At 67.2% G+C, this 55,365-nt stretch carries 43 protein-coding genes, 1 rRNA gene, 1 pseudogene and 1 riboswitch; of the genes and pseudogenes, 27 read left to right on the top strand and 18 right to left on the bottom strand.

Going from position 1 to position 55,365, the window contains the following annotated elements; translation table 11 throughout:
- The 3 genes from KHO22_RS29260 to KHO22_RS29250 form a co-directional block, all read right to left on the bottom strand.
- Positions 1-99 (bottom strand): 16S ribosomal RNA (locus KHO22_RS29260); the annotation flags it as partial.
- A gap of 521 nt (positions 100-620) precedes the next feature.
- Complete coding sequence (locus KHO22_RS29255; protein WP_230427077.1) at positions 621-1,322, bottom strand: hypothetical protein; 702 nt, start codon at positions 1,320-1,322, stop codon at positions 621-623.
- Positions 1,323-1,554: 232 nt separating this feature from the next.
- Positions 1,555-2,820, bottom strand: coding sequence for a sensor domain-containing diguanylate cyclase (locus KHO22_RS29250; RefSeq protein ID WP_338031376.1), 1,266 nt, complete (start codon positions 2,818-2,820; stop codon positions 1,555-1,557).
- A 629-nt stretch (positions 2,821-3,449) separates the two neighbouring features.
- Here KHO22_RS29250 and rpoD point away from each other — a divergent pair.
- The 9 genes from rpoD (at position 3,450) to KHO22_RS29205 (ending at position 14,987) form a co-directional block, all read left to right on the top strand.
- Positions 3,450-5,411, top strand: a complete 1,962-nt coding sequence (gene rpoD / locus KHO22_RS29245) for an RNA polymerase sigma factor RpoD (protein WP_211950669.1) — start codon at positions 3,450-3,452, stop codon at positions 5,409-5,411.
- Between the two features lie 314 nt (positions 5,412-5,725).
- Positions 5,726-6,316, top strand: coding sequence for a DUF2760 domain-containing protein (locus KHO22_RS29240; RefSeq protein ID WP_211950668.1), 591 nt, complete (start codon positions 5,726-5,728; stop codon positions 6,314-6,316).
- Positions 6,313-8,160, top strand: a complete 1,848-nt coding sequence (locus tag KHO22_RS29235; protein WP_211950667.1) for an Hsp70 family protein — start codon at positions 6,313-6,315, stop codon at positions 8,158-8,160. The genes KHO22_RS29240 and KHO22_RS29235 overlap by 4 nt, the downstream gene beginning before the upstream one ends.
- A gap of 18 nt (positions 8,161-8,178) precedes the next feature.
- Complete coding sequence (locus tag KHO22_RS29230) at positions 8,179-10,968, top strand: Hsp70 family protein (RefSeq protein ID WP_211950666.1); 2,790 nt, start codon at positions 8,179-8,181, stop codon at positions 10,966-10,968.
- A gap of 93 nt (positions 10,969-11,061) precedes the next feature.
- Complete coding sequence (locus KHO22_RS29225; RefSeq protein ID WP_211950665.1) at positions 11,062-11,970, top strand: DMT family transporter; 909 nt, start codon at positions 11,062-11,064, stop codon at positions 11,968-11,970.
- 58 nt (positions 11,971-12,028) lie between these two features.
- A riboswitch (Fluoride riboswitch) is annotated at positions 12,029-12,120 on the top strand.
- Positions 12,121-12,205: 85 nt separating this feature from the next.
- Positions 12,206-13,525: a voltage-gated chloride channel family protein gene (locus KHO22_RS29220; RefSeq protein WP_211950664.1), complete on the top strand. Its 1,320-nt coding sequence runs from the start codon at positions 12,206-12,208 to the stop codon at positions 13,523-13,525.
- 155 nt (positions 13,526-13,680) lie between these two features.
- Positions 13,681-14,010, top strand: a complete 330-nt coding sequence (locus tag KHO22_RS29215) for a DUF190 domain-containing protein (protein ID WP_211950663.1) — start codon at positions 13,681-13,683, stop codon at positions 14,008-14,010.
- 68 nt (positions 14,011-14,078) lie between these two features.
- The gene (locus KHO22_RS29210) at positions 14,079-14,456 is read left to right on the top strand and encodes a DUF190 domain-containing protein (RefSeq protein ID WP_420839663.1); all 378 of its coding nucleotides are present in this window, start codon (positions 14,079-14,081) and stop codon (positions 14,454-14,456) included.
- Between the two features lie 63 nt (positions 14,457-14,519).
- Positions 14,520-14,987: a CBS domain-containing protein gene (locus KHO22_RS29205; RefSeq protein ID WP_211950662.1), complete on the top strand. Its 468-nt coding sequence runs from the start codon at positions 14,520-14,522 to the stop codon at positions 14,985-14,987.
- A gap of 31 nt (positions 14,988-15,018) precedes the next feature.
- Here the strand turns inward: KHO22_RS29205 and KHO22_RS29200 are convergent, their stop codons facing one another.
- From KHO22_RS29200 to KHO22_RS29190, 3 genes are all read right to left on the bottom strand, one after another.
- Positions 15,019-15,864, bottom strand: a complete 846-nt coding sequence (locus KHO22_RS29200; protein ID WP_211950661.1) for a class II glutamine amidotransferase — start codon at positions 15,862-15,864, stop codon at positions 15,019-15,021.
- A 426-nt stretch (positions 15,865-16,290) separates the two neighbouring features.
- Positions 16,291-16,674: a nuclear transport factor 2 family protein gene (locus KHO22_RS29195; protein ID WP_211950660.1), complete on the bottom strand. Its 384-nt coding sequence runs from the start codon at positions 16,672-16,674 to the stop codon at positions 16,291-16,293.
- A gap of 234 nt (positions 16,675-16,908) precedes the next feature.
- Positions 16,909-18,036, bottom strand: coding sequence for a DNA-binding protein (locus tag KHO22_RS29190; RefSeq protein ID WP_211950659.1), 1,128 nt, complete (start codon positions 18,034-18,036; stop codon positions 16,909-16,911).
- A gap of 139 nt (positions 18,037-18,175) precedes the next feature.
- Between KHO22_RS29190 and KHO22_RS29185 the strand changes: the two genes are divergently transcribed.
- Positions 18,176-19,396: a tyrosine-type recombinase/integrase gene (locus KHO22_RS29185; protein ID WP_211950658.1), complete on the top strand. Its 1,221-nt coding sequence runs from the start codon at positions 18,176-18,178 to the stop codon at positions 19,394-19,396.
- A 31-nt stretch (positions 19,397-19,427) separates the two neighbouring features.
- On the opposite strand, the gene KHO22_RS29180 is transcribed toward KHO22_RS29185, so the two are convergent.
- Positions 19,428-19,844 (bottom strand): cupin domain-containing protein, encoded by a 417-nt coding sequence (locus tag KHO22_RS29180; RefSeq protein WP_211950657.1) that lies wholly within the window; start codon positions 19,842-19,844, stop codon positions 19,428-19,430.
- A 165-nt stretch (positions 19,845-20,009) separates the two neighbouring features.
- Here KHO22_RS29180 and KHO22_RS29175 point away from each other — a divergent pair, with 165 nt between their 5' ends.
- The 5 genes from KHO22_RS29175 to KHO22_RS32760 all read left to right on the top strand — a co-directional run bounded on the left by KHO22_RS29175 (position 20,010) and on the right by KHO22_RS32760 (position 24,697).
- Positions 20,010-20,606, top strand: a complete 597-nt coding sequence (locus KHO22_RS29175) for a ProQ/FinO family protein (RefSeq protein ID WP_211950656.1) — start codon at positions 20,010-20,012, stop codon at positions 20,604-20,606.
- Between the two features lie 868 nt (positions 20,607-21,474).
- Positions 21,475-22,473 carry a taurine ABC transporter substrate-binding protein gene (gene tauA / locus KHO22_RS29170; protein WP_211950655.1) on the top strand — a complete coding sequence of 333 codons (999 nt, stop codon included), beginning with the start codon at positions 21,475-21,477 and terminating at the stop codon, positions 22,471-22,473.
- Positions 22,474-22,602: 129 nt separating this feature from the next.
- Positions 22,603-23,379: a taurine ABC transporter ATP-binding protein gene (locus KHO22_RS29165; protein WP_211950654.1), complete on the top strand. Its 777-nt coding sequence runs from the start codon at positions 22,603-22,605 to the stop codon at positions 23,377-23,379.
- Between the two features lie 115 nt (positions 23,380-23,494).
- Complete coding sequence (locus KHO22_RS29160; protein WP_211950671.1) at positions 23,495-24,295, top strand: ABC transporter permease subunit; 801 nt, start codon at positions 23,495-23,497, stop codon at positions 24,293-24,295.
- A gap of 267 nt (positions 24,296-24,562) precedes the next feature.
- Complete coding sequence (locus tag KHO22_RS32760; protein ID WP_268914550.1) at positions 24,563-24,697, top strand: hypothetical protein; 135 nt, start codon at positions 24,563-24,565, stop codon at positions 24,695-24,697.
- Between the two features lie 6 nt (positions 24,698-24,703).
- Here the strand turns inward: KHO22_RS32760 and KHO22_RS29155 are convergent, their stop codons facing one another.
- On the bottom strand, positions 24,704-25,414 hold the full coding sequence (locus KHO22_RS29155) for a TetR/AcrR family transcriptional regulator (protein ID WP_211950653.1): 711 nt from the start codon (positions 25,412-25,414) through the stop codon (positions 24,704-24,706).
- Between the two features lie 272 nt (positions 25,415-25,686).
- Here KHO22_RS29155 and KHO22_RS29150 point away from each other — a divergent pair, with 272 nt between their 5' ends.
- The 6 genes from KHO22_RS29150 (at position 25,687) to KHO22_RS29125 (ending at position 34,280) form a co-directional block, all read left to right on the top strand.
- Positions 25,687-27,423, top strand: a complete 1,737-nt coding sequence (locus KHO22_RS29150; RefSeq protein ID WP_211950652.1) for an AMP-binding protein — start codon at positions 25,687-25,689, stop codon at positions 27,421-27,423.
- Positions 27,424-27,461: 38 nt separating this feature from the next.
- On the top strand, positions 27,462-28,643 hold the full coding sequence (locus tag KHO22_RS29145) for an isovaleryl-CoA dehydrogenase (RefSeq protein WP_211950651.1): 1,182 nt from the start codon (positions 27,462-27,464) through the stop codon (positions 28,641-28,643).
- 77 nt (positions 28,644-28,720) lie between these two features.
- Positions 28,721-30,328, top strand: a complete 1,608-nt coding sequence (locus KHO22_RS29140; RefSeq protein WP_211950650.1) for a carboxyl transferase domain-containing protein — start codon at positions 28,721-28,723, stop codon at positions 30,326-30,328.
- 38 nt (positions 30,329-30,366) lie between these two features.
- Positions 30,367-31,155 carry an enoyl-CoA hydratase/isomerase family protein gene (locus tag KHO22_RS29135; protein ID WP_211950649.1) on the top strand — a complete coding sequence of 263 codons (789 nt, stop codon included), beginning with the start codon at positions 30,367-30,369 and terminating at the stop codon, positions 31,153-31,155.
- A 133-nt stretch (positions 31,156-31,288) separates the two neighbouring features.
- The gene (locus KHO22_RS29130; protein ID WP_211950648.1) at positions 31,289-33,313 is read left to right on the top strand and encodes an acetyl/propionyl/methylcrotonyl-CoA carboxylase subunit alpha; all 2,025 of its coding nucleotides are present in this window, start codon (positions 31,289-31,291) and stop codon (positions 33,311-33,313) included.
- 13 nt (positions 33,314-33,326) lie between these two features.
- A complete protein-coding gene (locus KHO22_RS29125; protein WP_211950647.1) occupies positions 33,327-34,280 on the top strand; it encodes a hydroxymethylglutaryl-CoA lyase in 954 nt (317 codons plus the stop codon).
- Between the two features lie 31 nt (positions 34,281-34,311).
- Here KHO22_RS29125 and KHO22_RS29120 read toward each other — a convergent pair whose 3' ends face one another.
- From KHO22_RS29120 to KHO22_RS29105, 4 genes are all read right to left on the bottom strand, one after another.
- Positions 34,312-36,474, bottom strand: a complete 2,163-nt coding sequence (locus KHO22_RS29120) for a PQQ-dependent dehydrogenase, methanol/ethanol family (protein ID WP_211950646.1) — start codon at positions 36,472-36,474, stop codon at positions 34,312-34,314.
- 30 nt (positions 36,475-36,504) lie between these two features.
- Positions 36,505-37,425 carry a transporter gene (locus KHO22_RS29115; protein WP_211950645.1) on the bottom strand — a complete coding sequence of 307 codons (921 nt, stop codon included), beginning with the start codon at positions 37,423-37,425 and terminating at the stop codon, positions 36,505-36,507.
- 116 nt (positions 37,426-37,541) lie between these two features.
- The gene (locus KHO22_RS29110) at positions 37,542-38,960 is read right to left on the bottom strand and encodes an aldehyde dehydrogenase family protein (protein ID WP_211950644.1); all 1,419 of its coding nucleotides are present in this window, start codon (positions 38,958-38,960) and stop codon (positions 37,542-37,544) included.
- A gap of 249 nt (positions 38,961-39,209) precedes the next feature.
- Positions 39,210-41,099, bottom strand: coding sequence for a sigma-54-dependent Fis family transcriptional regulator (locus KHO22_RS29105; protein ID WP_211950643.1), 1,890 nt, complete (start codon positions 41,097-41,099; stop codon positions 39,210-39,212).
- A 419-nt stretch (positions 41,100-41,518) separates the two neighbouring features.
- On the opposite strand from KHO22_RS29105, the gene KHO22_RS29100 reads away from it, so the two are divergent.
- The 3 genes from KHO22_RS29100 to KHO22_RS29090 all read left to right on the top strand — a co-directional run bounded on the left by KHO22_RS29100 (position 41,519) and on the right by KHO22_RS29090 (position 44,087).
- A complete protein-coding gene (locus tag KHO22_RS29100; protein ID WP_211950642.1) occupies positions 41,519-41,830 on the top strand; it encodes a hypothetical protein in 312 nt (103 codons plus the stop codon).
- A gap of 101 nt (positions 41,831-41,931) precedes the next feature.
- The gene (locus KHO22_RS29095) at positions 41,932-42,936 is read left to right on the top strand and encodes an acyltransferase (RefSeq protein WP_211950641.1); all 1,005 of its coding nucleotides are present in this window, start codon (positions 41,932-41,934) and stop codon (positions 42,934-42,936) included.
- Positions 42,937-43,106: 170 nt separating this feature from the next.
- A complete protein-coding gene (locus KHO22_RS29090; RefSeq protein ID WP_211950640.1) occupies positions 43,107-44,087 on the top strand; it encodes a glutathione S-transferase family protein in 981 nt (326 codons plus the stop codon).
- Between the two features lie 2 nt (positions 44,088-44,089).
- Here KHO22_RS29090 and KHO22_RS29085 read toward each other — a convergent pair whose 3' ends face one another.
- The 4 genes from KHO22_RS29085 to KHO22_RS29070 all read right to left on the bottom strand — a co-directional run bounded on the left by KHO22_RS29085 (position 44,090) and on the right by KHO22_RS29070 (position 49,088).
- Positions 44,090-45,928, bottom strand: a complete 1,839-nt coding sequence (locus KHO22_RS29085; RefSeq protein WP_211950639.1) for a flavin monoamine oxidase family protein — start codon at positions 45,926-45,928, stop codon at positions 44,090-44,092.
- A 42-nt stretch (positions 45,929-45,970) separates the two neighbouring features.
- A complete protein-coding gene (locus KHO22_RS29080; protein WP_211950638.1) occupies positions 45,971-47,263 on the bottom strand; it encodes a cytochrome c in 1,293 nt (430 codons plus the stop codon).
- A 62-nt stretch (positions 47,264-47,325) separates the two neighbouring features.
- Positions 47,326-47,511 carry a DUF2970 domain-containing protein gene (locus KHO22_RS29075; RefSeq protein ID WP_211950637.1) on the bottom strand — a complete coding sequence of 62 codons (186 nt, stop codon included), beginning with the start codon at positions 47,509-47,511 and terminating at the stop codon, positions 47,326-47,328.
- A gap of 113 nt (positions 47,512-47,624) precedes the next feature.
- Entirely contained in the window at positions 47,625-49,088 is a 1,464-nt protein-coding gene (locus tag KHO22_RS29070) for a glycine betaine ABC transporter substrate-binding protein (protein ID WP_230427078.1), read from the bottom strand.
- 216 nt (positions 49,089-49,304) lie between these two features.
- Between KHO22_RS29070 and KHO22_RS29065 the strand changes: the two genes are divergently transcribed.
- The 3 genes and pseudogenes from KHO22_RS29065 (at position 49,305) to KHO22_RS32925 (ending at position 52,918) form a co-directional block, all read left to right on the top strand.
- Positions 49,305-50,303 carry a LysR family transcriptional regulator gene (locus KHO22_RS29065; protein ID WP_211950635.1) on the top strand — a complete coding sequence of 333 codons (999 nt, stop codon included), beginning with the start codon at positions 49,305-49,307 and terminating at the stop codon, positions 50,301-50,303.
- Positions 50,296-51,756: a SidA/IucD/PvdA family monooxygenase gene (locus tag KHO22_RS29060; protein ID WP_211950634.1), complete on the top strand. Its 1,461-nt coding sequence runs from the start codon at positions 50,296-50,298 to the stop codon at positions 51,754-51,756. The genes KHO22_RS29065 and KHO22_RS29060 overlap by 8 nt, the downstream gene beginning before the upstream one ends.
- 26 nt (positions 51,757-51,782) lie before the next feature.
- Positions 51,783-52,918: pseudogene (locus KHO22_RS32925) on the top strand (CMD domain protein).
- A 41-nt stretch (positions 52,919-52,959) separates the two neighbouring features.
- Here the strand turns inward: KHO22_RS32925 and KHO22_RS29045 are convergent.
- A complete protein-coding gene (locus tag KHO22_RS29045) occupies positions 52,960-53,295 on the bottom strand; it encodes a cupin domain-containing protein (RefSeq protein ID WP_211950631.1) in 336 nt (111 codons plus the stop codon).
- 14 nt (positions 53,296-53,309) lie between these two features.
- Positions 53,310-55,365, bottom strand: a 2,056-nt coding sequence (locus KHO22_RS29040) for a DNA translocase FtsK (RefSeq protein ID WP_268914549.1), incomplete at its 5' end; no start/stop codon positions are given.

The following is a 55,365-nucleotide window of genomic DNA, read 5'->3' as shown; positions in this document are numbered from 1 at the left end:
CCACTCGCCACCAGGCCGAAGCCCGTGCTGCCGTTCGACTTGCATGTGTAAGGCATGCCGCCAGCGTTCAATCTGAGCCAGGATCAAACTCTTCAGTTCAATACCTGTGTGTCCCTTGCGGGACTCGCTCTTTCGAGCGGTCGCTCACTCTCAGAAAACTGACTGACCAGATCCGAAAATCCAGTCACGTTTTACTGTGCGAGCACTGTATAACTTTTGAGCTAAAAGACCGAAGCCTTTCGCATCCGCTATCAAGCGCCCACACTTATCGGTTGTTTGATTGTTAAAGAACGTGCTGCAGTTCGCTTTGCTTACTGCGTCGCTGCGTTGTCAGCAGCGAAGGAACGAGACTATAAAGAATTTTCTGCGGTGAATCAAGCTCTTCGAGAAATTTCTTTTTCCCGGCTATTTTGCCGCCGGGGTCATTCCTGCAAATTGCCTTTGCCCTTGCCGCTTTGCAGCGAAGGCTCCAGCAGAAGGGAGCGAATACTAATCGCTTGCCCCCTGACTGGCAAGTTATTTCATGAAAATGGCAATAAGAGACTTTTTGAACACAAAAATACCTCTGAGACCTTCTGCCGGGACCCAGTCCCCGGATTAGGCGCCTTCAGGGCACTGCACTATTGCGCCGGGTCCGAGGCGTCCGACAGCGGTTCGACCACCGTGGTTTCAATGTGCTGGACCTTGCCGTCCTCGGACACGTCCTGGCGCATGACCATGCCCCTGGTCGGGCAATACCAGTCCGTGACCTGCATCCGCGTGGGCTTCGTCGCGATCTGGTCGCCCGCGACAACCATTGGCCCCAGGGAAGTCGTGCGGACATACTCGATCGGCACGCATTCCGACCGGCCCAGCGCGGTCCGGATGAACTCGCGCTTGCCGACACGGCGCGATGTCACCGAAACGGTCGCATGCGGAGCGACGAACTTGCCCACTTCCTCGCCGGAATCGCGCGAAAAGATGGTGAAGGACGCGCTGGCGTCCACGGATTGACCGGGAAGCACGTCGCCTTCGCGCAGCGGCAGGCCCCGATACTGGTAATCAAACAGGCCCAGCCCGTCAACGGTGGTCGTGCCGTAAAGGCGCGCATAGCGTCCCCACGCATTGACGGTTGCCTGGCCCGAAACACTGGCGGGCGAGCCATGCTCCGCAGGCCGCAGCAGCACGCGTTGCTGCTGCTCGGTCACGACCGGCGGCCCCATCAAGGCAGCCAGCGCGGTCTTGGAGTGGATTTCAATGTCGGCCTGGCAGCCCGCATCGGTCGGCAAAGGCGGCTTCAGTATGGCCCGGCGCGACAGCGGCATCGTACCGTCGGCCTCCATCTGTATGCGTGCTCCACGCGGGAACCACATGGTGCGGCAGACGTTCGCAGGGTCTTGCGCCGCAGGCTCCTCCGCCCATGCGGACTGCGCCGCGGCCGCGAGAACGCCCGCGAGCACACAGGTCAGACCGCGCCGGAATGAAATCGAACCGCGCTGCACTGGACGATTCAGGAAGGATGTACGCGCATTGCGCATGGTCAGGATACCCTGTTGATTGCCGCCCCTGAACGCGTCAGGACTCGATCCGGTTGCGACCGCCCTTCTTCGCACGGTACAGCGCAAGGTCACTGCGCGACAACGGGGCTTCCGCATTCGTATCCGCCGCCGTCATGAGCGTGACGCCGATGCTGACGGTCAGGTCGATCCGCTGCTCATGCTCGATCAGCGGGTACTCGGCAGTACGCTGCTGGATCCGCCCGGCAACGCCGATTGCGGCGCGCAAATCGGCGCTGTCGAGCAGGATCCCGAACTCTTCGCCGCCGAGGCGGCCCGCCATGTCGCCGGGCCGCAATTGCGCGCGCAGGATACTGCCAAAGTGACGCAGCGCGCGATCGCCGACGCCATGCCCCCAGCGGTCGTTGATCGACTTGAAATGGTCGAGATCGCACATCATGAGCGCCAGGCCGGTGCCGCGGCCGCCCTGCAGGCTTGCCAGCCGCGCCTCGATTTGCGTCATGAAATGCCGCCGGTTCGGTAGCCCGGTCAGGCTGTCGATGGTCGCGAGTTCCTGCAACTCGGCTTCGATGCGCTTGCGCTCGGTCACATCCGTGATGAACCCATGCCACAGGACGCTGCCATCCGGCAAGCGCTGCGGCCTGGCATCCCCTTGCCGCCAGCGCAGCCCCTGCATCGGCAATTGCACACGGTACTCGAGATGCCACGGTGAGAGCTGGGCCGCCGAAGCACCAAACGAGGCACGATAGGCGGCCAGATCGGCAGGATGAATCAAGGCATCGATGCACGACGCGTCGGCTGCCACCTGGGCCGGGGTCAGCTCGTAGATATCCCTGATACCGGCGCTCGCGTAGGAGAAAAACGAACGCCCTCCGGGCAGCGTGCGGTACTGGAACACCAGCCCGGGCACTTCGTTCGTCAGGTTCGTGATCAGGTTGACGGCTTCGCGCAGGCCCTCCGACATCGTACGCAGCGACGTAATGTCGGTGGTCGTGCCGACCATGCGCAACGCCCGGCCCGTACTGTCGCGGTCCACGACCTTGCCGCGGCTGCAGACCCACTTGTAGCTGCCATCCCGGCACCGGATCCGATGTTCGACCTCATAACTGTCGCTGCGGCCGTCGAAGTGGGCCTGCATCGTCGCCTTGACGTACTCAAGGTCGTCGGGATGAAGGCGGAGGTAGCTGTCCTCGATCCGGCTTGACACTTCCGAGTCGGCATAGCCGAGCATGGATTTCCAGCCGCTTGAATAGTGGATTTCGCCCGTCGCAACGTGGCGATCCCAGATTCCGGTGCCGCTGCCCGCGATGGCGAGCGCAAGCAACCGTTCACGCTTGCGCAGCGACTCGAATTCCTCCCGGAACTGCGCTATTGGCTGCGCGATTGGCTCCGATACGGTCGTCGGTGCGTCTGCAGATGTCGGCGGTACAAGCATTACAGGCGTCCGGGAGGGGATCTGAGCGCGAGTATACATGGGCCGATCCGCCACTTGCGAGTGTTGCGCGTTGGCGTTGCGTCACATAGCGAATCAATTGTTGTCTTACCCAGAATCCTGACCGGAGGTATACTGCTAGGTTGCCGCAGCGAGTCCCGGGGTATCGGGTGAGGCTGTATTCGGGGGCCGTCCGCGCTTCGGGGTCCTGATTTGGCGTCGCAATGACTGCAGGGCTTACCGCCCGTGCTGTCGGTGCGGCCGGCGAAATGGGGCGCAAACAGGTTGTGAACGTCGGGGTTGCTGCCGGCCCATCCGGGCCCAATTCCTGGCATCCACGCCGAACATGCTGCAACGCACCAAACACTGTACAATATGCGCCCCCTGCTCTCCGGACCATATGGCCCGAATTTGGCTCATTGCCACGCCCGCCAGTCCGATGCCTTGACAGCAGGCCAGAAAACGCACGCAATGAGTGCGCGCTGCAATCAAAACGCGATTCACGAAGGAAACAGCAGTAGATGACGAGCGGTCCACAACGAACGGCTGCCAAAGGCCGCGAAGCAGGTACGGTCAAAGCCCTTGGCGCCTCGGCGGAATCCATGTCGCCGGACGAAGTCAACGCGCGCAGCCAGCAGTTGCGTGCCCTGATCCAGCTGGGAAGGCAGCGTGGGTATCTGACCCACGCGGATATCAGCGACCATCTGCAAGAGAACTTCACCGACACGGCGGCGATGGAAAGCATCGTCACCACGTTCGCCGAAATGGGCGTGAAGATCTTCGAGCAGACGCCCGATGCCGAGACGCTGCTGCTCAGCGACAACGCGGTGGTGGCGTCCGACGACCAGGCCGATGAAGAGGCCGAGGTGGCCCTTTCGACCGTGGACTCGGAGTTCGGCCGGACCACCGATCCGGTGCGCATGTACATGCGCGAAATGAGCTCCGCCACGCTGCTCACGCGCAAGGAAGAAGTCGAGCTCGCCAAGCGGATCGAGGAAGGCCTGAACAATATGGTGCATGCCATCTCGGCCTGCCCATCCACGATCGCGACCATTCTCGAACTGTCGGGCCGGGTCGCCAGCAATGAAATGGGCATCGACGACCTGGTCGATGGCCTCAGCGACGAAAGCGGCGCCGATGTCGTCGTGACCGCAAGCGCCGACGACGGCGACGACGACAGCACCGACACGTCGGACGATGGCGATGGCGACGCGGAAGACGACGACACCGACGAAGGCAGCGCGCAGCAGAGCGCCGAAGCCGACCTCGCGAAGCTGCGCGACGAATGCCTGAAGCGCTTTGCCCGCGTTGCCGAGCAGTTCGAGCGCATGCAGCAGGAAAACGCCACCAACGGGGCGGACTCGAAGGGGTTCGTGACCGCCAGGGATACGGTGCGCGAGGAACTGCGCGCGATCCGCTTCACCGCGAAAACCATCGAACGCCTGTGCGCCGACGTCCAGTCCATGGTCGACGATGTGCGCGTGGTCGAGCGCCAGGTGGTCCAGTTGATGGTCGAGCGTTGCGGCATGGACCGCGAGGACGTCATCGCGCGCTTCCCCGGCAACGAAACCAACCTGAGCTGGGGCCGCGACCTTGCCGCCGAATCCCGCCCGTACAGCGCTGCCGTGTCGCGCGCACTGCCTGACCTGGAAGCCCATCAGCAGAAGCTGATCGACATCCAGGCCCGTGCGGTACTGCCGCTGCCCGAGCTGAAGTCGGTGAACCGCAAGATGCTGACCGCCGAGCGGCAGATGCGCCAGGCCAAGCACGAAATGACGCAGGCCAACCTGCGCCTGGTGATTTCGATCGCCAAGAAGTACACGAACCGCGGCCTGCAGTTCCTGGACCTGATCCAGGAAGGCAATATCGGCCTGATGAAGGCCGTGGACAAGTTCGAGTACCGCCGCGGCTGGAAATTCTCCACGTACGCGACCTGGTGGGTCCGCCAGGCGGTGACGCGCGCGATTGCCGACCAGGCCCGCACGATCCGCGTCCCGGTCCATATGATCGAGCAGATCAACAAGCTCAACCGCCTGTCGCGCGAGCTCATGCAGCAGACCGGCAAGGAACCCGATCCGGCCGTGCTCGCCGAGCGCATGGACATGCCCGAGGAGAAGATCCGCGCGATCATGAAGATCGCCCGAGAACCGGTCTCGATGGAAACGCCGGTGGGTGAAGACGGTGACACCAGCCTCGGCGACATGATTGCCGACTCGGACACCGCGACGCCGGCCGACGCCGCGCTCCAGGCCAGCCTGCGCGAAGTCGTGCGTGAAATGCTCGACGAACTCACGCCGCGCGAAGCCAAGGTACTGCGCATGCGCTTCGGCATCGACATGGCGACCGACTACACGCTGGAAGAGGTCGGCAAGCAGTTCGATGTGACGCGTGAGCGGATCCGCCAGATCGAAAGCAAGGCCATGCGCAAGCTGCGTCATCCGAGCCGGGCCGATCAGCTGATCACCTACCTGCGGGACGCCTGAGCGGCACCCAGGCGGGCGCCTTGCGGCTAGCAGGTCGCCCGTGGGGACGAAAGAAGACTGCCGGCAGCCCTTGGGCTGCCGGTTTTCACATGTTCCGCCACCTCCACGCGCACGGTGGTGGGTGGCCGGTGCACGGCTGAATGGCCGGCTGACATATTGGTTGGTGCAAAATCCCGGCTGGAATATCCGACTTGCCGTGCATGGCGTATCCGCCAGCGCAATGGCTTTCCGATGACCGGTTCGCGTGCCCCATCCGCTACTCGCCGTGGCCGGAGGACAGCTCGTCCTTCAACAGAGCACACAGGAGTTTTTCCATGACTGACTCGAACATCCCATTCCTCGGCAGGATTTCGCTTGCCGTGGGGACCTTCTTTGCGATCCTCGGAAACGGCGAACTCGCCGCGAACGTGCGGCGCCTGCGCACGGGCGGGACGGACGGATATCCCGCCGCTGCCCCCGCACCCGTGGCAGCGCCCGCCCCGACTCCGGCCGCTGCGCCCGCACCCGCCCCGGCATTGAAAGAAGCGAGTCCCGTGGCGGCGCTGCAGCTGCTGGGCCTGCTCCAGCGCGATGCGCGCTTCATCGACTTCGTCGAGGAAGACATTGCCGGCTATACCGATACCGAGATCGGCGCCGCCGCGCGGCTGGTGCACGACGGCTGCCGTGCCGTCCTGCGCGAGCACTTCACGATCCGTCCGGTGCGCAACGAAGCCGAGGGTAGCCGCGTCACGCTGGCTGACGGCTTCGACGCGACCGCCGTCCGCCTGACGGGCAATGTGGTCGGCAGCGCGCCGTTCCACGGCAGCCTCAGCCATCGCGGCTGGAAGGCCGACGAAGTGCGGCTGCCGCGCGTGGCCGAACGCCATGACGCCACCGTCATCGCCCCTGCCGAGGTGGAGCTATGAGCGACGCGCGCTATTCCATCGGCATCGACCTGGGCACCACGCACAGTGCCCTGTCCTACGTCGACCTGACCGGCAGCGACGGCGAGAAGATCACCCAGAGTGTTCTGCCGATCCCGCAGCTCACCGGCCCCGGTGCGACGGAAGCGCGGGATCTCCTGCCTTCGTTCCTCTATTTGCCGCACGAGAGCGAACTGGCTCCGGGCGACCTGGCGTTGCCGTGGAACGCCGCGCGTGAATTCGCCGTGGGCGAACTGGCCCGCAGCCGTGGTGCCGGCACGCCGATCCGCCTGGTTTCGAGCGCGAAAAGCTGGCTGTGCCATCCTGGCGTGGACCGCCGCGCCGCCATCCTGCCCAACGATGCGCCAGCCGAAGTGCCGCGTATTTCGCCGCTCGACGCTTCGGTGCGCTATCTCACGCACCTGCGCGAGGCGTGGGACCACGCGCACCCCGGCGCGCCGTTTGCCGAACAGGACGTCACGGTAACGATTCCTGCGTCGTTCGACCCTGCCGCGCGCGAACTCACGGCGGAAGCCGCCGCCGCGGCGGGTTACGCACGCATGACCCTGCTCGAAGAACCGCAGGCCGCCCTCTATAGCTGGATCGAGAAAAGCGGCGGCCAGTGGCGCAAGCAGGTGAAGGTCGGCGACATCATCCTCGTCGTGGACGTTGGCGGCGGCACCACCGACCTGTCGCTGATCGCGGTGATCGAGCGCGACGGCAACCTGGAACTGCATCGCGTCGCCGTCGGCGAGCATATCCTGCTCGGCGGCGACAATATGGACCTGGCGCTGGCCCACGTGGTCGCGCGCAAGCTCGCGGCGCAAGGTACACAGGCCGATCCGTGGCAGCTGCGCGCACTGACCTATGCCTGCCGCGCGGCCAAGGAAACGCTGCTCACGGACCCGACCACCGACTCGGTGCCGCTGGTCGTGCCGAGCCGTGGCTCCAAGCTGATCGGCGGATCGATCCGCACGGACCTGACCCGGACCGAGCTGACCCAGATCATCCTGGAAGGCTTCTTCCCGCAAGTGGACGCGTCGGCCCGGCCAGTGAGCCGCGCGCGCGTCGGCCTGACGCAGCTCGGCCTGCCCTATGCGCAGGATGCGGCGGTCACCCGCCACCTGGCCGCCTTCCTCGGCCGCCAGGTCGGGGCGCTCGCCGAGCTGGAAGGCATGCAAGCCGCGCAGCCGGCCGGCGCGACCTTCCTGCACCCGACCGCGGTCCTCTTCAACGGTGGCGTGTTCAAATCCGGCCTGCTGGCGGACCGCATCCTGCAGACGCTGAACGGCTGGCTCGCCTCGGAAGGCGCAGCGCCGGCACGCCTGCTCGGCGGCGCCGAGCTGGACCTGGCCGTGGCGCGCGGCGCCGCTTACTACGGCTATGTGCGGCGCGGCAAGGGCGTGCGCATCCGCGGCGGCACTGCGCGCTCGTACTACATCGCCGTGGAATCATCGATGCCCGCCGTGCCGGGGTTCGAGCCGCCGATCCAGGCGCTGTGCGTGGCCCCGTTCGGCATGGAGGAAGGCACCGAGGCCGAACTGCCGCCGCAGGAATTCGGTCTGGTGGTGGGCGAGCCCGTCCACTTCCGCTTCTTCGGCTCGTCGGTGCGCCGCCAGGACCAGGTCGGCGCCCTGCTGGACTTCTGGAGTGCCGAAGAACTGCAGGAACTGGAGGAAATCCAGGCCACCCTGCCGGCCGACGGCCGCACCCCCGGTGACGTGGTGCCGGTCCGGCTGCACGCGCGCGTGACCGAAGCCGGCACGCTCGAACTTGAAGCCGTGCCGAGTGGCGGCAGCGAGCGCTGGAAGGTCGAATTCGACGTGCGCGGCAGCGCGGATGCTTGAGCACCGACCGGATAAACGATGAAGCGGTACACCGTCGGCATTGACCTCGGCACCAGCAATACCGTGGTCGCCTATGCGGAGACAGGATCGGACGACATCCGTGTCCTCGCGATCGACCAGCTAGTGGGCCTCGGCGAAGTCGCTGCGCGCCCGCTGCTGCCCTCGGTTCGCTACCACGCGGCGCCGGGCGAAATCAGCGGCGACGACCTGCAGCTGCCGTGGCAATCCGCGGCCAGCGCCGCCGCGCGCCGCACGGTGTTCGGCCGGCTGGCGGCCACGCTCGGCGCGCAGGTGCCCGGCAGGCTCGTGGCCAGCGCCAAGAGCTGGCTGTCGCATGCGGCGGTCGACCGCACCGCGCCCATCCTGCCCTGGGGCGCGGACGAGGAAGTCGGCAAGATCTCGCCGGTCGCGGCCAGTGCCAGCTACCTTGGCTACGTGGCTGCGGCGTGGAACCACCATTTTCCGGATGCAAGACTTGAGGATCAGGACGTCATCCTGACGGTGCCCGCGTCGTTTGACGAGGGGGCGCGTGCGCTGACGCTGGAGGCCGCGCGCATGGCGGGCCTGCCCGCGCTGCGCCTGCTCGAAGAACCGCAGGCCGCGCTCTACGACTGGCTGTTCCATCATCGCCAGACCCTGGACGCGGACCTTGCGCAAACCCGGCTCGTACTGATCTGCGACGTGGGCGGCGGCACCACCGACCTGACGCTGATCCGCGTGGACATGCAGGACGGGCAGCCGCAGCTGACGCGCATCGGCGTGGGCAACCACCTGATGCTCGGCGGCGACAATATGGATCTGGCCCTGGCGCATGTGGCCGAGGCACGCCTGGGTCCCGCGCAGACGCGCTTGTCCGCGTCGGGCCTGTCCCAGCTGGTCGCGCGCTGCCGCGCGGCCAAGGAGCAACTGCTAGGCGCGCAGGCGCCGGAAGCGGTCACGGTCACGCTGCTCGGCGCGGGTTCCCGGCTGGTCGGCGGCGCACGCTCGGTGGAAGTGACGCGGCAGGAGGTCGAGCAGCTCGTTGTCGACGGCTTCTTCCCCAAGGTGTCATCGAGCGAGCGTCCGGGACGCGCACGCGGCGCGATTGTCGAATTCGGCCTGCCGTATGCATCCGACCCGGCGGTCACCCGGCACGTGGCGGCCTTTCTCAGCCAGCACGCGGCCCAGTCGCGCTCGGCGCTGGACCTGCCGCAGACGCAGGACGATGCCTTGCCGATGCCGGACACGCTATTGCTCAATGGCGGCGTGTTCCGGGCCGAGGCGCTGGCGGGTCGCATCGCCGACACCCTGGGCAGCTGGCGCGGTTCGCCGCTGAATGTGCTGCACAACGCCGACCCCGATGTCGCCGTGGCGCGCGGCGCCGTGGCCTATGCGCGCGCGCGCTCGGGACAGGCGCCACGCATCGGCGGCGGCTCGCCGCGCAGCTACTTCCTCGTGCTCGAAGACGGAGCGTCGGGCCAGCAAGGCATCTGCCTGCTGCCGCGCGGCACCGAGGAAGGCCAGGAAATCCATCTCAAGGACCGGACCTTCGCGCTGCGGCTCGGGCATCCGGTACAGTTCCACCTGGTCTCGTCGGTGGCCGACACCGCCTATCAGCCCGGCGAACTGGCCGATCTCGCGAGCGCGGACTTCATTCGGCTGCCGCCGATCGCCACCGTCGTGCAGCCACGCGGTGCCAGCGGGCCAAAGGAAACCCCGGTACAGATCACGACGTCGCTGACCGAGGTCGGCACGCTGGAAGTGCATTGCCATGAGATCGCGGATGCCTCGCAGCGCTGGCGGCTCGAGTTCCAGCTCCGGGGCAATGAAGCGCCGGCCGCGGCGTCCACGGCGAACAAGGCGGACACGCTGCACCCTTCCCTGCCACAGGCCATCGAGACGATCGACCGCACCTTCGGCGCGCGTTCGCAAGGCGTCGATCCCAAGGAGGTCAAGCGGCTGCGCGCGCAACTCGAACAGTTGCTCGGGGCGCGCGAGCAGTGGGACAGTGCGCTGCTGCGCGAGCTGTTCGCCGCCTTCTGGGAGCGCGCAAAGCGCCGTCGCCGCACGGCCGACCATGAACGCCTGTGGCTGAACCTGGCCGGCTACTGCGTGCGCCCGGGCTTCGGCTATCCCCTGGACGAATGGCGCGTCGAGCAGCTCTGGTCGCTGTATGACCAGGGCATCCAGTACGTCAACGAGAACCAGAACTGGTCGGAATGGTGGACGCTGTGGCGCCGCGCGGCCGGCGGTCTCGACGAAAGCGCGCAGCTGCGCCTGCTCGACGATATGGCGTTCTATCTCCAGCCCCCTGGCAGCGCGCACGTCAGGAAGCCGCCCGGTCCGACGCGTTCCGGTTACGCCGACATGGTCCGCCTGGCCGGGTCGCTGGAGAACATTGCCGCCGAGCGCAAGATCGAGGTCGCCGAATGGCTGCTGACGCGCCTGCGCAAACCCTCCGAGAACAACCAGAGCTGGTGGGCCGTGGGACGGATCGGCGCGCGCCGGCCCTTCTATGGCAGCGCCCACGGCGTCGTGCCGGCCGACGTCGCCGCGCAATGGGTGGATGCCATCCTTGCGCTGGACTGGAAGAAGGTCGAACCGGCCGCCTTCGCCGCGACGCAGATCGCGCGCATGACCGGCGACCGCACGCGCGACCTGCCTGACGAAACACGGGGGGCTGTCGTGCGCCGCCTCGAAGCCGCCAACGCGCCGCAAAGCTGGATCGCGATGGTGCGCGAGGCCGTGGAGCTCGATGCCGCCGATGAAGGACGCGTCTTCGGCGAAGCGCTGCCTGCCGGCCTGAAGCTGATCGGCGGCGCTCCCTGACGATCGTTTGCCTGCGGCAGCACGCCAGGTGCGGCAGCAGGCATGCCGCGCCTGGCGGATAATGCGGCTTCTTCGAACGCCACCGCATCACCCATGCACGCAAGCGCCACCGGCACCAGACGCCTGGACTGGACCACACTGTTCCTGCTCACCTTCCCGCCGCTGAGCTGGGCGGGCAACGCCATCGTCGGCCGCCTCGCAGCGGGAACGGTGCCGCCGGTCACGCTGAACTTCGTGCGCTGGTTGCTGGCCGGCCTGCTGCTGGCACCTTACGCCTGGCGCGGCGTCATCGAGCACCACGCGACCCTGCGCCGCCATGCGGGCGTGATTGTCGCGCTGGGCATGCTGTCGATCGCAAGCTATAACGCGCTCCAGTACCTGGCGCTGACCACCTCGACGCCGATCAACGTCACGCTGATCGGCGCGTCCACGCCGCTGTTCCTGCTGCTGATCGGCGCCACGTGCTTTCACGAGAAGATGAAGCCCTGGCATGTCGCAGGCGCGCTGCTGTGCCTGGTGGGCGTGTCGTTCGTGCTGGTGCGCGGCGAGATCGGCCGCCTGGCGCAGCTCGATTTCGTTGCCGGCGACCTGTTCATGCTGGCCGCCACCATCGCGTGGAGCGCGTACACGTGGCTGCTGCGCAAGCAGCGTCCCCAGCTGCCGCTGCCGGTGCTGCTGTTCGCGCAGATCGTCACCGGCCTGGTGGTGAGCGCGCCAGTGACCGCGTGGGAACTGATGACGCTGGACCAGCCTTTCCAATGGAGCGGCAAGGTCGCGGCCATCCTGCTCTATGTGGCCACCATTCCTTCCCTGCTCGCCTACTTCGCGTGGGACCGCGCCATCGCCCGCGCCGGTGCCGAGTTGCCGGTCTTCTTCATCACGCTGACACCGGTGTTCGCGGCCCTGCTTTCCACGCTGTTGCTGGGCGACTGGCCGCGCTGGTATCACGGGGTCGGGCTCGTGACCATCGGGGCCGGCATCTGGCTCGCGCAGCGGCGCTGAACCGCCGGGCGTGTCCATGGGCCAGGCTTGCCCGTGATGTGCCGGTCGGGCACAATGCAAGCCTTGCGGAGATGGCATTCCTCCCTTAACCGCCGCGTGGCCGCCGCCTGGTGCGCACGTGCCATGCTGGCTGATGATGCCTGCAAGTTCCTGGACAGGGAGGTTGTAGGCACACGTTCATACGGCGCACACGGCAACCTGCCGTCCAGGTTTGAGTTCTTCGAATCTGGTCATCATGAAGAAGACATTGGCTCCGCCGGAGCAGCTGGCCATGCTGGCCTATCTGGGCCGCTGGCTGTTTCTGGGCGCACTTGTCGGCATCCTGTCCGGCGCCGGCTCGGCCGCGCTGCTGCTCGCGCTCGACTGGGCGACCGATACACGCCATGCCCACCCCTGGCTGCTCTGGCTGCTGCCGCTGGCCGGGCTGGCGGTCGGGTTGATCTACCACTACATGGGACAGTCGGTCGAAGGCGGGAACAACCTGCTGATCGATGAAATCCACGACCCCACGCGCATCGTCCCGAAACGGATGGCGCCGATGATCCTGCTCGGCACCGTCATCACGCACCTGTTCGGCGGCTCCGCCGGGCGTGAAGGCACCGCCGTGCAGATGGGCGGCAGCTTTGCCGATTACCTGACGCGGCTGTTCCGCCTTGACAAGGATGCGCGACGCATCCTGCTGATGTCCGGCATCAGCGCGGGCTTTGCCTCGGTGTTCGGCACGCCGCTGGCCGGCGCGGTCTTCGGGCTGGAAGTGCTGGCCATTGGCCGCATGCGCTATGACGCCATCCTGCCGTGCTTTATCGCGGCCATCGTCGGGGACCTCGTGCCGCCGTTGCTTGGGGTTCACCATACCCACTACGCCACTCCGCTTGTGCCGCAGCTGGGACCCCTGACGCTGGCTGCAGCCATCATTGCCGGCATTGCCTTCGGCATCACCGGCATGGTCTTTGCGGAAAGCACGCACCGGCTGTCCCGCGCGCTGAAGCGCACGATCACGTTCGGGCCGCTGCGCCCGTTGCTCGGAGGCTGCGTCGTGGCAGGGGCTGCCTTGCTGCTTGGCACCGACAAGTATCTCGGCCTGGGCATTCCGACCATTGTCGACGCCTTCCGGCAGCCGCTGCCGGCCTACGACTTTGCGGGCAAGATCGCCTTCACGGTGGCGACGCTTGCCTCCGGCTTCAAGGGCGGCGAAGTCACCCCGCTCTTCTACATCGGCGCCACGCTGGGCAACGCGCTGGGCTATGTCCTGCCGCTGCCGTTCCCGCTGCTCGCGGGGCTTGGCTTCGTGGCGGTGTTCGCCGGTGCCGCCAACACGCCGATTGCCTCGACCATCATGGCGATCGAACTGTTCGGACCGGAAGTCGGCACGTTTGCCGGCATCGCGTGCGTCGTGAGCTACCTGTTCTCCGGGCATACCGGCATCTACCATGCACAGCGTGTCGGGCACGCGAAACGCCTGCGCGTGCCAGAAGGCTTGCGCCTCTCGGAAGTGGCGGCATACCGGATGCAGCGGAAGCAGCGGAAGCAGGCTGCCGCGGAGCATCAGGATTGAACGGATGATCCGGCTGGCCGTGAGCAAGCGTGGCAAGCGTGTATCGCTCGCCCACGGGTTCACGCAGAACGGAGCATGCTGTCATATGCGGCGACTGTCCTGGCCAATGCCCGCGGCGGCGTTGGCATCGGGCACCCGGCGCTGAAGGAGGAATCATGGAGCGCGGCTATCAGGTCACTTTCTATACCCAGCATGACCGCAGGCACGGTAACAAGCTGCTTGCGGAATGGCTGATGGACACGCTCAGGGAGATGGGCATCGCCGGATCCACCATGATGGTCTGTACGGAAGGCCTGGGACATGACCACGAACTCCATCGCTACCATTTCCGGTCCCCGCACGACCAGCCGGTCGAAGTCTGCATGGTGGTCAGCGAAGCGGATTGCGAACGCGTATTCCGGCGGCTCGATGATGAGGAAGGCCTGGCGCTGTTCTACGCGCGCACGCCAGTCGAGTTCGGCAATGCCGGCGGGAGCCAGGCGTGAATCCCTGCCCCGTGCGCGCCAGCATCGGCGCGGCGGACGAGTAGACTGAGTGCAGGACCCCTTCCGGCATGGCAATGCGATGGGAGAAGATCGTGCATGGCTATCAAGTCACTCTCTATACGGTCGAGAACCGCCGCCACCACGGCAAGCAGCTATCCCACTGGCTGTTGGAAGTCATGCGCGAGATGAACTTCCGGGGCGCTACCCACCTGGTCGCCGCGGAAGGCATCGGCCACGATCACCGCTTCCATAGCTGGCACTTCGTCGAACTGGCCGACCGCCCCGAGGAAATCACGATGATTGCGACCGAACCGGAGATGCAGGCGCTGTTTGACCGCCTGGCCGCCGAAGACGTGCACATCTTCTACGCAAAATTTCCGGTGGAGTTCGGCTTCCTTGGCAAGGCAGCGCCAACCCCGGACGGATCGCCCCGACGCCATTCCTGACGAGCAATCGGGTGCGGATGATGCCTTATGGTCTGGCATATTCCGGCCCCCGCGGAGACGACGATGAAGAAAGAGAGAAAGACGGCCCGCCAGATCCTGTCCGACAAGCCACGCGCGGTCATTGCGGTCGGCCCCGATGACTCCGTGCTGGCCGCGCTAGCACTGATGGCTGACAAGGACATCAGCACGGTGCTGGTCATGCAGGGCGACAGGCTGGCCGGCATCGTTTCGCAACGCGACTATGCGCGCAAGGTCGAACTGGCGGGCCGCAACGCCGGCGAGACGCGAATCCGCGAGATCATGACCACGCTGGTGGTCTGCGTCTCGCCCGAGCATACCTGCGAGCAATGCCTTGCGCTGATGCATGCCAGGCGGATCCGGCATCTCCCGGTCCTCGAGTCCGATCGTGTCGTGGGCGTGCTGTCGAGCCACGACGTGCTGGAGGAACTGTTCCGGGAAGACGAACACCTGATCAGGGATCTCGAGCACGACATGCTCAACCTGACCATCGACACCGGCGGGTGCTACTAGTCCGGTGCGGCACGCCGCCATTCCGGCTGCGCTACGTGGACAGGTCAGGCATGCGCGGGCGGAAACGCCCGTGGTCGATCACGCCATCGCGCGCGGTCAGGATCGTGGCCTCGGGTATCTCCTGCCAGACGCCCTGCACATCGATCAGCGGCTCGGACAGCACCAGAAAGGCATCGTCGCCGGCGGCGATGATGCGGGGATCATCGGGGTACAGTGCGCGCAACTGGCGGAACGAGGTGCTGTGGAACAGCGAGCGCGAGTCCGCCTCGCTGGAATAGCGCACCGCCACGACCTGCTGGCCATCGGTCACGCAGACCGTCATATTGAGCGGATGCTCGACGTTGTAGCGATGGCCGACCTCCTCGATCAGTCCGGCCATCTGCTCCAGCGCGCCACGCGGGTCGCGCTCCAGCCCGAAGGTCAGCGCAAGGAAGAACATTATTTCGGAATCCGTGGACCCTTCGATCCAGCGGAACAGTTGCGGCGATACGGCCATCATCAGGTCGCGCCGGATCAAGGGAAACTCGCGGATCAGCCCGTTATGGACGAACAGCCAGCGCCCGAAGCGGAAAGGATGGCAGTTGGTTTCCTGCGTCGGTGTGCCTGTGGCGGCACGCACATGGGCGACGAACAATGGCGCGCGCACCGCCCGCGCCGCCTCGCGCAGGTTGGTATCGCTCCAGGCCGGATGCAGGCAACGGTAGCGGAACGGCACCTCCGACTGGCGTCCGTACCAGCCCACGCCGAACCCGTCGCCATTGGTCGTGGTATGGCCCAGCCGGGAATTCAGGCTCTGGTCGATCAGCGAGTGTTCCGGCTGGAATAGCACCGCTTCGAGCGGCACGGATCGGCCTGAGTAAGCCAGCCAGCGGCACATGGTGCTCCTCCTCTCGATAATGCGGGTCCGGTGCCTCCCGGCCCACACTTCAGTTGTAGGACGGTAACCGGCGAACAGCAAAGCGCACAGGACCGCGGCATATAAAGGGGCGCATGGCGTTCACGCATCGGGTAGGCCGCGTCAAGTTCGCTCATCGCGTTGAGAAGCCAACAATCCAGGCACCCGCTGCCGTTTACAGCGCGATCATTTCATACAGGGCCTGCGCGGCAGGCTGTAATGGCCGGTCGCGGCGGCGTGTCAGCGCACGGACACGGTCCACCGCGGGTTCGACCAGGGGGATTGCGCAAAGCCGGATGATCATGCGGCACCGCCATGCCTGGCAGCACGGCCATGCCAAGACCCGCATCAACCAGCGCCAACACGCCGACGACATGGTTGGGCCAACCACAGGCCCGATCAAGGCATCTACACGAATCGCGCCGCCGTATCGTAGCAGCCACGCCAGCGGGTAACCTTGCCGTCATGGACGGTAAAGACGTGAATCCACTCGGTTTCGACCAGACGTCCTTCCGGGCGGGACATGAATCGTTCGAAGCCGAGTACGGTGACGTTCTCACCCGCCTCGATAAATTCGCGCGGTTCGAAGCTCTGCATCTCGTCAGCCTGCGCCACTTCAGCGAAGAACCGCGCCACCTCCTCCTTGCTGCCGCGCTGTCCGGTGTACGGGATGGCGGGCGGCCCCAGCATCTTCCAGTCCACCTTGTCGGCGAGCAGATCAAGGATGGCGGGTACATCGCCGCGCCCAAAGGCGTCGTAAGCGGCCTTGACGACGGAAAGTGAGTTGGTCATGACGGATCCTGATCGGATTTGAGGACTGGCGCACAAGCGATTCCAAATTAGCGCGAATCCACGACGTGTCAAGCCGACGCCGGCTGCGTGCCCTACGCGGGGGTCGGCCAGCCCCGGCGGCTGCCTCGGCTGGCATCCCGCCGACTGCAATCCCCCAACGATCGCCTATGCCGCCAGCGTCGGCCCGTGGGCCGTCATCTGTTTTTCTGGATCCAGCGGAGCGCGTCCGCCCGCTCATTGTTCGTTGCCGTCGTCACGCTCATCCGGACTGCGAGACAGTGCCGGCGCAATCTCCCCATCGTTTGCGGTCGGCGCCGGTCCACCGGACTTGCGCCGCCGTCCACCACCGCCGTCCCGTTTCAGCGGCGCCACGCGCAGTTCCGACAGCAGCTGACGCACCAGCGCGCCCTCGGCTTCCGCCCGCTCGGCCCGCCGCAGCGCCTCCGCGAGTTCGGCGCCAACCCGATCCAGCTCGATGGCCTGCCTGCCCTGCGCGAGTTCGCCGGCGTCCAGCCGCTCCGCCTGGGCCGCCACCTTCGCCTCCAGCCGCGCCCTGACGTCCGCATGGCTCACAGCGGACTCACGCGCCTCGTTGCGGGCCTGCGCCAGTTCGGCACGCAACTCTTCGGCCAACCGTTCGCCCTTCTGGCGCGCGGTACGTTCCTGGTCCAGTTCGCGCAGCGCGCGCCGCTCGCTGGCTTCCGCCCGCTCCTGCGCGATCTGCACCTGCTCGCGCGCACGCTCCAGTTCCGCCGAGAACTGCTTGCGCAGATCCGCGAGCTGTCGGCCGGCCGCCTCCAGTTCGGTGCGGCCGGCATCCAGCCGCGCCTGCGTCGCGGCATGCGCCTGGCGCTCCGCGGCCAGTTCGCCCCGGACGGCTTCATGGGACTGCCGCGCCTCGCCCAGCTGCGCCGAGATCGCCAACGCATCCTCGCGCGCGGCGGCAGTCTCGGCATGCGCGGCGTCGCGCTCGGCCTCGGCGGCGGTCGCAGCGTCGCGGGCTTCGGCGCGCAGCGCGGACAGCTTGCTGCTGGCGGCGTCGTTGGCGGCCTGCCAGATGGTCTTGACCGCTTCCGCGGCGACTTCCTTGAGCGCATCAGGCAGGTCCGGGTGATCGATCGTGACGCGCGTGCGCCCGCGCAGCTCCTGCCAGAACTGCTGAAGCACCTCAGCCGGCGTACCCATGCTGCCCTTGCGTACCAGGCTGTAGAGCTTGTTGGCCGTCGGCGTCACGCCGTAGCGGAAAAACAGGAGCCCGCAGACCTCGCGGTACAGCGCGCGGGTTTCAGGGAAGCGCGCGCGCAACTCGGCGAGATCCGCCTGCAATGTGGCGTCGCTCAGGCTCAGGTCGGAAGTCGGCATGGATAGGAGGTAAGATTTATTGATATGAAATATTACTACGTATTCCGTAATATATAAAATTCGTTCGGCGTTTCTTTAGACATAAGTTTTCTTATGTCTATAATCATGCCCAGATCACATTTTTGACTTGCGCCACACCATGAATTTCGCCTTGGATACCCGCTATCCAGCCGCCCCAGCCCTTTCCGCGGCGCTGCCCGCGCCGCTCGAGCGCCTGCGGCTGCCGGCAGAACTCTCCGGCACGCAGGGCACGAACCGCGCGCCAGCGCGCGGCGCCCAGATTGCCGCGTCGGATGACCTTGCCGCCATCGCTGCGTGGCTGGCGCGCTACGCCGACAGTCCGGCCACGCTGCAGGCCTATCGGCGCGAGGTCGAACGACTCGTGCTCTGGGCGACGCTGCAGCGCGGCAAGCCGCTTTCCTCGCTGACGCACGAGGATCTGCTGGCGTACGAGCATTTCCTGTCCGATCCGCAGCCGGCTGCGCGCTGGGTACTGGCCGGCAACAAGAAGCTGGCCCGCGGCCATCCGGACTGGCGCCCCTTTGCCGGGCCGCTGTCGCCGTCAAGCATCCGCCAGGCCATGGTGATCCTGAACGCCTGCTTTGCGTGGTTCACCGAAGCGGGCTACCTCGGCGGCAATCCGCTATCGCTCGCACGGCGCCGCCGCGGTCCGACCCAGGCGCGGATCACGCGCTACCTGAGCCATGCGCTGTGGGATGCCGTCAAGGATGCGATCGAAGCCATGCCCACGGACACCGACCGCGAACGCCTGCACGCGGCGCGCTGCCGCTGGCTGTGTACCGTGCTTTATCTCGGGGGCTTGCGCGCCGCGGAAGTCGCGGGCACCACCATGGGCGCCTTCTTCTGCCGGCGTGACGCCCAGGGCGTCGAGCGCTGGTGGCTGGAAGTCACCGGCAAGGGCAACAAGCCCCGCCTGGTTCCCGCGACCGACGAGCTGATCGCCGAACTGGCCCGCTATCGCCGCGCGCACGGGCTGCCGCCCACCCCGCTGACCGGCGAGGAGCGCCCGCTGGTCCTGCCGGTCATCGGCCGCGAAAAGGCCTTGTCGCGCGGCGCACTGCATCTGGTCATCAAGGAAGTCTTCGGCATGGCGGCCGGGCGGCTGCGGGCGCGCGGACCGGAATGGGAGGCGCAGGCCGACGTGCTCGCCAGCGCATCGGCGCACTGGCTGCGGCATACGGCCGGCTCGCACATGAGCGACCGGCAAGTGGACCTGCGCCATGTGCGCGACAATTTCGGCCACGCCTCCATTGCCACCACCAGCATCTACCTGCACACCGAGGACGATGCACGGCACCAGGCGACGCAGGAACGGCACCGGATCGGGTGGACGAAGTGAATGCGCCACCGCTCGCCATGCCCGGTGCCCGCTAAGCGTCGACCTCCGGGTCATAGGGCACGACCTCCTCACGTTCCTCCGGATTGTTGCGCGCAACGATCGCGCGCGCCGGCGCCGTGTCGCTAAGGTTGAAGGGCTGGTGCGGCACACCCGGAGGAATGAACAGGAAATCACCGGCCCCGGCCACCACTGACTGGCGCAGGCCCGGCCCGTAGCGGGTTTCCACCCGGCCCTCGATCACATAGATGGCGGTTTCATAACCGCGGTGCAGGTGCGGCTCGGCATGGCCGCCGGGCGGGACGACCACGATCGACATGGACAGCGCCCTCGCACCGGCCGTCTGGCGGGAGATGCCGACGAAATACGGCAGTTTCTGCAGCGTCGGGATCTCCCGGTCGGGATGGACCACGACCACGGTCTGTGGCGCGTCACGGGTTTCGTCTGACATGGCTCCTCCATCGATGCCGGCAGATGACATGGCGCTGCCGCGCGGGCACGGCTGCTTGCTTGCTACTGCAGCATAGAGCAGCGCCGGTGCGATGAAGAATGCCTCGCAGCCGGCGCCGGACCGGGGCTGTTAGAATCCCTCCAAATTCTCAATTGGCAGGACAAGATGGGTTTCGAACAACTGGCAGCACTGAAGGCACAACTGGCAAAGCAGGCGAAGGACGCCCGCCCGGCAAAGCAAGCGAAGGAAGCCCGCCCGGCGAAAGAAGCGCGTCCGGCAAAGCCGCCCCGTGCACGCGCCGACGCGGCGGCCAAGCCTGCCAATGCGGGCAAGCCCGTCGACCCGGTGATCCAGGCCATTGGCAAGCTGCAGAAGCGCTTCCCGCTGGCCTTCCCCAAGAACCCTGCGCCCAAGGTGCCGCTCAAGGTCGGTATCTTCGAGGATCTGCTTCAGCATGCCGCGTCGCTGGCGCTGGACGAAGCGATGCTGCGCGAGGCCGTGCGGACGTGGTGCCGCGGCACGCGTTACTGGACGTGCATGGTGGAAGGCGCCATGCGGCTGGATCTGGCGGGCGAGTCGGCCGGGCAGGTAACGCTGGCGGATGCCAAGCGGGCCCAGCAGCAGCGCTCGCAGCAGCATCGTGCCAACCGGGCACAGAAGGTCAAGCAGCAGCCTGTCGCGGAAGTCGCGAAGAGTGCGGCGGCCGAAAGTGAAGCGGCCGAGAGTGAAGCCGTAAAGGTTGAGGCGGCCAAGCCGGAGTGACGAGGGCTTTCCCCGCAGTCAGGCAATCTGGGCCTATCGTTTCGCCGGCGTAGCCGGCGAATCACTTTTTGTCCGCCAACCCATACGGCCGCGCCGCAGTAAGAAACAAAAAAAGTGGCCGCCCCTCGGCACCAGCGACGTTGATGCCCCTCGCCATGCCGGCTAGTGAGCCGCGCAGCAGCCGAAGGCGATAATGCGATAACGGTGGCAGCAGGCGGCCACCGCCCGACATGGGGATCGTTCAAAAGCCGGTTATCGCAGGCACTGGTTCTGACTCACCATGCGTAGCAGTCTCGAACAATGGCCAAGCCTCGCGAGACCAAAGCCGCCCGAACGATAGCAGCGCCTCGTTGATGGCCAGCCGCCAGGCGACGCGTTTCTTGCCTACTTCTTGTCGCTCGGACAAGAAGCAGGTCGCCGGCTACGCCGGCGAAACAGCAGCGCCGGCCAAGGGCGATAGCCCAGTCAATCCCCCCTCGGGCAAATCAAAAAGCCGGACCCATCAAAACCCCGCAACAGCAGCGCCGGCCAAGGGCGATAGCCCAGTCAATCCCCCCTCCGGCAAATCAAAAAGCTGGACCCATCAAAACCCCACCACTGGCACTAACCGCGCATAGCGGCCTTCCCTACCATGGCGCTCACATGTCGCACAAAGCGTCATGTGCCGGCGCTTCCCGACCCATCCGGGAAGCCCATCAAACAGAGAGGGTGCATAAGACACCCCAGCCAAAGGAGACTGGCATGCCTCATGCAAAACTTCTTCTCCTCCTCGTTTAGGCACCACGCGCGGGCACCGCGCCGGTGCCGACCCACCGTGCCGCCGCTGCGGTCGGCATGTAAGCAGTCTCAATCATCGAGGAGTCTCATCATGCATTGGTTCAAGCAACTGGCAGCAGGCCTCGCGCTGGCGGCCGTACTGGCCCCGTCCGCCCACGCGCAGGCCAAGGAAGTCGTCATCGCCTATCAGGACATGGTGGTGCCCTGGCGCTATGCGCAGGACATGAAGGAGGTGGAGAAGCAGACCGGCTACAAGGTCTCGTTCCGTCAGTTCACCGGCGGCGGCGACGTGATCCGCGCCATGGCCTCGGGCCAGATCGCCATCGGCGAGGCCGGTTCGTCGCCGATCGCCTCGGCCCTGTCCCAAGGGCTGGATGTCGAGCTGTTCTGGATCCTGGACGATATCAACGCCGCCGAAGCGTTCGTGGCCCGCAATGGTTCGCAAGTCACCAGCATCGCCGACCTCAAGGGCAAGCGCGTCGGGGTGCCGTTCGTCTCGACGACGCATTACCACACCCTGGTCGCACTGGAGCAGGCCAAGGTCAATCCGAAGGACGTCAAGATCATGAACATGCGTCCGCCCGAAGTGGCCGCCGCATGGGAGCGCGGCGACATCGACGCCACCTTCATCTGGGACCCGGTGCTGGCCAAGGTCAAGCGCTCGGGCAAGGTGCTGACGACTTCGGGCCAGATTGCCGCGCAGACCGGCAAGGCCACCTTCGACGGCATGATCGCCAACAAGAAGTTCGCGCGCGAGAACCCTGACTTCATGGTCAAGTTCGTGCGCGTGCTGGCCGCCGCGGACGACAACTACCGCAACCACAAGGCCACCTGGACTGCCGATTCGCCGAACATCAAGGCGATCGCCCGGCTGACCGGCGCCAAGGCCGAGGAGGTGCCGGCCAGCATGGCGCTGTACAGCTTCCCCACGCTGCAGGAACAAGCCTCGCCGCGCTGGCTCGGCGGTGGCGCGGCCAGTGCCTTGCGCTCGGCAGCGCTCTTCCTGAAGGAACAGGGCACGATCCAGACCGTGTTGCCCGACTACAGCAGCGGCGTCAACGCCGAGTGGGTCCGGCGCGCCGCGCAATAACCACAGCCTCTTAAAGCGCCACGCGGCGGTGCCGGCCCGGCCCCGCTGCCGTACCCGCCATCGCCCGCCCCCGCGCCTGTCCGGCCGGCGATGCGGCAAGCCACACCCCAATACTTCAGGAGGACTGTCATGTCCCGGCTGGAAATCGACAAGGTCAGCGTCAACTACGGCGGCCGCGGCGGCGCGCAGACGCTCGCGCTGTCGCAAGTGAACCTGACCATGGAACGCGGCGACTTCGTCGTCGCGCTCGGCGCCTCGGGCTGCGGCAAGACCACGCTGCTGTCCTGCATTGCCGGCTTCATGCAGCCGTCGGAAGGCGAGATCCGCCTCGATGGCAAGCCCGTGCTGGGCCCCGGAGCCGAACGCGGCGTGGTGTTCCAGAAGCATGCGCTGATGCCGTGGCTCAACGTGGTCGACAACGTCGCGCTCGGGCTCCGGCTGCGCGGCGTGAGCCGTGCCGAACGCCTGCGCATCGCGCAGGAAAAACTGGCGCAGGTCGGGCTGGAGAAGGTGGCCGGCAAGCCTGTCTACCAGCTCTCCGGCGGCATGCAGCAGCGCGTGGGCATTGCGCGCGCCCTGGCCAATGACCCGGAAGTGATGCTGATGGACGAGCCGCTGGGCGCGCTCGACGCGCTCACGCGCGAATCGATCCAGGCGCTGATCCTGCGGCTGTGGGCACGCGAGCAGAAGATCGTCTTCTTCATCACGCACAGCGTGGAAGAGGCGCTCTTCCTTGCCACGCGGCTGATCGTGATGACGCCGTCGCCCGGCCGCATCGCGCACAGCTACGACCTGCCCTTCGCACGGCGCTACATCGAATGCGGCGATGCACGGGCGGTCAAGTCCGATCCGGAATTCATCCGCTACCGCGAAGAAATCGTCGACCTGATTCATGCCACGCCCTGAGGATAAAGCCATGACCGTACCCGTCCAGCAGGTCGACGCCGCCACCGTGGCGGCCACCGCAGCGACCGTCAAGAGCACCGCCGGCACCGGCCAGCCGGCGGCCGGGCGCCGCCCCATGCGCACCGTCTCCGGCTACCGCATGCCCGGCGAAGGCTCCAGTTCGCGCATTGCCACGGTCACCGTGATGGCGTTGCTCGCCCTGTGGTGGATCGCCAGCCACCTGCAATGGGTGCCGCCGCTGTTCCTGCCCACGCCCGAGGCGATCATCAGGGCCTTTATCGATGCCTGGAACGGCAACGTGCAGGGCGGGCAGCCGCTGCTGGAACACTTCCAGGCCAGCCTGGTGCGCGTGTTCGGCGCCTTCGCGCTGGCCGTGCTCACCGCCGTGCCGGTCGGCGTGCTGATGGGTGTGTCGCGCGTCGCGCGCGGCGTCTTCGATCCGCCCATCGAGTTCTACCGCCCGCTGCCGCCGCTGGCCTACCTGCCGCTGATCGTGATCTGGTTCGGCATCGACGAGACCTCCAAGATCCTGCTGATCTACCTGGCCTGCTTTGCGCCGCTCGCCATGTCGGCCCGGGCCGGCGTGCGTTCGGTCACCATCGAGCAGATCAACGCGGCCTACTCGATGGGCGCCACACCGTGGCAGGTGATCCGCCACGTGGTGCTGCCCGCCGCCCTGCCCGACATCCTGACCGGCATGCGCATCGCCATCGGCTTCGGCTGGACCACGCTGGTCGCCGCCGAGATGGTGGCGGCCACCGCCGGCCTCGGCCAGATGGTGCTCAATGCCTCCAACTTCCTGCGCACGGACGTGGTCATCATGGGCATCCTACTGATCGGGCTGATCGCCTTCCTGTTCGACCTGCTGATGCGCAAGTCGGAGACCTGGCTCGTGCCCTGGAAGGGTCGCATGTAGGAACCGGCGCGCCAGTCGGGCCCGTTCCACTCGCTCCACCCGGGCCATCGACGGCGCCCGCCTGTCCGCGAAAGCGGCGCGGCGGGCGCTGTTTTTTCATTCCGGGACCTGTCGAAGTCTGGCCTGGCCCAACGCCAATCGGGCGCCTGTTGGCTGCCCGCCACCATTTTCCGGCCCTCCGGAGACTGACTGAGCACCTGGCAGTGCGATCGGCACGTGGCACGGCATGTGCGTAAGAGAGGCAGCAGTCCATTTCGAGGAACAGCCATGAATGCCAGACTCGCCTACCTGATCGCCGTATTCGCCGCGGCACTGGCTGCCGTCTTTCTCGTCGGCGAGCCTGACGCGCTGCAGGACGACAACGCCACGGGGATTCCCGACCTGTTCCGGTCCGCGCAGTAGCGCGGCTTAGTCCTGCTGCGCCTCGCCCTGCTTCACGCGCGCCAGCGCTGCGCCCACTTCGCCATAGAACTGCTTGAGCGCGACCGCCTCCAGGTCGGGCGGCTGCAGCGCCGGCCACAGCAGCGCGATCAGGTCGCTGGCGGCGCGGTCGATATCGACCGGACGCCCGCTCACTACCGCATCCCACAGGATGTGCTCCATCGGCCCGAGAATGGCCGAGCGCAGCAAGCGCAATGACAGGTCGGTGCGGATTTCCTTGCGCGCCTGCGCGCGTGCCAGCAGGTCCATCAGCGGTGCCGTGTAGCGGCGCTGCAGCGGCACGAAGACCTCATCCAGCCCCTGCCCCTTGGCACGCCCCTCCGACAGCACCAGCGCGCACAGCCCCGTGCCCTGGATCAGGAACAGCCGCAGGTGAGTGCGCACGAAGAACTCCAGCTGGACCTTGGTGCTTTGCTCGCGCGGCAGGCCACTCTCGATGGCCGCGATGATCTCGTCGTACCAGTCCTGGATGACCCTCACACAGAGATCCCGCTTGCTGTGGAAGTAGGTAAAGACGGTGCCTTCGGAGATACCGAGACGCTGTGCGATCTCCGTCGTCGTCGCGCGCTCGTAGCCAAGCTCGGAAAACACTTCCCGACCGACCCGGAGGATGTCGCGCATGCGCTGCTCGGCCTTGGCGCGCGCCGGCACCCGGCGCTGTCCCGCAATCTGCTGCATCGACGTGTCCTTGCGTGGTGTGATCTGCGAGGACCGCATTATAAGTGCCGCCCTCCTGCCTCGGCCGCCCGCCCGGGCGCGCCTTCCAACTCACTTTATACGATAGTTGACCAACACTCAATTTTTGTTGATTTTTTCTGAGGACAGGTATAACTTTACCGAACAACGAGAACAAAGCAGCGCCAAACCGCCCGAGAACGTCCCGATCATATTTTGAGTGAAGCTCAAGATACGGGAAAAACGACACCGAACGCCGCATTCTGGAGACGAGCATGACGATGCAGCCTGGGACACCCCGGCCCGTGCCCGATACGACCTTGCCTGCCAACGGGCTGTCCTATGTAAAGGGCGACACCACCTCCCCGCTCAGCGAACAAACCATCCCGGCCCTGCTGGCCGATACGGTCGCGCGCTGCGGCCAGCGCCCGGCGGTGGTATTCCGCGAACAGGGCATCCGCTGGACCTGGCAGGAATTCGCCGCTGCCGTCGATGCCCTGGCGGCCGGCCTTCACGCGCTGGGCCTGCGCCGCGGCGACCGCGTCGGCATCTGGTCGCCGAACCGCGCCGAATGGCTCCTGACCCAGTTCGCCACGGCACGCGTCGGCATCGTGATGGTCAACATCAACCCCGCCTATCGGCTCTCCGAACTGGAATACGCGCTGAACAAGGTCGGCGTCAAGGCGGTCATCGCGCCGGAGTCGTTCAAGACCTCGCGCTACCTCGACATGCTGCAGGCCCTGGCCCCCGAGTTGCAGCAGTGCGAGCCGGGCGCACTGCAGGCAGCGCGCCTGCCGGCGCTGCGCTGGGTCATCCGCATGGAAGACAAGCCCACGCCGGGCATGCTGACCTGGACTGAATTGCTCGCCCGCGGCGCAGGCGTGCCGGCGTCCGAACTGGACGCGATCACCGCCCAGCTCGACCGCAAGGACCCGATCAACGTCCAGTTCACCAGCGGCACCACGGGCGCGCCCAAGGGCGCCACGCTGACGCATCGGAACATCCTCAATAACGCACGCTACATCGCGGCCGCGATGCGCTTCACCGAGCAGGACAAGCTGTGCATTCCGGTGCCCCTGTACCACTGCTTCGGCATGGTCCTGGCCGTGCTTGCCTGTGTTGCCACGGGCGCTTGCATGGTATTCCCGGGCGAAGCGTTTGAACCGGTTGCGACCATGTCGGCCGTCAGCGAGGAGCGCTGCACCGCCCTGCATGGCGTGCCCACCATGTTCATCGCTCAGCTCGATCATCCCGAGTTCAGCCGCTTCGACTTCTCGACGCTGCGCACCGGCATCATGGCCGGCTCGCCGTGCCCGATCGAGGTCATGAAGCGCGTCGTCGCCGACATGCACATGGCGGAGGTCACGATTGCCTACGGCATGACGGAGACCAGCCCCGTATCGTTCCAGAGCTCGACCGACGACCCGCTCGCCAAGCGCGTTTCCACGGTTGGCCGCGTGCAGCCGCACCTCGAATGCAAGGTCGTCGATGCCACGGGCCAGATCGTGCCGGTCGGTGAAACCGGCGAGCTGTGCACGCGCGGCTACTCGGTCATGCTCGGCTACTGGGATGACGAAGCCCGCACCGGCGAAGCGATCCGCGACGGCTGGATGCACACCGGCGACCTGGCGACGATCGATGCCGAGGGCTATTGCAATATCGTCGGCCGCGTCAAGGACATGCTGATTCGCGGCGGCGAGAACGTCTATCCGCGCGAGATCGAGGAATTCCTGTTCCGCCATCCGAAGGTGCAGGCCGTGCAGGTATTCGGCGTGCCGGACCAGAAGTACGGCGAGGAAATCTGCGCATGGATCGTGCTCAAGCCGGGACAGAGCGCCACGGAAGACGAGATCCGCACGTTCTGCCGCGACCAGATCGCCCACTACAAGATCCCGCGCTACATCCGCTTCGTCGACGAGATGCCGATGACCATCACGGGCAAGGTGCAGAAGTTCGTCATGCGCGAACGCATGACGAAGGAACTCAACCTCAGCGAAAGCAAGACCGCCTGACCATGGCGCTCCCAACACATTCACGGAAGAACACGATCATGACCGAACTCCCTGGCCTGAAATTCGACCTGGGCGAAGACATCGAGATGCTGCGCGGCGCCGTGCGCGACTGGGCCCAGGCTGAACTGGCCCCGCGCGCCGGCGAGATCGACCGCACCGACCAGTTCCCCATGGACGCCTGGAAGAAGATGGGCGACCTCGGCGTGCTCGGCATCACCGTGGCCGAAGAGTACGGCGGCGCCAACATGGGCTACCTCGCCCACATGGTCGCGATGGAGGAAATCAGCCGCGCCTCCGCTTCGGTCGGCCTGTCGTACGGCGCGCATTCGAACCTGTGCGTGAACCAGATCCACCGCAACGGCACCCCTGCGCAGAAGGCGAAGTACCTGCCCAAGCTGGTGTCGGGCGAATGGATCGGCGCGCTGGCCATGAGCGAACCCAATGCCGGCTCCGACGTGGTCAGCATGAAACTGCGCGCCGACTTCAAGGGCGACCGCTACGTGCTCAACGGCACCAAGATGTGGATCACCAACGGCCCGGACTGCGACGTGCTGGTGGTGTATGCGAAGACCGAGCCGGACCTGGGCGCGCGCGGCATGACCGCCTTCATCGTCGAGAAGGGCATGAAGGGCTTCTCGGTCGCGCAGAAGCTCGACAAGCTGGGCATGCGCGGCTCGCACACTGGCGAACTGGTGTTCGAGGACGTCGAAGTGCCCGTGGAAAACATCCTCGGCGCCAAGAACGGCGGCGCCAGGGTGCTGATGAGCGGCCTCGATTACGAGCGCGCCGTGCTGTCGGGCGGCCCGATCGGCATCATGCAGGCGTGCATGGACGTGGTCACGCCCTACATCCACGACCGCAAGCAGTTCGGCCAGAGCATCGGCGAATTCCAGCTGATCCAGGGCAAGGTCGCCGACATGTACACCACGCTGCAGGCCGCACGCAGCTATCTTTACACGGTCGGCAAGAACCTCGATTCGCTCGGCGTCGATCACGTGCGCCAGGTGCGCAAGGACTGCGCGGCGGTGATCCTGTACACGGCCGAGAAGGCCACGTGGATGGCCGGCGAGACCGTGCAGATCCTCGGTGGCAACGGCTATATCAACGAATACCCGGCCGGCCGCCTGTGGCGCGACGCCAAGCTGTACGAGATCGGTGCCGGCACCTCTGAAATCCGCCGCATGCTGATCGGCCGCGAGCTGTTTGCCGAAACGGCCTGACCCGCTACCGACGCCCCCCGCCCCCGATTGCCCCGCCCCGCCGCGGCCTGACCAGAACCAGACCTGCCCAAGATCGTATGCCGACCTTAGAAACCAAACTCAACGCGCGCTCCGAAGCGTTCAAGGCCAACGCCGAAGCCATGCAGGCGCTGGTGGCCGACCTCAGGGCCAAGGTGGCGAAGCTGGCCGAAGGCGGCGGCGATGCCGCGCGCGACAAGCACCTTTCGCGCGGCAAGCTGCTGCCGCGTGACCGCGTGCAGCAGTTGCTGGACCCGGGCACGCCGTTCCTGGAGTTGTCGCAGCTCGCGGCGTACGACATGTACGACAACGCCGCGCCGGGCGCCGGCATCATCACCGGCATCGGCCGCGTGGCCGGGCAGGAATGCGTGATCGTCTGCAACGACGCGACCGTCAAGGGTGGCACCTACTACCCGATGACGGTCAAGAAACATGTGCGCGCGCAGGAGATCGCCGAGCAGAACAACCTGCCTTGTATCTACCTGGTCGACTCGGGCGGTGCCAACCTGCCGAACCAGGACGATGTCTTCCCCGACCGGGATCACTTCGGCCGCATCTTCTACAACCAGGCCAACCTGTCCAAGCAGGGCATCCCGCAGATCGCGGTGGTGATGGGCTCGTGCACGGCCGGCGGCGCTTACGTGCCGGCGATGAGCGACGAGTCGATCATCGTCAAGAACCAGGGCACCATTTTCCTGGGCGGCCCGCCGCTGGTGAAAGCCGCCACGGGTGAGGAAGTCACCGCCGAGGACCTCGGCGGCGCCGATGTGCATACGCGCCTGTCGGGCGTGGCCGACTACTTCGCGCAGAACGACCATCACGCGCTGTCGCTGGCGCGCAATATCGTGCAGCACCTGAACCGGCGCAAGCCCGACCAGATCCGCCTGCACGAGCCGGCCGAGCCGCTGTACCCGGTGCAAGAACTGTACGGCGTGATCCCGACCGACACGCGCAAGCCGTTCGATGTGCGCGAGGTGATCTCGCGCATCGTCGACGGTTCCGAATTCGACGAGTTCAAGGCGCGCTACGGCACCACGCTGGTATGCGGCTTCGCGCGCATCTGGGGCTACCCGGTCGGCATCATCGCCAACAACGGCATCCTGTTCTCCGAGTCGGCGCTCAAGGGCGCGCACTTCATCGAACTGTGCTGCCAGCGCAAGATTCCGCTGGTGTTCCTGCAGAACATCACCGGCTTCATGGTCGGCCGCAAGTACGAGAACGAGGGCATCGCGCGCAACGGCGCCAAGATGGTGACCGCGGTGGCGACGGCGCAGGTGCCGAAGTTCACCGTGATCATCGGTGGCTCGTTCGGCGCCGGCAACTACGGCATGTGCGGCCGCGCGTATTCGCCGCGCTTCCTGTGGATGTGGCCGAACGCGCGCATCTCGGTGATGGGCGGCGAGCAGGCCGCGAGCGTGCTGGCCACGGTGCGCCGCGATGGCATCGAGTCCAGGGGCGGCCAGTGGAGCGCGCAAGAGGAAGACGCGTTCAAGCAGCCGATCCGCGACCAGTACGAGCACCAGGGCCACCCGTACTACGCGAGCGCGCGGCTGTGGGACGACGGCGTGATCGACCCGGCGCAGACGCGCACGGTGCTGGGGCTGGGCCTGTCGGCCAGCCTGAACGCGCCGATCGAGGATATGAAGTTCGGCGTGTTCCGCATGTAAGCCTGCCACTGACCCACGCTCATTCAAGCCAGACCGCCATGGAATTCACCACGCTTACCGTCACCATCGCCCGCCATCTGGCGACCGTCACGCTGAACCGCCCGGACGTGCGCAACGCGTTCAATGAGACCGTCATCGCCGAACTGACCGAGGCCTTCCGCGGGCTCGGCGGAAACGACGAGGTGCGAGCCATTGTCCTGGCCGGCAACGGCCCCGCCTTCTGCGCCGGCGCCGACCTGAACTGGATGAAGAAGATGGCCGGCTACTCGAACGACGAGAACCGCGCCGACGCACTCGCACTGGCGCAGATGCTGCACGCCATCTGGTCCTGCCCGCGCCCGGTGATCGCCCGCATCCAGGGCGACACCTACGCCGGTGGCGTGGGCCTTGTGGCGGCCTGCGACATCGCGGTGGCGGCCGACCATGCGCACTTCTGCCTGTCGGAAGCCCGCCTGGGCCTGCTGCCCGCCACCATCAGCCCGTACGTGATCCGCGCCATGGGCGAGCAGGCATCGCGCCGCTATTTCATCACCGCCGAGCGTTTCGATGCCGCCGAAGCGCTGCGCCTGGGCTTCGTCCACGCCGTGGTGCCGGCCGACGCGCTGGACGCCAAGGTCGGGGAAATCTCCGCAGCCCTGGTCGGGAACAGCCCCAACGCCGTGCGCGAGAGCAAGCGTCTGGTGCAGGAAGTCGCGGGCCGCGTGATCGACAACGATTTGCTGGCCGATACGGCGGACCGCATCGCGGCCATCCGCGCCTCGGAAGAAGGCCGCGAAGGCGTGCGCGCCTTCCTGGAAAAGCGCTCGCCAGCCTGGAAGCCGGCCTAAGTCACAGCCGAGCGCCGCACCCGACATCCCCATCAAACGAACCCCGGCGGCATGCCGAGGCAGCGTCTGCCCGCTGCCCGCATGCGGCAGCGGTCGCGGCTGACACCGCCCGCCCCCATCTCCAGGAGAGACCATGTTCAACAAGATCCTGATCGCGAACCGCGGTGAAATCGCCTGCCGCGTCGCCGCCACCTGCCGCCGGCTGGGCATCCGCACCGTCGCGGTATACTCGGACGCCGACGCCGATGCGCGCCATGTCGCCTTCTGCGACGAGGCCGTGCACATCGGCGGCGCCGCCGCGCGCGACAGCTACCTGCGCGCCGACCACATCATCGAGATGGCGAAGGAGACCGGCGCGCAGGCGATCCACCCCGGCTACGGCTTCCTCTCCGAGAACGAGGCCTTTGCCGAGGCCTGCGCCGCGGCGGGACTGGTCTTCATCGGCCCGCCGGCTTCGGCCATCCACGCGATGGGCAGCAAGAGCGCGGCCAAGCAGTTGATGGAAAAGGCCTCGGTGCCCTTGGTGCCCGGCTACCACGGCGAAGACCAGGACCCTGCGCTGCTGCGCCGCGAGGCCGACCGCATCGGCTACCCGGTACTGCTCAAGGCCAGCGCCGGCGGCGGCGGCAAGGGCATGCGCGTGGTGGAATCGGGCGATGCCTTCGAGGCGGCGCTGGCCTCCGTCAAGCGCGAGGCGTCGGCCAGCTTTGGCGACGACAAGGTGCTCGTCGAAAAGTACCTGACCCGGCCGCGCCATATCGAAATCCAGGTGTTTGCCGATACCCGCGGCGACTGCGTCTACCTGTTCGAGCGCGACTGCTCGGTGCAGCGCCGTCACCAGAAGGTACTGGAAGAAGCGCCCGCGCCGGGCATGACGGAAGAACGGCGCCGCGCGATGGGCGAGGCCGCCGTGGCTGCGGCCAAGGCGGTGGGCTATGTCGGCGCCGGCACGGTCGAGTTCATCGCCAACCAGGACGGCTCGTTCTACTTCATGGAGATGAACACGCGCCTGCAGGTCGAGCATCCGGTCACCGAGATGATCACCGGGCAGGACCTGGTCGAATGGCAACTGCGCGTGGCCTCCGGCGAGGCGCTGCCGCTGAAGCAGGAGCAACTCCGCATCGACGGCCACGCGCTCGAAGCGCGCATCTACGCCGAGAATCCCGACAAGCAGTTCCTGCCGTCCACCGGCACGCTGCGCTTCCTGCGCACGCCGCCGGCCGTGCAGTTCATGCGCGGCGGCGACGCCCACGGCCCCGCCGGCGTTCGCATCGACGCCGGCGTGCGCGAAGGCGACACCATCAGCCCTTACTACGACCCGATGATCGCCAAGCTGATCGTCTGGGGCAAGGACCGCGACGAGGCGCTCGCGCGCATGCGCCAGGCGCTGGCGGCGTATCACGTCGTCGGTTTGTCGACCAACGTGGCGTTCCTGCAGCGGCTGGTGAAGTCCGAGGCGTTCCGCACGGCCGATCTCGACACGGGGCTGATCGAGCGCAACGAGGCCACGCTGTTCCCGGCGCCCGCGCCGGTCGGCATGGATTTCATTGCACTGGCGACCGCGGCGCTGCTCGACCGCGAGACGCGCGAGCGCCGCATCGACGCGGCCGACCAGCATTCGCCGTGGACGCATGGCGGCGCGTGGCGGCTCAATGGCGCAGGCAGCACGACCTACCGCCTGCAGAGCCCTGACGGCGACATCGATGTCACCGTGCACAGCGAAGCCGGCCGCCGGCGCCTTAGCGCCCGCGGGAAGACCTTGCCATTCCGCGCATCGCTGCGCGACGAAGTGCATACCGTCGACCTTGGCGAGCGTACCGTCAAGGGCCAGTGCCATATCGAGGGCGACACGCTGCACGTGTTCAGCGGCGAAGGCCAGTGCTCCCTGGTACTGGTGGACCCGCTGCTGCATGCCGGCGAAGCCGAAAGCGAAGGCGGCAAGCTGGCCGCGCCGATGCCGGGACGCATTATTGCGGTGATGGTCGAGGCAGGCGCCACCATCAGCAAGGGCGATGCGCTGATCGTCATGGAAGCCATGAAGATGGAACACACGCTGACCGCGCCGGCAGGCGGCACCGTGCAAGAAGTGCTGTACGCCGTCGGCGACCAGGTCCAGGAAGGCGCGCAACTGGTCACGCTGGAACAGGAGGCCGCCTGAGATGGAACGGAAAATGGAACGGAACGCCCCTGCGCTTCCCCAGTCGCTTGCGCTGCCCGAGGCCGTCAAGCTCGTCGAGGTGGGCCCGCGCGACGGGCTGCAGAACGAAGCGCGCCATGTGTCGGCCGCGGTCAAGATCGAACTCGTCGACCGCCTGAGCGCGGCAGGCTTCGCCAATATCGAGGCCGCGTCCTTTGTCTCGCCCAAGTGGGTGCCGCAGATGGCCGATGGCGCCGAAGTCATGGGCGCCATCGCGCGCCGGGCCGGCACGGTCTATTCGGCGCTGACGCCCAATATGAAGGGTTTCGAAGCGGCACTCGCTGCAGAAGCCGGCGAGGTCGTCATCTTCGGCGCCGCCAGCGAGGCGTTTTCCCAGCGCAACATCAACTGCTCCGTGGCCGAATCGATTGCACGCTTCGAGCCGGTGGCCGCAGCGGCCAAGGCGGCAGGCCTGCGCCTGCGCGCCAGCATTTCCTGCGCGCTTGGGTGCCCCTATGAGGGCGACATCGCGCTTGAGAAAGTGGCCGACGTGGTCGCCCGCATGCGCGACCTGGGCTGCGACGAGATCGACATCGCCGACACCATCGGCGTGGGCACGCCGCTGCGCACGCAGGCCGTCATGGAAGCCGCGGCGAGCGTCTTCCCGCGCGAGCGGCTGGCCGGGCATTTCCACGATACCTATGGCCAGGCGCTGCCCAATATCCTCGCCAGCCTGCAAGCGGGCATCCGCATCTTCCACGCCTCGGTCGCGGGCCTCGGCGGCTGTCCTTACGCCAAGGGCGCTTCGGGCAACGTGGCGACCGAAGATCTGCTGTACATGCTGCATGGCATGGGCATCCATACCGGCGTTGATCTCGACCAGGTCATACAGGCCGGCGCCTTTATTTCGGAAGCGATCGGGCGGCCGTATGGTTCGCGCGTGGGCAAGGCGTTGCTCGAACGCGGCCGCCGGCAGGAATGCGTCTGAGCCGGGACGCCGCAGCGCCCCGGCCCTTTCACTACGGCTTCTTCGGCCGCACCGCATCGGCGGTGCCAAGGATAAAGGCCTGGATCTTGACCACGTCCTCGGCCGTCAGCTTGCCCGTGAAGTCGGGCATGCCCTTCTGCACGAACGGCCCGTTGAACACGAACTTGTCCAGGTGCTCGATGACCGGGGCCCCGACATAGGCCAGGTTGGGGATGTTGCCGCCCTTGTCCACGCCCGGCACGCCATGGCAGAACACGCAGTTGTTGACGTAGAGCTTCTGCCCTTCCTGCACCTTGCCGGCGTCGTACCTGACGCCTGATACCAGCTCCGCCATCGGGTACGGCGCAAAGGCCGGCGCCCTGGCCTTGCCGCCGACAGCAAAGGTGTAGACCGTGCCCGGTGCCTGCCGATCGGTGGAACGGGCACTGAGCCCGAACACGCCGCCCCAGCCGACCGCAACCGACACGTACTGGCGGCCATCGACCATGTAGGTCACGGGCGGTGCCACCACGCCGGTTCCGGTCGGCGTTTCCCACAGCTTTTCGCCGGTCTGGGCGTGATAGGCAATGAAGCGCCCGTCTGCAGTCCCCTGGAACACCAGGTTCCCGGCCGTGGTCAGGGTGCCGCCATTCCACGGGCCGGTGTAGTCCTGATGCCAGACCGCCTTCTGGCGGATCGGGTCCCAGGCGATCAGGCGGCCCATGGGCTTGCTCTTCGGCGGCTCGGCGTTGACCAGCATGCCAAGGTTCCAGCCCACGCCGCGATGCGCTTCCGGCGAATCCTTCTGGTTGTGCTCCCAGCCCTTGTTGTCGGCCAGCGTCAGCGGCACATGCTGGGCCGGGATATAGGCCAACCCGAGACGCGGGTTGAACGACATCGCATGCCAGTTGTGCGCGCCAAACGGGCCCGGCACGACGTCGACGGGCTTGCCCGAGGTATCGGCCAGCGGCGTTTCAATCGGGCGCCCGTTCTTGTCGTAGCCCGACGCCCAGTTCACGTCGACGAAGTTCTTCGCCGAGATGAACTTGCCGTTGGTACGGTCGATCACGAAGAAGAAGCCGTTCTTCGGCGCATGCAGGATCACCTTGCGCGGCTGGCCGTCGATCTGCAGGTCGGCCAGGATGATGTCCTGGGTCGAGGTGTAGTCCCAGTTGTCGCCGGGCGTTTCCTGGTAGTGCCAGACATACTCGCCCGTGTCCGGGTTGAGCGCCACGACCGACGCCGCATACAGGTTATCGCCGCCGCCAGGGCTGCGCACCTTGCGGCTCCATGGGCCGGCATTGCCGGTGCCGATGTACATCAGGTTCAGGTCCGGGTCGAACGCCATGGTGTTCCAGACCGTGCCGCCGCCGCCGTTGACCCAGTACTTGCCGGACGGGTCCCAGGTGGCCGCGGCCCTGGCCATGGCCTCGTTCTCGAATGGCCTGGACGGATCGCCCGGCACCGTGAACCAGCGCCATTGCTGCGCACCGGTCTCGGCATCGTAGGCCGTGATGTAGCCGCGCGCGCCATACTCGGCGCCGCCGTTGCCAATGATGACCTTGCCCTTGTACACGCGCGGTGCGCCGGTGATGGTGTAGGAATGGCTGCGGTCGACGATGGTGTCCTGTTCCCAGACCTTCTTGCCGGTCGCCGCGTCGATCGCCACCAGCCGGCCGTCAAACGACCCGACGAAGACTTTGCCCTTGTAGAGGGCCACGCCGCGGTTCACGACGTCACAGCAGCCCTTGTAGGCCTGGTCGCGCGGCACCTTGGGGTCATAGGTCCACAGCGTCTTGCCACTGCGCACGTCGATGGCATGCACCACGCTCCACGGCGCGGACACGTACATCACGCCATCCACGACCAGCGGCGTGGCCTCCACGCCGCGCGTGGATTCAAGATTGTAGGACCAGACCAGCCCCAGGTCCCTGACATTGCCGGCGTGGATCTGATCGAGTTTGCTGAAGCGGGTTTCGGCATAGTCCAGGCCGTAAGTCGGCCAGTTCGGCGTGGCGGCTTCGTTGGCGCGGATGGCCGCGCCGTCCACGCGGGCGATGCTGGCGCGCACCTTCTGCACGGTCGCGGCACGCACGTCGGCGCCCTCGGCCGGCACTACCGCGAGGGCAAGCACGGCCACGGCGACGCTGCCGAGGATCGGGCTACGTGATGAACCGCATGACGGACTGCGGGAACGCATCTGCGAGGTGATCATCGTGGTCTCCTTTGTCGTTGGAATGAATCGTCAGAACACTTTGAGCAAGCGGACATTGAAGCGGCTGTTCTCCATCGGGCCATTGCGCACCGAAAGGTCCTGGCCGTATGTGCCCAGCACCTGCACCGATGGCGCGGGGAACCACGCAAAGCCGACCGAGAACTTCGAGGTATTGGTGCGGTCGTTGCGCGACACGCCATTGACCGAGGTCTCGCCGCCGAATGCGTAGGACAGGCCGCCGCGGATGTCGAAGGTGTCCGTGAAGTGATAGCGCAGCCATGCCTGTCCCTGCGCCAGCGCGTCCTGCCGCAGCGTGGCCGACGCGGGGCCGAAGCGGGTGTTGTTGCCGAACACGGTCACATCGGCAACGAGGTCCAGCGTGACCTTGTCGGCCAGCGGCGCGATATAGCCGGCCTGCAATGCGAATTTCCAGCGGTTCTCGCCAAGATTGAGCGGCTTGTCCCGGTCGTAGCTGCCCACCGGCACATACAGGAACGGCGTGATGCCGAAGTACTGCTTCCTGTCCGGCTGGTTGACCAGCCACACCGTCGCGGCCAGGATCAGGTCGCCCACGCCGCTCGCGCTGCCAAGCGCGGACAGGTTGTCGGATGCGCGCAGCTTGCCGAATGGCAGCAGGAACTGCGGATCGACGGTGAAGCCGCCGATGTCCATGAAATGCACATAGCGCAGGATGCCGACGTCGGAATCGAGGCTGCCGCCCGCGACCTGGTTGCCGCTGGCGTAGACACGGTCGCGCGCCGCATGCTGGTAGTAGAGCAGTCCCAGGTTGGTGCCGGCCGGCAAGGCCGTATAGTCGCCGGCATCCACGTCGATGGCATGGGCCGGGGCGGCCAGCCCCAGCAACAGGGCCGCACCGGCCCGCTGGAATGCTCGGGTGATGCTTCGATGCGCGCGCCATCCCCGGCCGCGCGCCGTTAGTGTCTGATCCATGTCTCCTCCGGATTCTTGTTCTGTCGGGCACGGCCGTGCCCGCGCGGCCCGCGCTCGGGCGGGACGCAGCCGGGCACCGGGCGACAGGCGCCCGGTGCCGCAAAGCAGGCCGACGTTCAGGCCGCCTGTTGCTTCGCGATGTTGATGACGCTGAGCTGCGCGTACTCGGCCAGGCCCTCGGTGCCGAATTCCACGCCGACGCCCGACTCCTTGGCGCCCACCAGCGGAATATGCGGACCGAAGTGCAGGTGGTGGTTCACCCATGCCGTGCCGACCTGCAGGCGTTGCGCGACCGCGCGGGCGCGATCCTGGTCGGCCGACCACACCGAGCCACCCAGGCCGTAGGGCGAGGCATTGGCGCGTGCCACGGCCTCATCGACGGTGTCGTACTTCAGCACCGGCAGGATCGGCGCGAACTGCTCCTCCGCCACCAGTTCGCTCTGGTCGTGCAGGTCGCGCACGATGGTGGGCGCGACGAAGTAGCCGTCCCCCTTGAGCAGGGCGCCTCCGGCCACGACCTTGCCGTCGCGCCGCGCGGCGGCAAGGAAGCGTCCGGCCTTGTCGTACTGCATGGCGTTCTGCAGCGGGCCCAGCGTCACGCCCTGGTCCGCGCCGTTGCCGACCACGGCCTTGCCAGCCAGGTCGGCCAGCGCTTCGCAAAGCCGGTCGTGGATCGAGGCATGCACGTAGAGCCGCTTCAGCGCCAGGCAAACCTGCCCGCAGTTGTAGAACGCGCTGCCGAAGATCTTCGGGGCGATGTCTTCGACGCTGGCGTCATCGAGCACAATCGCCGCATCGTTTCCACCCAGCTCGAGCGTGATGCGCTTGAGACCGGGACCGGCGCTGGCCATCACCTTCTTGCCGGTCGCGGTCGACCCTGTGAACGAGACCTTCGCAATGTCCGGATGCGAGGTCAGGAAGTTGCCCAGGTCATTGGCATCGGTGATGACGTTGACCACGCCGGCCGGGAAGATGTCCCTGAGGATGGCGCCCATCTGCAGCGTGGCCACCGGCGTGGTCGGTGCGGGCTTGAGCACCACGGTGTTGCCCATCAGCAGCGCCGGGGCCAGCTTGTAGGCGGCGATCAGCACCGGGAAATTCCACGCTGCGATGGCCGCCACCACGCCCAGCGGCTTGTGGTGCAGCTCGATGCGATGCGTGGCATCGTCCTGCACGACCGATACCGGCAGGTCCAGTCCGGCAATATGGCGCACGAATGCCTGCGCCAACAGCAGTTCCTGCCGCGCCTCGGCCAGCGGCTTGCCTTGTTCCAGCACCAGCGATGCGGCGAGATCTTCCGCGTTGGCTTGCAGTTCGTCGGCAAAGTGCAGCAACAGCGCGCGCCGCTGCGCCAGTTCCAGCGACGCCCACGCGGGCTGCGCCGCCCTGGCCGCCGCAACGGCAATACCCGCGTCGCGCTCCGTGGCACGGCCAACCGTGGTGAACACCTTGCCCGTGGCCGGGTTGACCACATCCAGGGTAGCGCTGCCCTGTACCAGCTTTCCGTTGATCAGCAGTCCTGCACGGGTCTGCATGGCGTGTCTCCTTTTCTTGCTTTGTCTGTCGGGAAGCGACCGCTTCGATGCCGTCACTGGAGGAAACCGGCATTGCATCAAGCGTGAAGCGGCGCTCCCGCATCACTACGCAATGGGCGTGCCTGCATGGCGGAAGACGCGCTGAAGAGGATTTGCGGCCGGAAACCGGCGGTTTTTCGGGGGATTCGCGGCGAACTGTCTCAGGTTGAGCCAGTCCGCCCGAGACAGGCGGAGCAGATTGAGGCAGTGCTACTGGCCCTTCCCCTGGGCCAGCTTCCGGTACAGCGTCGCCCGCGAGATGCCCAGCGCCTTCGCTGCCCTGGAACGGTTGCCGCCAAGCTCGGCGAGCGTGCGCTCGATCATCTGGCTCTCTACATCGGCCAGGCGCGTGGGATGGCCTGCCTCCGGTGGTACTTCCGCGACGCCTTTATCGATGACGGACTCGAGCCAGCTCTCGTCCAGGTGCTCGCGCCGGATCTGCGCGCTGTCTCCTGACAGCGCGACCGCCGTGCGCAGCACCTGGTGCAGCTCGCGGACATTGCCCGGCCACGCGTGGGACATCAGCAGGGCCATGACATCGGCATCCAGGAATTTGCGTCGGCCGCGCGCGAGCGTGGCCAGCGTGCTGTCGATCAGTTCCGGCAGATCGGTGCGCTCGCGCAGCGCGGGGATGCGCACCGACATGCCGTTGAGCCGGAAGAACAGGTCTTCGCGGAACACGCCCGCGCGCACGAGTTCGGCCAGGTTGCGGTGGGTGGCGCAGACCACGGAAATATCGACCGCGATCGGCTTGCCGGCGCCCACGCGCGTGACGCTGCGCTCCTGCAGCACGCTGAGCAGGCGCGTCTGCAATGACAGCGGCATATCGCCGATCTCATCGAGGAACAGCGTGCCGTGGTTGGCCTGTTCGATCTTGCCCGCGCTACCGCCCTTGCGGCCGCCCGTAAAGGCCCCGTCGGCATAGCCGAACAGCTCCGCCTCCACCAGGCCCTCCGGAATGGCCGAGCAATTCAGCGAGACAAAGCCGCCATCGGGCCGGCTCGCATCGTGCAGCGCACGCGCCAGCATGCTCTTGCCGGTCCCGGTCTCGCCCAGCAGAATCAGCGGCACCTGTTCGCGCACCGCCATGATGGCCTTGCCGTAGACGCGGCCGAGCGTGGCATCGGCGATGACCTGCGGCGCGCCCGGGGCGGGCGAAGCCGTGCCCGGGTACGACACCACGCGCTTGCTTGCCGCATCGGCCGCTGCAACATGCAGTCGTTCGCCCGCGGGCGTATGCACCATCGCAGGCACGGAGCCGCCCGGCCCGCGCAGGCCGCCGACGAACAGAGTGCCAATATCCGCGACCCCGAGTTCGGCGCCGGACAGGTGCAGCATCTGGCGTGCCGCCCGGTTTGCCGCGACGACCACGCCATCGTCCGACAACGCGATGACGCCCTCGACCGGCGTCTGCAGCATGCGGTAGTCGTGGTGCAGGCGGACCACGCGGCAGCCGGGCAACTGTTCGAAGGTGCGGTTGCCGATCGACAAGGCCGCCGCCTGCACGCGCGACAGTGCGTAGCGCGGCAGGTCCACGCCGAATCCGGTGACATCGAGCACGCCGATCAGTCTGTCGTGGCAGTCCAGGATGGGGGCAGCCGCGCAGACCACGTCGACGAGTTCATGCAGGTAATGCTCGCCGCGACGGATCTCCGCTCCGGGACCGCCGCCGTCCTCCAGCACGCACCCCGGCGCGTTGGTGCCGATACCGTCTTCGTCCAGCTGCCGCCCATGCTGCAGGGGCGATGGCCCGCTGGCCCCGCCATCCAGGCGCCCGTGCGAAGCCACGATCGTGCCCTGCGCATTGGTGCACAGGACGATCCAGTGCCGCGACGGAAATGCACCCGCGAGGATCTCCATATCGGCGCCGGCCATCTCGATGAGCGCCCGGTTCTCTTCTTCGGCACGCCGCCACTGGCTGCGCGTGACGATGTCCGAAAACAGCACGCGCTGGTCCGGCCGCACGCCGGACTGCGCGGCACGCTGCCAGGAACGCAGGATCGCGTCGGGAACCATGCCGGCCGGCAAGTCCTTGCCATCCAGGAAGTCCCGCCGCGCGGTCCTGGCGTCGCCCGCCAGGGCACTCGATGCAAGGGGCATTACGTTGTCTCCGTTGGCTTGTGCCCGCAGCAGCCCCAAATGGCGCGCTGGCGTGTTGCCGGCCTTCGGACGAGGCCAGTCGGATTTCGCGACGCCAGCCCGCTGCGGGGCAAACGCGCAAACTGGACGGTACTTTATGGGACGCCTCGCGCGATTTCAAGGCGGCGCAGCGGCGGCACCGGGCCTTTCGCGTAAAAGGAAACACCTCGTCCATGCGGCGTGCGGACGCAGCCGGAGAAGGTGTCTCAGAATGAGACAGTTTGCGACAGATGCCATGCAACTCCGGCGCCCCAGGCCGCGACGGCAGGCACTGGAACTTTGTGGCCGGTGCGCCTAGGCTAGGACTCTGGCGCATCCGGCGGGCATCGCCGCCGGAACGCTGACAGATCCCGGGCGATCCCGATCACAAGGAGGCACTTATGAAGATCGTCGCCGCACTGGCCATCGCCGCACTTGTCCCGATGGCCGCCCATGCCGCAGGGCCCGCGAATCCGCCGGACCGCTACGACTATGACATGCGCAGTACCAACAAGGACGGCTACGTCCCCGATACCCAGCGCTCCACCAACAAGGACGGATATGTTCCCGACACTCAGCGTGCCGGCGACAAGTTCGACCCGTACACGCAAGGCGCGAAGCAGGAAACTTCGTCGTCTCTGGTCGATGACAAGGACACGCAGTCCAAATCGTCGGGCAAGTCACATAGCAACAAGAAGGCGCCAGCCAAGTAGCTCCTGATCCTTGCGGCCACCATCGCAATTTCCCAAGCGCATCGGATCGGACTTGATCCCGCGCAAACCCTAGCGGGCTTCGCACCGCCAAACTGGCGCGCATGAAATCGACCTCATCCCCCGCCAACGCCGGCAGCGCCATGGCTGCCGGCCAGGCCACCCAGGGCGGCCCCAGGGCCCGCCACGTCCACCCGCGCAAATCCCGCCCGCCGCTGCACAGCTGGCCACTGGGCGCCGCGAGCCTGCTCGTGCTGGCGCTCAATACGTTGTTCTGGTGCCTGCTGATGTTTCCGCTGGCGCTGCTCAAACTGGCCTTGCCGATGCCCGGCGCCAGGCGCCGCATCGATCCCATGCTCAATGGCATCGCACGTGCATGGATCACATGCAACAGTGCGTGGTTTGGCGCGATCCAGCGCCATGCCTGGGACGTCGATGGCCTTGCGGGCCTGAAGCGATCCGACTGGTATCTCGTCAACTGCAACCACCAGTCGTGGGTGGACATCTTCGTGCTGCAGCGCGCACTCAACGGGCGCGTTCCGCTACTGAAGTTCTTCCTCAAGCAGCAGCTGCTCTACGTGCCGATCATCGGCCTCGCGTGGTGGGCGCTGGACTTTCCCTTTATGAAGCGCCACACGCGGGCGCAGTTGCGCCGCAAGCCCGATCTCCGCCGCGAGGACCAGGACACGGCGCGCCGGGCGTGCGAGAAATTTTCGCTGTCGCCCACCAGCGTGATGGTGTTCACGGAAGGCACGCGTTTCACCGAGGCCAAGCGCGCGGCGCAGGCTTCGCCGTATCGCCACCTGCTCAAGCCAAGGGCCGGCGGGCTGGCGGTGACCATCAACGCGATGGGCAAGCGCTTTCGCGCGCTGCTGGATGCGACCATCGTCTATCCGCATGGCGCGCCGAGCTTCTGGCAGTTCGCCTGCGGACGCACCGGCCCGGTCATCGTGCGCGTGCATCAACTCCCGATTCCGCCGGCCTTCTGCAACGCCGACTACGGCACCGACTCCGCATTCCGCGGCAACTTCCATCGCTGGCTGGCGCAGCAGTGGGAGGAAAAGGACACGGAGATCGACGGCCTGCTGACGCAGGCGACGGACCGCTGAGCCTCGCATAAGGCGGCACCACGTCGTGCGACCCGGGCGTCGTCTCGTTCAACGCAGTCGAACGAGTTGCTCTGGAAAATCGTAGGGAAAGCTGGCCAAATGCGCTCACCATGTCGGCATCGGCGCGCCATGCGACAGGCACGGCGCGCGCAGCCGTCAAGGAGCAGCAAATGGGACTTCTGGTGAATGGCCAGTGGCAGGACAAGTGGTATGACACCGACTCCACCGGCGGACGTTTCGTGCGCAAGGACGCCGCGTTCCGCAACTGGGTCACGGCCGATGGCAGCGCCGGCCCGTCCGGTACCAGCGGCTTCGCCGCGCAGCCCGGACGCTACCACCTGTACGTGAGCCTGGCCTGCCCGTGGGCGCACCGCACGCTGATCATGCGGCGCCTCAAGGGGCTGGAAGACATGATCGGCGTTTCGGTGGTGCACTGGCTGATGCGCGAAGAGGGCTGGACCTTCGCCGACGGGCCCGGCGTCGTACCGGACACGGTCAACCATGCGCGCGTGCTGCACCAGGTCTATACGGCGGCCGACCCGCAGTACAGCGGCCGCGTCACGGTGCCGGTGCTGTGGGACCGGCAGCGGTCCACCATCGTCTGCAACGAGTCATCCGAAATCCTGCGCATGATGAACAGCGCCTTTGACAGCCTTGGCGCGACTCCCGGCGACTACTACCCTGCCGGACTGCGCGCGGAGATCGACACGGTCAACGCGCGCATCTACGACACCGTCAACAACGGCGTCTACAAAGCCGGTTTCGCCACCTCGCAGGCGGCCTACGAAGAGGCGGTGTGGCCGCTGTTCGAAACGCTCGACTGGCTCGAAGCGCGCCTGGCGACGCAGCGCTACCTGGTCGGCAACCGCCTGACGGAAGCCGATATCCGTCTCTTCACCACGCTGGTCCGTTTCGACCCGGTCTATGTCGGGCACTTCAAGTGCAATCTGCGCCGTATCGCGGACTATCCGGCGCTGTCGGGCTTTGTGCGCGACCTCTACCAGCACCCCGGCATCGCCGGCACCGTGAACTTCGAGCACATCAAGCGCCACTACTACGAAAGCCACCACACGCTGAATCCGGCCGGCGTCGTGCCGGCCGGGCCGGTGCTGGACCTTGCCGCGCCGCATGGGCGCGAGCGGCTGGGCTGACCTCAGCCCGCCAGGCGGTCCACCGCGCGCCGGCCCTGTGCGACAGCGGCAGTGAGTGACGGGCTGCCCGCGTTGTCGCTGCCCGCGAAACTGACATTGCCCGCGCCGGCCGGCGATGCCCACGCGGCCGGGTCTTCCCCGGCAAGGCTGTCCGGCCGGTAGCTGTAGCCATGCGCCCAGCGGTTGACGGTGATGGCGCGGATCACGTCCTTCGAGGCGAATCCCGCCGGCCCGAGCATGCGGTCGAGCTGCATGCGGATGCCGCGTTCGAGTTCGCTGAATGGCGTGCCCAACAGGAATGCGCGCCCCGCACGGAAGCGCTCGCGCGCGCTCATGCCGCTGTCGGGCACCGTCGGCACGTACAGCATGTGCATCACCGCGGGATCGGCCGGGCTTGTGCCGGCCGGCGGCTCCAGCCACAGGTCGGTGTAGGCCATGGCCGGTGCATGGATACGCCGCGTCTTGAGTGCGGCAAATGCGCGCCAGTGGTCCAGCGCCACCTTGGTATAGACCAGCGGCGCCTTCACTTCGCCGCGCAGGGTGTCGCGTTGCGCGGCCGGCAGTGACGGCATCAGGTACGGCACCATCATGTTCCAGCCCGCCAGCACCACGTGGCGCGCTTCGATGCGGTGCAGGTTGCCGCGCCAGCCGTAGGTGACGCGCGTGATCGGGCCATCCGGGTCCACGGCGATGGCGGTGGCTTCCAGCCGCAGCCGGACCGGGGCGCCGTCCTGATCCAGGCGCCCGTAGTCAAAGGCCGCGTTCACGATATCCGCGGGGCGCGCCAGCTTCGCCACGCCGGGAATCAGCTTCTGCACCAGCAGCCGCGCCAGCGAGGCATTGCCGTCCGGGAACCACAGCCGCGAGGCCGGCGATTTGCCCAGGCGCGGATCCACCGCCGGAGCGGGCATGCCCGCTCCGGCCGGCAGGCCGATGCCGATGGCGTCGGCCACGCTGATGCCGTCGGCATCGAGCGCGAAGGCATCGTTGCTGCGGCTGCGCAGGAAGCGCTGCCCGGCCAGCCCGATGCCGGCCTTGTCGCGCAGGAACGCCGCATAGCGCGTACCGCGCAGATAGGCGGCGCGTTCGCCGGCAGCCATGCCCTGCAGGTAATCGGCGCTGCCGTCGGCAAGCCGGGCCAGTGCCGCGCGGTCCTGCGGCGGCAATGGCGCGGCATCCAGAAAGCGCCGCAGCGCCGCGGCGTCCGGTGCGGCAACGCCCTGCCGCCCGCCCCGCGCGTCGACCAGTTCGCCGAACGGATCGCCGCCGAGCCACTGGTCCCGGCCGAAATGGTCGGAGTCGAAGAACACCGCACGGCCCATGCCGAGCGCGCTGTATGGGTCGGCCGGGTCGGCCAGCGGCGCGCGTGCCGCGTCAAGGCCAAGGCCGCCCAGCAGCTCGCGCACGGCGGCGTCCGCGGCTGCCGTGGGCGGCATTTCCGCGCTGCCGCCATAGGTCACCAGCCGCTTGCCGCGCACCGTGAATTCATTGCGCTTGGCGTGGCCGCCAAAGTCGTCGTGATTGTCGAGGATCAGGATGCGCTTGCCCGGGCCAAAGCGGCGCTGGTAGAACCACGCCGCCGTCAGGCCGCTCAGGCCGCCGCCCACCACCACCAGATCGAAGGCTTCATGGGCCATCACGGTGGGGTACTTCGCGCCTTCGCGCGCGAGGCTGTGCGCCAGCGTGAAGGTCCCTGCGTGGTTGCCGCGCAAGCCTGTCAGCGCCGGCGGATAGGCCGCGCCGGGCTGCCCCTGCGCGGCGGCCAGCAGTTGCGCGGGCGCCATGCCGGCGGCAATGGCCAGCGCGGTGCCGTTCAGGAAATCTCTGCGCGAAATCGTCATGGTGGTCGTGGCGGGTTCAGCGGGTCGGTTTAGCGGGCGGGTTCAGCGGGCGGCTTCCAACTCGCGCCGGCGCGCGGCAACGGCGGCTTCGCCGACCGGCGCGGCGCGGTTGCCCCAGCTGCCGCGGATGAAGGTGAGCACGTTGGCCAGTTCCTGGTTGTCCAGGGTCCAGCCATAGCCGGGCATGTGATAGTCGGTCGGCGCGGTGTCGACACGCGCGGTCACGGCGCCGTTCAGCAGCAGGTTGACGAGCGAGGCCGGGTCCGGGTCGGCGACCGTCGGGTTGCCGGCGAGCGGCGGGAACACGCGCGCGAAGCCCTTGCCGTCGGCGCCATGGCAAGGCATGCAGAACTGCGAGTACTGGCGTGCGCCCGGGCTGTCGAAGCGGCCCTGCAGCAGGCGCGGCGCCGTCGACGGATCATGCCGGAACGGCTCGGTCTCGCCGCGTGCGCCGGACAGCGACTTCAGGTAGACGGCCACGGCGTCGAGATCGGCCGGCGCCATGTACTGGGTGGCCGTGGCGATCACCGTGGACATCGGCCCGAACGAGGTCGCGTGCGCATTGCGCCCGGTACGCAGGAACTCCGCGATTTCCGCGCGCGACCATGCGCCCAGCCCGGTGACCTGGTCCCCGGTGAGATTGGTCGCCGACCAGCCTTCCACGCTGGTGCCCGACAGGAACCGCTTGCTGCGCTCGTCCAGGCCTTTTTCGGCATACAGCCAGCCTCGCGGTGTATGGCACGCGCCGCAATGGGCGACGCCCTGCACGAGATAGGCCCCGCGGTTCCATTCCGCGCCCTTCGCGGCATCGGTCCGGACCGGCGAGCCGCTCAGGTACAACGCGTTCCACACCACCAGCAGCGGGCGCATGCTGTATGGCCAGCGCATCTCGGCATCGCGGTTGCGCTGGCTGACGGGCGCAACGCCGGCCCGCATATAGGCATAGAGGGCCGCCACGTCTTCAGCCCGCATGCGCGCGTAGGACGGATAAGGCATGGCCGGATAGAGCCGCCTGCCGTCGCGCGCCACGCCCTGGCGCACCGCGCGGTCGAACTCCGCCAGCGTGTAGCCGCCGATGCCGGTCGCATCCGGCGTGATATTGGTCGAATAAAGGGTACCCGCCGCCGAGCGGATCGGCAGGCCGCCGGCAAACGGCTTGCCGGATTCGCTCGTATGGCAGGCCACGCAGTTCGCGATGCGGGCAAGGTAGCGGCCACGCTCGACGTCGGCGGTGGCGCCCGGCGCCGCCGCAGCGGCGGCAGCGGAGGCGGCACCGCCGAGCAGGCCGGCGAGCAGCGTGGCGGCGGTCAGCAACCGCCTTGCGGGGAAAAGCATGGGTGCGTCCAGGTCTTGTTGTTCCAGGGGTTCACGGCCTGCCTTCAGTCCGGCAGCCGGCCTCAGGCGCTGACTACCGCAAACTTTGCCACCAGCACGAGGCACAGCACCAGCCCGGCGGCCAGCGTCACACCGGTCAGGATCAGCGGCACCGGGCGCATATTCTCCAGGTCGCGCTGGTGCTCCTGGCCTTGGCGCAGGCCAAGGAAGCCCCATAGTACGGTGCGGACCAGCCTCAACGGGTTCATGGCTACCTCCTTGTGTCCCCTGGCAGCCACTGCGGCGCGCTGCCTGTCCTGGCGCCGATTATCGGCGCCAGCCGCGCAACATGACAGCATCAGATATCGGAATTTCTTGCATATCAGATGGCCGGCCCGCCGCGCCTGTGCCGGCCCAGGCTCCATTCCAGCGCCTCGAACCCGGCCTGCACCACCAGTGCCAGCACGGCGGCCGGAATCGCCCCGGCGAGCAGCAGCACCGTATCGTTGAGCGCGAGCCCGGTGGCGATGCGCTCGCCATAGCCGCCCGCGCCGACGAACGCGGCAATGGTCGCGGTGCCCACGCTGATGATGGCTGCAGTCTTCACGCCGGCCAGCACCACCGGCAGGGCCAGCGGCAGTTCCACGTAGCGCAGCACCTGAATATCGCGCAGCCCCAGCGCGCGTGCCGCGTCGCGCATGCCCGCGGGCACCTGCTGCAGCCCCGTGCAGGTATTGCGCACGATCGGTAGCAACGCGTACAGGAACAGCGCCACCATCGCCGGCCAGACGCCGATGCGGCCCAGCAGCGGGATCAGCATGGCCAGCAGCGCCAGCGACGGTACCGTCTGGAGCACGCTGACCATGGCCAGCACGCCCTGCCCCAGCCGCCGCCGCCGCGCCGACACGATGCCCAGCGGCACGCCCGCGAGCGTGGCGGCCCCCACGGCACCGGCCACCAGGCCCACGTGGCGGCGCGTCAGCCGCAGCGTGTCCGGGCCGAGCAGCGCCTGCATCAGGCCGCCACGGCCCGGCTGCTGCGCGGCATGACCGGACAGGAAGCCGCGTGCGATCGCGGCAAAGGACTGTCCGTCGATCTCCGCCGCCGCGTTCATCGCCACCATGTCGGCGGCGCCGATGCGCCCGGCCAGCGACTGCAGCGATTGCCAAGCGGCCGGGAAGCGGCGCGGCACGTCCAGCCGGTAGACCACCACGGCGTCATAGCGCGGGAAGAAGTGCAGATCGTCTTCCAGCACGCGCAGCTGGTACTTGCGGATCTTGGCGTCGGTGGAATAGATGTCGATCGCGTCGACCTGCCCCGCCGCCAGCGCCTCATAGGCAACACCATGGTCCAGTCCGACCGGGCGCTGCGGCAGCCCGTAGCGGCGCGCCAGTCCCGGCCAGCCGTCGGCCCGGCCCAGGAATTCGTGTGACAGGCCCAGCCGCAACCGCGGCTGCCGCGCCAGGTCGCTCAGCCGGTGCAACCCGGCGTCACGCGCTTGCGGCACCGCCAGTGCATAGGTGTTCTCGAAGCCCAGCGCGATGCCCGCGCCCAGTCCCATCGGCGCCAGCGCCTGGTTGATCTGTTCCAGCGTCGCGCCGGGCGGCAGTTTCAGGATTTCGCTCGCCAGCGTGCCCGTGTAGTCCGGATAGAGGTCGATGCTGCCGGCCCGCAGTGCCCCGAACACGATCGCCGTATTGCCGAGGCCGGCCTGGTGCCGCGCCAGGCCGGCCGCCTGCGTCAGCACTTCGCCAAGGATGTAGGACTCGGTAAAGCGCTTGGAGCCGACACGCAGGACATCGCCGCCCTGTGCCCGGCACGCGCCGGTCAGGATCAGCGCCAGCAACAGGCCGGCAAGCCAGCCTGCCGCGCCGGCGGGAACGCCACTGCGGCGGAAGAAAGACAAGGCAGCGCTCCTGCGAGCATGGGTTGGCCGATGTGCATCCGGCATCTCTACATCATAGGCGCGCGCGTGCGCATGACGTCATAGCGAAATAGTATTTGCAAACTGCATGATAGAAGCAGCAGAATCCGATATTCGCATACAAGGTCATTCGCCCCCATGGAAATCCGGCAACTGGAAGCCTTTGCAGCGGTCGTCACGACCGGCAGCGTCACCGCTGCCGGCCGCCTGCTCGGCCGTTCGCAGCCGGCCATCACCCGGCTCATCCAGGAGCTGGAAGGCGAACTGGGCTTTGCGCTGTTCACACGCAGCGGCCCGCGCGTCAGCCCGACCGAGCAGGGATTCCTGCTTTATGACGAGGTCGAGCAGACGCTGGCCGGGTTGCAGCAGATCCGCAGCCGTGCCGCCGCCCTGGCGCGCGGCGACGGCCGTCCGTTGCGGATTGCCGCCACGCCGGCGCTGTCGGCGGGCTTGCTGCCCGCGGCGCTCGCACTGGCCTTCGGGCGCGGGCTGTGCGCGCCCGGGCGCGTGGAAGTGCGCAGCGTGTCGCCGGAACAGGTCGTGCATGCGGTGCTGACCGGCGCGGCCGAGATCGGCCTGAACAGCCTGCCGCTGGAGCACCGCGGCGTAAACGTCCACTGGATCGGCCAGGCGGCCTGCGTGGCCGCCCTGCGCGCGGACGATCCGCTCGCGGATGGCGAGACCGTGCGCCTTGCGGACTGCCGCGAGCGCCGCATCGTCACCATGCAGAACCCGTACCGGCTGCGGCGCCGCACCGATGCCGCGTTTGCCGCGGCAGGCATCGGCCCGGCTGGCGTGATCGACACCAATACCTCGATCAACGCGCTGACGCTGGTGCGCGCGGGGCTCGGCATCGCCGTGCTCGAACCCGTGACCGCGCGCGGCCTGCCGCTGACCGACATTGCCGTGCGCCCCGTCGACGCGGACATCCCGTTCTATTTCGGCGTGATCACGCCCCAGGCGCGCCCGGCCAGCGCGGTCGTGCTTGGGCTGGTCGAGGTCCTGGCCGAGGCGTCCGCGACGCTGCTGCCCGACTTCGTCCGCCGCGATCCGGCCGAGCATGGCGCCCTGCTCCAGTCGCTCTACGGCGACGGCGCCGCCCCAACCGACAATACGGAATCACTGAGCCATGACTGAATCCGACAATCCACGCGGCCAGGCCGGCCTGGCCGCGCTCGAAGCCCGCCTGCGCCAGGACCTGGCCTGGCTCGAACTGCCCGCCAGGGCCTGGACCATGCCGCGCACCCATGACGGGCAAGCCGTGCTCGACGTTGCCGTGATCGGCGGCGGCATGGCCGGGCTGGCCGTCAGCGCCACGCTCAAGCACCTGGGCATCCAGGCCTGCGCGTTCGACCAGTCTCCCGCCGGCCTGGAAGGACCGTGGGCCACCACTGCGCGCATGGAGACCCTGCGCTCGCCCAAGCAGCTCACCGGTCCGGCGCTGGGCCTGCCGGCGCTGACCTTCCGCGCGTGGTTCGAAGCCCAGTACGGCAGCGAGGCGTGGGAAGCGCTCGACAAGATTCCGCGGCTGCAATGGATGGACTACCTGCGCTGGTACCGGCAGGTGCTCGACCTCGATATCCGCAACGGACACCGCATCGAACAGGTACTGCCGCGCGCCGACAACCTGGTCGCGCTGTCGATGACCACGCCTGACGGCGCGCGCACCGTGCTGGCCCGCCGCGTGGTGCTGGCCACCGGCCGCGACGGACTGGGCGGCGCCTACGTGCCGCCGCTCGCCGACAGCCTGCCACGCAGGCTGTGGGCGCACTCGTCCGACGAGATGGACTACGGCAGCCTGCGCGGCAAGCGCGTGGGCGTGGTCGGGGCCGGGGCTTCGGCCATGGACAGCGCCGCCACCGCGCTCGAAGCTGGTGCCGCCAGCGTGGACATGCTGATCCGGCGCGCGGACATTCCGCGCGTCAACAAGAGCAAGGGCGCGGGCAATCCCGGCCTGACGCACGGCCACTACGGCCTGCCGGACGAATGGAAATGGCGCCTGCGCCATTACATCAACAGCCAGCAGGTGCCACCGCCGCGTGGCAGCACGCTGCGCGTATCGCGCCACGCCAGCGCGCGCTTCAACCTGGACTGCGCGCTTGACGCCATCGACGTGGACGGCGACGTGCTGCGCGTGCGCACGCCCAAGGGCGTGTTCGAACTGGATTTCCTGATCTTCTCGACGGGCTTCCGCATTGCGCTGGAAACGCGTCCGGAATTCTCCGCCTTCGCGCCCCGCATCCGCTTCTGGCGCGACCGCTTCGCGCCGCGGCCGGGGCAAGAGGATGGCGAGCTGTCCGATTCGCCCGACCTTGGCCCCGCTTTCGAATTCCAGGAGAAAACGCCGGGCGCCTGCCCGGGCTTGTCGCGCATCCACGCGTTCTGCTACCCGGCCGCGCTGTCGCACGGCACGGTGTCCGGCGACATTCCGGCCATCAGCGACGGTGCCAGGCGACTGGGCCAGGGCATTGCCGGCCTGCTGTACCAGGAAGACGTTGAACTGCACTACGCCGCGCTGCAGGCCTATGCCGAGCCTGAAGTCTTCGGCGACGAATGGGTGCCGGCGCCGCCGCCCGCACTGGAATCCTGAATCCAACCCGAACCGCGACAAACACCATGAGCCAAGCCCCCACGCCGGAAGGCGGCGCCACGCCGCCGGACCTGATCGACGCCATCACCGGACTGCAGCCCGGCAACGCCACGCACGCGCTGCGCCACAAGCGCGACAAGGTGGCCGCCGCCACCCAGGGCAGCTATGACGCCCTGTTCGATCCCGCCCTGCCCGGCCTGACGCTGGCCGAACGCCTGCTGGTTGCGCTCTACGCCGCGCGGCTGACGCCGTCGCCGCAACTGGCGGACCACTACCGCGCGCGCCTGGCGGCTGCAGGCGTCGATGCCGCGGCCATTTCCGTTGCCGGACAAGGCAGCCCCGCCGATGCGGCCGACCCGCGCCTGCGCGCCATCCTGACGTTCACGCGCACGCTGATCGAAAAGCCCGTGGAAGGCGACAAGGCCGCGCTCGAAGCGCTGCCCGCAGCGGGCCTGAGCACCCCGGCCGTGGTCACGCTGGCGCAGCTGATTGCCTTCCTGTCGTACCAGGTACGGCTGGTTGCCGGCCTCGATGCGCTGAAGGCACTGAACGACAACGCTGGAGCACAGGCATGAGCGAGATCATCCAATCCCACGGCTTTACCAATGAAGTGCTGGACTGGAAAGCCTGGCTCGATGTCGTCGAGCTGGACCAGGCCACGCCGGAGCAGATGGCCGTGCTGGACGAGAGCCATCCCAAGGCCAGGGTGCAGGACTATTACCGCTTCCTCGTGCACCAGCCCGAGATCCTGCGCCAGCGCTCCACGGCGTTCAACGCCATCATGTACGCGCCCGGCGGCATGCCGCGCGCCGAGCGCGAACTGGCCACCACCGTCGTGTCACGGCTCAATGGCTGCGTCTATTGCGCGTCGGTGCACGCGCAGCGCTTCGAGCAACTGGCCAAGCGCAATGACGTGATCAGGGAGGTGTTCGAGGATCCGCGCACGGCCGGTACGACCGAACGGGAAAAGGCGATTGCGAAGTTCTCGATCGAATTGACCGAGGATCCTGCGGGCGTATCGGCGCAGAGTCTGGCGGCGCTGCGCGAGGCGGGTATCTCCGATGCGGAGATCCTCGATCTGATTCACTCCGTGGCGATCTTTGCCTGGGCGAACCGGCTGATGTTGAATCTGGGGGAGCCGGTGTTTCCGGCGGGGGATTGAGTACCCGGCCGGCGCCCGCAGCCGCGGCCGCAGCCTCAGTGTCAAGCCGGCCGGCAATGGACCGCCAGCCAGACGGTCGGCGTGGCGGCGTCCGTCCAAGCCACGCGATGCCGGCAGTGCGCCGGCAGGTGCAGCCAGTCGCCGGGCCGCATGACGCGCGGGGCGGTGTCGCCCTCGCACTCCAGCCCGGCGCTGCCGCTGAGCAGCAGCACCCATTCGTCCTCTGCGCTGTCGTACCAGAAGCCGGGCGGGCTGGCCTGGCCGTTGGAGATGATCCGCTCGATCTTCAGGCCAGTTCGCTCCAGCAGGGACTGGAAGATTTCATCCGGCGCGCCGGTCGGCACGTCGGAGAGAAGATTGCCATGCTGGAGATCCATGCTGGCTCCCGGTGTCAGTCGCCCGGCCCGGGCGCCAGCACGTCGCGCGCGCCGTTGCGGCCCATCTGCGAGACCAGGCCCGCGGCTTCCATCTGCTCGATCAGCCGGGCGGCGCGGTTGTAGCCGATGCGAAGCTGCCGCTGCACCGCCGAGATCGACGCGCGGCGCGTGTTGAGCACGAAGGCTGCCGCTTCGTCATAGAGCGGGTCGGCTTCGCCGTCGCTGCCGCCATCGCCGAACAGGTCGCTGGCGCCGGCCTCGGCGGCATCGCCGGCGAGAATCGCTTCATCGTAGTCGGGCTCGCCGAACTGCTTCCAGTGCTCGACCACGCGGTGCACTTCATCGTCGGCGACAAACGCGCCGTGCACGCGCTGCGGATAGCCGGTGCCCGGCGGCAGGAACAGCATGTCGCCCTGCCCCAGCAGGCTTTCAGCGCCCATCTGGTCGAGGATGGTGCGCGAATCGATCTTGGACGACACCTGGAACGCCACGCGCGTCGGGATGTTGGCCTTGATCAGCCCGGTGATCACATCCACCGACGGACGCTGCGTGGCCAGGATCAGGTGGATGCCCGCGGCACGCGCCTTCTGCGCGAGCCGTGCGATCAGTTCTTCGATCTTCTTGCCGGCCACCATCATCAGGTCAGCCAGTTCGTCGATCACCACCACGATCAGCGGCAGCGTGGACAGCGGTTCCGGCGCGTCCGGCGTCAGCGAGAACGGGTTGGGCACCTTCTGCTCCGCCGCCTCGGCCGCGCGGATCTTCTGGTTGTAGCCGGCCAGGTTGCGCACGCCGAGCGCCGACATCAGCCGGTAGCGCTTTTCCATCTCGCCCACGCACCAGTTGAGCGCGTGCGCGGCCTGCTTCATGTCGGTGACCACCGGCGCGAGCAGGTGCGGAATGCCTTCATAGACCGACAGCTCGAGCATCTTGGGGTCGATCATGATCAGGCGCACATCCTCGGGCGTGGCCTTGTACAGCATCGACAGGATCATCGCGTTGACCGCGACCGACTTGCCCGAGCCCGTGGTACCCGCCACCAGCAAGTGCGGCGCGCGGGCCAGGTCGGTCACGACCGGGTGGCCGGTGATGTCCTTGCCCATCGCCAGCACCAGGCGCGAGCTGTGCGACTGGAACGACGATGCGCGCACGATCTCGGACAACCGGATCATCTGCCGGCGCGCGTTGGGCAGCTCCAGGCCCATGCAGGTCTTGCCGGGAATCGTCTCCACCACGCGGATCGAGGTCACGCCGAGCGCGCGCGCCAGGTCCTTCATCAGCCCGACCACCTGCGCGCCGCGCACGCCCATGGCCGGCTCGACTTCAAAGCGCGTGATCACCGGACCGGCGCTGGCACCGACCACGGCCACCGGCACCTTGAATTCCGACAGGCGCTGCTCGATCAGTTCCCTGGTCTCGCGCAAGCGTTCCTCGGATACCTGCTCGGTCTGATCGGCGGCGGCCTCCAGCAATTCGGCCGGAGGCAGGCGGTAGTCGACCACGACACGCGGCGCGGGAACCGGTGCAACAGGCACCGGCGGGGCCTGTTGGGCCTGCTGGGCCTGTTGTTGGGCCTGTTGCGCGTTCAGCGCGACGGTCTTGCCAACCACCGCGGGCAATACGATGCGCGGCTTCGCCGCCGGCACCGCGGGCGCCGGCTCGGGTTCCGGTTCGGGCAGCGGCGCGGGTTCAGGCTCTGAAGCACCCAGCAGGACATTGGCATCGACAAGCGCTTCCGCTTTGGAAGTGTCTTCCGCCGCGGCCTCGGGAAGCGGACCGTCCTCCATGACGAACGCGGGCGCTGCTTCCAGCGCCGGCTCTGCCTGGACTTCAGCCTCGACTACGGCTTCGGCTTCGGAAGCGTCTTCCGCCGCAGTCTCGGGAAGTGGACCGTCCTCCATGACGAATGCGGGCGCTGCTTCCAGCGCTGGCTCTGCCTGGACTTCAGCCTCGGCTTCAGCTTCGGCTTCGGCTTCGGCTTCGGCTTCGGCTTCGGCTTCGGCTTCGGCTTCGGCTTCGGCTTCGGCTTCGGCTTCGGCTTCGGCTTCGGCTTCGGCTTCGGCTTCGGCT

The sequence above is a fragment of the Cupriavidus yeoncheonensis genome (assembly GCF_905397275.1).
GTDB classification, from domain to species: Bacteria; Pseudomonadota; Gammaproteobacteria; order Burkholderiales; family Burkholderiaceae; genus Cupriavidus; species Cupriavidus yeoncheonensis.
This window is presented reverse-complemented; position numbering and strand designations above follow the sequence as displayed.

Bases quoted from the DNA above. Each gene is read 5' to 3' on its own strand.
- KHO22_RS29255 (WP_230427077.1), bottom strand. From the start codon at position 1,322: ATGGAGGCCGACGGTACGATGCCGCTGTCGCGCCGGGCCATACTGAAG.
- rpoD (WP_211950669.1), top strand. From the start codon at position 3,450: ATGACGAGCGGTCCACAACGAACGGCTGCCAAAGGCCGCGAAGCAGGT.
- KHO22_RS29240 (WP_211950668.1), top strand. From the start codon at position 5,726: ATGACTGACTCGAACATCCCATTCCTCGGCAGGATTTCGCTTGCCGTG.
- KHO22_RS29235 (WP_211950667.1), top strand. From the start codon at position 6,313: ATGAGCGACGCGCGCTATTCCATCGGCATCGACCTGGGCACCACGCAC.
- KHO22_RS29230 (WP_211950666.1), top strand. From the start codon at position 8,179: ATGAAGCGGTACACCGTCGGCATTGACCTCGGCACCAGCAATACCGTG.
- KHO22_RS29225 (WP_211950665.1), top strand. From the start codon at position 11,062: ATGCACGCAAGCGCCACCGGCACCAGACGCCTGGACTGGACCACACTG.
- KHO22_RS29220 (WP_211950664.1), top strand. From the start codon at position 12,206: ATGAAGAAGACATTGGCTCCGCCGGAGCAGCTGGCCATGCTGGCCTAT.
- KHO22_RS29215 (WP_211950663.1), top strand. From the start codon at position 13,681: ATGGAGCGCGGCTATCAGGTCACTTTCTATACCCAGCATGACCGCAGG.
- KHO22_RS29210 (WP_420839663.1), top strand. From the start codon at position 14,079: ATGGCAATGCGATGGGAGAAGATCGTGCATGGCTATCAAGTCACTCTC.
- KHO22_RS29205 (WP_211950662.1), top strand. From the start codon at position 14,520: ATGAAGAAAGAGAGAAAGACGGCCCGCCAGATCCTGTCCGACAAGCCA.
- KHO22_RS29200 (WP_211950661.1), bottom strand. From the start codon at position 15,864: ATGTGCCGCTGGCTGGCTTACTCAGGCCGATCCGTGCCGCTCGAAGCG.
- KHO22_RS29195 (WP_211950660.1), bottom strand. From the start codon at position 16,674: ATGACCAACTCACTTTCCGTCGTCAAGGCCGCTTACGACGCCTTTGGG.
- KHO22_RS29190 (WP_211950659.1), bottom strand. From the start codon at position 18,036: ATGCCGACTTCCGACCTGAGCCTGAGCGACGCCACATTGCAGGCGGAT.
- KHO22_RS29185 (WP_211950658.1), top strand. From the start codon at position 18,176: ATGAATTTCGCCTTGGATACCCGCTATCCAGCCGCCCCAGCCCTTTCC.
- KHO22_RS29180 (WP_211950657.1), bottom strand. From the start codon at position 19,844: ATGTCAGACGAAACCCGTGACGCGCCACAGACCGTGGTCGTGGTCCAT.
- KHO22_RS29175 (WP_211950656.1), top strand. From the start codon at position 20,010: ATGGGTTTCGAACAACTGGCAGCACTGAAGGCACAACTGGCAAAGCAG.
- tauA (WP_211950655.1), top strand. From the start codon at position 21,475: ATGCATTGGTTCAAGCAACTGGCAGCAGGCCTCGCGCTGGCGGCCGTA.
- KHO22_RS29165 (WP_211950654.1), top strand. From the start codon at position 22,603: ATGTCCCGGCTGGAAATCGACAAGGTCAGCGTCAACTACGGCGGCCGC.
- KHO22_RS29160 (WP_211950671.1), top strand. From the start codon at position 23,495: ATGCGCACCGTCTCCGGCTACCGCATGCCCGGCGAAGGCTCCAGTTCG.
- KHO22_RS32760 (WP_268914550.1), top strand. From the start codon at position 24,563: ATGAATGCCAGACTCGCCTACCTGATCGCCGTATTCGCCGCGGCACTG.
- KHO22_RS29155 (WP_211950653.1), bottom strand. From the start codon at position 25,414: ATGCAGCAGATTGCGGGACAGCGCCGGGTGCCGGCGCGCGCCAAGGCC.
- KHO22_RS29150 (WP_211950652.1), top strand. From the start codon at position 25,687: ATGACGATGCAGCCTGGGACACCCCGGCCCGTGCCCGATACGACCTTG.
- KHO22_RS29145 (WP_211950651.1), top strand. From the start codon at position 27,462: ATGACCGAACTCCCTGGCCTGAAATTCGACCTGGGCGAAGACATCGAG.
- KHO22_RS29140 (WP_211950650.1), top strand. From the start codon at position 28,721: ATGCCGACCTTAGAAACCAAACTCAACGCGCGCTCCGAAGCGTTCAAG.
- KHO22_RS29135 (WP_211950649.1), top strand. From the start codon at position 30,367: ATGGAATTCACCACGCTTACCGTCACCATCGCCCGCCATCTGGCGACC.
- KHO22_RS29130 (WP_211950648.1), top strand. From the start codon at position 31,289: ATGTTCAACAAGATCCTGATCGCGAACCGCGGTGAAATCGCCTGCCGC.
- KHO22_RS29125 (WP_211950647.1), top strand. From the start codon at position 33,327: ATGGAACGGAACGCCCCTGCGCTTCCCCAGTCGCTTGCGCTGCCCGAG.
- KHO22_RS29120 (WP_211950646.1), bottom strand. From the start codon at position 36,474: ATGATCACCTCGCAGATGCGTTCCCGCAGTCCGTCATGCGGTTCATCA.
- KHO22_RS29115 (WP_211950645.1), bottom strand. From the start codon at position 37,425: ATGGATCAGACACTAACGGCGCGCGGCCGGGGATGGCGCGCGCATCGA.
- KHO22_RS29110 (WP_211950644.1), bottom strand. From the start codon at position 38,960: ATGCAGACCCGTGCAGGACTGCTGATCAACGGAAAGCTGGTACAGGGC.
- KHO22_RS29105 (WP_211950643.1), bottom strand. From the start codon at position 41,099: ATGCCCCTTGCATCGAGTGCCCTGGCGGGCGACGCCAGGACCGCGCGG.
- KHO22_RS29100 (WP_211950642.1), top strand. From the start codon at position 41,519: ATGAAGATCGTCGCCGCACTGGCCATCGCCGCACTTGTCCCGATGGCC.
- KHO22_RS29095 (WP_211950641.1), top strand. From the start codon at position 41,932: ATGAAATCGACCTCATCCCCCGCCAACGCCGGCAGCGCCATGGCTGCC.
- KHO22_RS29090 (WP_211950640.1), top strand. From the start codon at position 43,107: ATGGGACTTCTGGTGAATGGCCAGTGGCAGGACAAGTGGTATGACACC.
- KHO22_RS29085 (WP_211950639.1), bottom strand. From the start codon at position 45,928: ATGACGATTTCGCGCAGAGATTTCCTGAACGGCACCGCGCTGGCCATT.
- KHO22_RS29080 (WP_211950638.1), bottom strand. From the start codon at position 47,263: ATGCTTTTCCCCGCAAGGCGGTTGCTGACCGCCGCCACGCTGCTCGCC.
- KHO22_RS29075 (WP_211950637.1), bottom strand. From the start codon at position 47,511: ATGAACCCGTTGAGGCTGGTCCGCACCGTACTATGGGGCTTCCTTGGC.
- KHO22_RS29065 (WP_211950635.1), top strand. From the start codon at position 49,305: ATGGAAATCCGGCAACTGGAAGCCTTTGCAGCGGTCGTCACGACCGGC.
- KHO22_RS29060 (WP_211950634.1), top strand. From the start codon at position 50,296: ATGACTGAATCCGACAATCCACGCGGCCAGGCCGGCCTGGCCGCGCTC.
- KHO22_RS29045 (WP_211950631.1), bottom strand. From the start codon at position 53,295: ATGGATCTCCAGCATGGCAATCTTCTCTCCGACGTGCCGACCGGCGCG.